Source organism: Shewanella sp. SG41-3, from assembly GCF_014164545.1.
GTDB classification, from domain to species: Bacteria; Pseudomonadota; Gammaproteobacteria; order Enterobacterales; family Shewanellaceae; genus Shewanella; species Shewanella vesiculosa.
Genome location: NZ_JACJFJ010000007.1, coordinates 1 through 57,671, shown reverse-complemented (window position 1 = coordinate 57,671; position 57,671 = coordinate 1). Strand labels below are relative to the sequence as shown.

Below are 57,671 nucleotides of genomic sequence, written 5' to 3'. Positions count from 1 at the left end.
TTCAGCGTTTGATTTTGCACGTTTTTATAAACAGCATCCAGAAGCTAATTTCTTATTTGTGGCTCATCGACAAGAGATCCTTAAGCAAGCTTTATCTGCCTATCGTGGAGTATTGAAGAATAATCAGTTTGGTGAATTGTGGGTGGCTGAGCACAAACCTAATAGCTACCAGCATTTGTTTGCTTCGATACAAAGCTTAAATTTACAATTATCAAGTTTACCGCTCACTGCTGATTTCTATGATTATATTGTGATAGATGAAGTACATCATATTGCCGCTAATAGCTATCGAGGTTTGTTAGAATATTTCTCACCCAAGATTTTATTGGGGTTAACTGCCACACCAGAGCGCCATGACGGGCAAAATATTCTCGATGATTTTTGTGGGGTTATAGCCGCAGAAATTCGTTTGCCTGAAGCCATCAATCAGCGCTATTTATGCCCTTTTCAGTATTTTGCAATTGATGATGATACCGACCTTCGTAACATTAAATGGCATCAAGGGCGATATGATATCGCAGAGCTAAGCCATCTTTATACTCATAATGAACAGCGAGTCGCTCGCATTATTAGCAGCCTTAATGACACAGTCACTGACATTGGTCAGATAAAAGCTTTGGCGTTTTGTGTCAGTAAAGAACATGCAGAATACATGGCAAAGAAGTTTAACTTAGCCGGTATTAGTGCAGATATTCTTACGAGTGATAATAGTCATGAGAGGCAACAAAAACGCCAAAGTTTAATCAGCGGTCATGTGAACATTTTATGTGTTGTGGATATTTTTAATGAAGGTGTCGATATTCCAGACGTCGATACGCTCTTGTTTTTACGTCCAACAGAAAGCTTAACTATCTTTTTACAGCAATTAGGTCGTGGGTTGCGGTTAACTGATGACAAACAGTGCTGTACCGTATTAGATTTTGTGGGTAATTCACGTGATGAATATGACTTTTCACAAAAGTTTAGGGCGCTGGTTGGTAAAACGAATCAATCGATTAAAGACGAGATCAACAATGACTTCCCGCATTTGCCATTAGGGTGTCGGATTGAGTTAGAAGAGCAGACTCAGGCAATGATTTTGCGAAATATTAGCCGTGCAACCATGAATGCTAGCAGGTTGCGACAGCTCATTAATAATTTTCAGCACCAAAGTACATTAACCTTAACCTTGGCTCATTTTTTACGCTTTAACCCGAATGTTAATTTAGAGGATATCTATAAGCTAAAAATGAGCTGGCTAGAACTAGTTGATAGTGCAAATAAAAATCAAATTAATGAGCCAAATTTAGATGTTAGTCTGGCTAAAGCTTACTATCGTGCGATAAATAATCACTTGCTCGGCTGCAGTTCTATCTCATATTTACAGTTTTTAAAGCAGTTAATTATTGATAACTTCAGTTTTGAAGAAAATGATGCTACCCAGTGCCAATTTGCACTAATGTGCCATTACAATTTTTGGGATAAGTCGGGCACCGAGCTAGGCTTTACAAACCTTAAGCAAAGCTTAGTTGCGTTGAGGAATACTCAATTACAAGCAGAGCTTCTAGATGTCATATCGTTACTTATCGATCGCATTCATCATCGCGAATTTGAAATGAATATCCCCGCACTAGAAGCCTTAAAAGTGCATTCAAGATATACCAGAGAGCAGATCCTAGCCGCCAGTGGTGCAAGTTCTTTTGAGAGAAAATCAACCGCAAGGGAAGGTGTTTTAGTTCTTAACGATCTTAATGTTGAATTACTTTTTGTTACTTTGAAAAAGTCAGTCAAACAATTTTCACCAACGACTATGTATCATGATTATGCGATTAATGAATCACTATTTCATTGGCAATCTCAAAATAGTGCAAGACCAGAGTATGGCAGGGGCTTAGGCTATATTGAGCAAGCAAAAATGGGTCGTAAGTTAATCTTGTTTGTGCGTGAGCAAGCGAAAGATGAGAACGGTCGCACCATGGGCTTTGTTAATTTTGGTGAGGTGGTTTATATGGCTCACTCTGGGGCACAACCCATGAATATCACCTGGAAATTAATGACGCCCATACCTGATGCAATGTGGCATGAAGCTGCAAAATTAGCAGTAGGATAAGCCGATCATATCGGTACCGGCAGCTGTTGAAAACAGGATGTTTTCTCCAAGTCACATGGATGGGTTTACTGTGTATCGTTTTAGGAAGTATGTTGATATTTTGGATATTTCGTTTTAATAACTTCAACAGTATTTAAGTCTTATTAACTTAGAGCGAAACTGTTTGGGGTTATTATTTGGGGTGTATTCAGTCATGCTTCATCATTATTGAGGATTATATACTCAAATGTAATCCTGTCGTATCTTATTTAAATTAAAGTGGGTTTAAAAATTATATGTAAATAGTCAGTACAAAAGGAATTGATGATGTCTATATATAAGTCTTCAAATAGAGTTAAAAATCAAACTCTGAGTTTATCGCACCTTAGAAAAATTTGGGGAAGTGAACAAAATGTAAGCGACAAACTATTAAGTGAAGTGGCTGAAGAGTTGAATTCTAACGTTAATATGTGTCAACTCAATACAGAATTAAGAATGTGTCACTTTATCGCTCAAGTGATGCATGAAGTTGGAGGTAAATTCAACTTAGAGGAGAATCTTAATTATAGTGAAATGGCTTTGATATCTACATTCTCACACTATGGACGAACTCCTTCAGATGCAAAAAATCACGCATATAACAGGGCTACTAATAAAAAAGCAGATATCGAAGCAATTGCAAATCATGCATATGCGAACCGAATGGGTAATGGCAGTGTAGAGTCTGGTGACGGCTGGAAATATAGAGGTAGAGGTATGCTTCAATTAACTGGAAAATCCAATTATATTTCAATGAAAACAAAACATAATAACTTGTGGAGTGCAAGTGTCGATTTTGTTGCTAACCCCGATTTATTGCTACAACCCAAGTTTGCAGTAAGATCTGCTCTAATATTCTGGCTTGAACATCAGCTTTATAAAAAAGCAGATATAGGGGCAAGTCGAATGGTTACGGATAGTATAACGAAAGTCATTAATAGTAAGACAACAAGTTACAGCGAGCGTCATGATAATTTAACTGATTTATTAAAAAGGAAGGTATTTAAAGATGTTTTTTAATAAAGCTCTCTGTTCTTTTATAGTTTTTTTAACTTCCTTCTCACTAAATGCAAATGAGTTCAGATTATCTGAGTGGACTGACCAAGAGTATTTATTACATTCTCCCACAGAAGGAGCTGCTGAAGTAATCATAGACCGCCAGGCGTCAAACGATTTGCAGTTAATTGCTGTTCTACATGTTAGATGCGGAGGAATAGATTTCAGAGTGCCAGTCATTAAGGGTAATTTTGAAACAGGAGTTAGTAGTGCGGAATATTTGGAGTATGTCATCTTTAAATATGAAAATAAGATATATTCACCAATAAAATCAATTAGTTCATACTATGTTATCCCAAGTGATAAAAATGAGTCTGTAAAACCTCATTTTTTAGAGTTTGAAACACAGAATACGACAAGCGGTTTTTGTAAATATATAAATAACAAGAGCGAATATGACAATCCTATTTATATTCAAAGCGATAAGTGACATTTTCTGTATTTTTCGATTCAAATTATAGCTCAAATGCTCACTTTTTTTGTGGGGGATGTTTGGCATTAAATTCAGTTTTGCTTTAAAGCAGACTTGTACTAGCCTAGATATATTCGCTTTTGCGATTGGTCAAGACCGGATGTTTTCGTCAAGCCCCCATGGATGGGTTTACTGCGTGCTGCAGAGGATGATCTGGTTGACGGATTAACCCATAAACCTGTCCATAATCGACTTGCTCATCTTTGTTTTGGTCTAAGCAAATTTGGTTTTAATATTTAAGGTCTTAGCGTTTTAAGTCTGGCACTTTAAGTCTTAGCGCTTTTAGGTTCTTAATGATTAAATACAACAATGGCAGCCATATTGGCTGCCATTTTTATTGCCGCTAGTGAGTCACCAGCGGTTAATCGCGTTGTTGTTGGCCCAAAGCTCAAAGTCAAAATGTTCGCTGAGATTAGTTAATAGCCATCGATATAAAGTAACCAACAAATGTGGCGGTTACCACACCAATAAAGCCTGGAATAATAAAGCTGTGGTTGAGTACGTATTTACCAATATGGGTGGTGCCAGTTCTATCAAAACTAATTGCCGCTAAATCGCTTGGGTAAAATGGGAAAAAGAAGTAGGCATAACACGCGGGCAGCACGCCGATTAATACCGGTGCTGGGATGCCAAGTGAAAAACCTAGTGGCAGCATAATAGTTAACACCGCAGCCTGGCTTTTTAAGAAGATCGATGACACAAACATCGCGATAGCAAATGTCCATGGATACACGCTGACAATGTCGCTTACCGCGCCCACCAAATAGGTTTTATGGTGCTCAATAATGGTGTCACTCATCCATGCAATACCAAAAATGATAATGACCGCTGTCATACCTGCGGTGAACACGTTACTGGTGACAATTTTTTTCGGTGATATATTGGTGGCGAGTAAAATCACCCCACCGACAGACAGCATCATAAACTGAATCGCTACCGACATTTTTACGCCAGCTGGCAGTATTTGCTTACTAAACATTGCCACCATGATAACGGCAAAGATACCGAGTAAAAATACTGTTAAGCCTTTCTTTGCCGTTGATTCTGCCTGTGGCGTTTGCACTTCATCCGCTTTGGGATCGGTTAATGATTCACGAAACTCATCATCTGTTAAACGTGCCTGAAACTCTTCATCTTTATCTAAATCTTTACCGCGCTTTAAGCTCCAGGTACACGCCACTAGCAAGCCTGTTAGTGTGGCGGGAATGGTCACCATGAGTACATCAAGTAAATTAATATCTAGATTGTTATCAACGGCGGTGGCAAGCACTACGGCAGCGGCAGCAGCAATAGGGCTGGCGGTAATGCCCATTTGTGATGCCACAGTTGCCATGGCTAATGGGCGTTCAGGGCGGATACCTTTCTTGTATGAAACATCATAAATAACAGGAAGCAGGGGATAAACTGAGTGGCCAGTGCCGACCAGTACGGTTAACGAATAGGTACACAGTGGGCCTAAAAAAACGATGTGTTCAGGGTGTTTGCGTAACAGCTTTTCAGCAAATTTGACCAAAAGCTTTAAACCGCCAGTGGCCTCTAATGTTGCAGAGGCTGCGACTACGGCCAGAATAATTAACATGACGCTGACTGGCGGTGAGCCTGGGGCAATGCCAAATACAAAAGCGAGTACCGAAACACCTAACCCGCCCAATAAACCAAAGGCGATTCCGCCGTGGCGAATACCAACAAATATCACCGCTAATAACAGCAGCATGTGTACATAAAACATCGTGTTCTCTCCCCATGTAGGTCGTTATTATTTTTAGCCTTTTGAAGTTATCTCACTCTCTCTTTGAGGTTCGTGATTTAACTCAAGCTATTGAATGGGATGTGAAGATAAATGTTTAAAACGTGAACAACATTCTATACAAGCGCATATATTGTGTTGTGGCACTTCTGTTGGGGAGGGAAAATGGAATTGGCCGTTCAGGTTATTCTGCTACATGCCCTGTTTACTTGTGTTAAGTCACATGTTGAGGCATTACTACTAGTGCGACATCAGCAGCCAGCCTCTGATGTTAAAAGATCATTATCTGATAAGGCTTTGGAAGGTGTAGTAAAAGGCGGTAAGTCAAATATGTCGAGAAGCCCCCCGTGATCACAGTGAAGTCACGGGGGAAGTTACTATTGTTTAATTGCTTGATGTTCGACCATTTGGTTGTAACTAAAGCCAGTGATTTGATTTTTATTATTACGGGTAAATTTAAGAATTAAATCTTGATGCTGCTTTATAACATATCCGTCAATGAGTAACTTATCACCCTCTATGCTGAGCAGTTTAGATGTAAAACCATTCTCTTCTTTGGGGATTGGTGAGGAGTTTTGAATGCCTTTAATTTTTCCATCTTTATCGAAAAAGACCGTCATATCTACAATGCCTTTTTCAAAAATTAGTCGCTGCTGGATCTCATCATTATCAATACTTTTTGAAAAGCTATAGTGATTTTCTAAAGCGCCAAGTTCTGCTTCTAATTGCTGCCAAAACCCTTGAAAAACATCGAGCGGTGCAGAGGCCATTTGTTCATCAAAAATTTCAGCTAATTTAGTTAACTCATTGGTATTAAGCAGGTTAAATAATTTTGTGGCTGTGTCAGTGAGTTGATCTGGTGGTAGGTGAGTCACTTGCGCTAAGTTATATAATGTCCAATTTTTTAAGCCAATGGTGTTAATTTTCAAAGTATTATTTTTGAGTGTTATCGCTATTTGATGGTCATCATCAAACGCATAACGGCCTACATATTGCTGTAAATCTATGGTGTTATTGCTTACTAAAGACACTATATCGGGCGTTTTATGGGCTAACAAAATGCCTGAAACTTGTTGAATAATTTTTTTTCTCATATCAATTGAGAGGTCAATATTACTAACATTATGTACATGATTCATATATATAATAATGGTTATATTTTGCTCTGGAAGGTAAATGAAATCTGCCACTGTGCCTGCTGTTGCACCATCATGGCGATAGGCTTTTTGATCCCATAATGTTGTCATTTCCATGCCATAGCCATAAAACTCATTATTTCTTCTCAAATCCACAGGGTTAGAGAGTAAATAATCAAACTTCTTGTCTTTGAATATTTTATGGGCATTCATTGCATCTACCCATTTGAACAAATCTCCTGTGGTTGAATAAAGGCTTGCTGCACCGACTAACCAACTGTTGTCTATTTTAGTGGTGTGTACTTTGTCGGAACCTATGCCGCTATAGCTCTCGACTAACAGCGGGCTATTGTCAGGTCTGGATGCACTAGTATTTTTCATGCCAGCAGGTTCGAAAAGGTAGGTTTTTAGGTAATCAGCGTAAGTTTTTCCTGATGTTCGCTCAATAATGTCAGCTAATAAAATATAGCCGGTATTGGTGTATTCATAACGGCTGCCTGGTTCAAATGAGTTAGGCAGATCTTTAAAGCTATCAATTAATGATTTCTTTGTTACAGGTAAGGTTTTCTCGTGCATGAGTGGATCATTATCACCGTCAATACCTTTACCCGTATCCATAGGATCTGGAATACCGGCAGTATGAGTTAACAGTTGGTAAATAGTCGCTTTTTGACCCACTTCATTTTGATAATAGGGTAGGTATGTCGCTATGGGGTCTGCTAATGATAACTTACCTTGTTGGGCTAATAATAATATGGCGCTAGCGGTAAATTGCTTTGAAATTGAACCTATTGCAAATACTTTATCACTATCATTGTTAACCTCAGTTTTTACATTCGCGGATCCATAACCCCGGCTATAAATAATTTTATCGTCTTTTTTAATCGTTATTGCACCATTAAAACGACCAAGTTGCTCATATGAAGCCATTAATTTTGAAACTTCGGTTACGTCATATTCATTAGCTTGGACATGGCTTATTAAACCCAAGGTTAGAATTATAATGGCTATATTTTTAATATTCATTTGATCACCTAAAATCCATACTATGTACATTGCATTGCTAGGTAGTCTAGTTCAATAAAATATACATAGCAATACAATGTACGTAGTTAAATTTATTTGGCATAGTAATCATGGGGTTTAGATGATATGTTTATCAAGTGACCTAGGTTATCTTTGACTAATAACAACATTTTTAAAGTAATACCGAACAGAAATTGCAATGGTATGTATATCGTTTTACTATGTAGGCATGATTAAATTATTAAAGATAACTGTGCCATGCTTTCTGATCAGATCATTGACCGATGGTTGCCTCAATTTCGTAAAGGTTTACTAGAATTTATTATCTTATTAAAGTTAAAACAAAACATGAGTTATGGTTACGAAATAGCGTCGGAGATTAAAAATCTTACTTCAATAGAAGTCGCCGAAGGAACGCTTTATCCGTTACTTAACCGTTTAAAGCGTGATGGATTAGTTCAAACAGAATGGAAAACAGCCGAGGTTGGTACACCACGTAAGTATTACCAAATTACCGACGCTGGTATTGAGACTTTAGATAAAATGAAAGTAATTTGGACTAATACGCATAGCTCAGTGCTAAAAATGGTGATGCAATCATGACACATCAATTTCCTATTAAAAGTGAAACATCTAAAAAATTATGGAGTAACTTTGAGCGCGAACTTAATCACAAGTTAGCGCCTTTATCGGTAAGTGAAAAAGATGATATTAAGATGGAAATTTTAAGCCATCTATATGAGTCAGCTTTAAATGATGGCGCTGAAAGTGAAGAAAAAAGAATTATTAATGCTATTGACCGTTTAGGTGAGCCTGATTTATACCTGACACCATTAATTTCAGATATTTTGCATGCGCAAAGTGTCGCTAAAGGGCACCCAAAAGCGATATTAAAAAGCTTATTACAAATTACTCAAAAAAGCTTATTACACTTGTCTTTAACTGCTATTTTTGGCTTTGGATATTTTATTTCGTTTATCTTTTTTATTATGGGAATAATGCATATATTCAACCCTGAAGTTGGCATTTGGCTGGATAATAATGGTGGGTTGCTATCACTCTCTTTTTCTCATCAAGATAATGCAACTCAATGGCTGCCTGCGCAGTTTTCATTTATCGCCATTTTAGCTAGTGTTTTTGCCTATTGGGGTTTAAGTAAACTATTGTATCTGTTGTTTTTTAAACCTAAGGTTAATAAACAGAGCTCCTATTAGTGCGCCTGCGCGTTTTTCAACGCTATTATCTAAAAACAAAACCTTTAAGTGATTAATTTTAATCGGCTGTAGCTTAAGCATTGGTCATCAACACGTAGAAAAATGAGGTGAAGGTAAAGTGTCATCTAAAGTGCGTTGCGATCAAACTTTTTGGTTGTAGCGCCAACGGAAGGACAAGTAGGGGAAAATGCTTCCCAGATTTATTTGTAGTGCAGATCCTAGTTTAATTTAGTCACCAATTTTGACGTAACAATAGTAAACCATCAAACTCCTGCAAAAACATAAAACCCAGCAAATGCTGGGTTTTATTGGTCATTTTTAGCCTGTTAAAACAGGCTAAAAATTTATTCTACGTTCTGGATCTGCTCGCGCATTTGCTCAATCAATACTTTTAATTCTACAGCGGCAGAAGTGATTTCTGCACTGATTGATTTAGACGCCAGGGTGTTTGATTCGCGGTTAAACTCTTGCATCATAAAGTCTAAACGGCGACCTTCGCTACCACCTTTTTTAAGAATGCGGCGAGCTTCTGCTACGTGAGCTTCAAGGCGGTCCATTTCTTCGGCGACATCTTGCTTTTGCGCTAATAACACCATTTCTTGTTCGATACGGGCTGGATCTAATTCGCCTGCGATATCGGCTAAGCGGTTAGTCAGTTTGTCGCGTTGATACTGCATGACGGTTGGCATGTGGTCACGCACAACCTTTACTTGCTCCATTACACCGTCTAAACGGGTAAGTAGCATGTCTTTAATGGCTTCACCTTCACGGCCGCGCGCTTCGATAAACTGATCGATAGCACTGTCAAACGCGATCATTAAATCGGCACCGATGCTATCCATATCTTGTTCTGCAGCGGACAGCACGCCAGGCCAACGCAGCACATCAGTTAAGCTGAGTTCGCCTTGTCCTGCTTCTTGTTTTAACCAGTTTGCAGCACTTAACAACTGCTTTGCTAGCGCTTGGTTTAGCTGTAATTCATTACTGCTGTTGTCGGCAAGTTCATAACGTAAATTAACTTCGATTTTGCCACGATTCAGGCGTTTACGTAAGCGGTCACGTAAGACAGGTTCAAAGCTGCGAAACTGCTCAGGTAGGCGCAGGTAGGTTTCTAGGTAGCGCTGGTTGACTGAGCGGATTTCCCATGAGGCGGTGCCCCATTGTGCTTTGTGCTCGATACGAGCGTAGGCTGTCATGCTTTGGATCATGGAGTGTCCTGTTATGTTATTACGCGAATGTGGAGTGATTATAGCCGTTTTAGCCAACCGGATTAAAGGATTAGTCGATAGATTTGTGGCTTATCGCTGCTTACCATGGCATCTAACGGCGTGAAGCTCTATAATATGTGCTCAAATCTGATATGAATTCGACTACAGGACTTTTCATGCGCCCAAGTAACCGTACACCAGCTCAAACTCGCCCTATCACTATTACGCGTTCTTTTACTGCACATGCTGAAGGCTCTGTTTTAGTTGAGTTTGGCGACACAAAAGTATTATGTACTGCCAGTTTCACTGAAGGCGTTCCGCGTTTTCTTAAAGGCCAAGGCCAAGGTTGGGTAACTGCTGAATATGGTATGTTACCGCGTTCAACTCATAGCCGTATGGACCGTGAAGCGGCTCGTGGTAAGCAGTCTGGCCGTACCCAAGAAATTCAACGTTTAATTGGTCGTGCATTACGTGCCGCTGTGGACATGAAATTGTTAGGTGAAAACACCATCGTTATTGATTGTGACGTTATTCAAGCTGATGGTGGTACGCGTACTGCGGCTATTACTGGTGCTTGTGTCGCATTAGTTGATGCACTTAATTGGGCTCGTGGTAAAGGCATTATTAAAGCTAACCCACTTAAGTTTTTAATTGCTGCTGTTAGTGTGGGCATTTATAAAGGCGAAGCGATCAGTGATTTAGAATACATTGAAGACAGCGCTGCAGAAACTGACATGAACGTTGTGATGACTGAAACGGGTAAAATTATTGAAATTCAAGGTACTGCAGAAGGCGAGCCATTTAGCCATGAAGAGTTACTTGAGTTGTTAGTGTTAGCTAAAAACAGTATTCGCGAAATTGTCGATGTGCAAAAAGCTGCGTTAAGTTAATATGCTGTTGAAAAATGAGGACCGATTACGGTCCTTTTTTTTAGTCTAAAATTTGATGAAAGAGGAATAACCGTGAAAGCCTATCAACGCGAATTTATTGAGTTTGCTTTAGCCCGCCAAGTATTACGTTTTGGTGAGTTTACCCTTAAATCTGGCCGTACGAGCCCGTACTTTTTTAATGCCGGATTATTCAATACGGGTAAAGACTTAGCGCGTTTAGGCCGCTTTTATGCTGCGGCGTTAATGGATTCAGGAATTGAATTCGATTTGTTATTTGGCCCAGCCTATAAAGGTATTCCGATTGCGACTACTACGGCTGTTGCCTTGTGTGATCATCACGATGTAGATATTCCTTATTGCTTTAACCGTAAAGAAGCCAAAACCCACGGCGAAGGTGGCAGTTTGGTGGGCAGCGAGCTAAAAGGCAAAGTGATGTTGGTGGACGATGTGATCACTGCTGGTACGGCTATTCGTGAATCGATGGAAATTATTAATGCCCACAATGCCCAACTTGCAGGCGTGTTGATTGCACTTGATCGCCAAGAGAAAGGCAAAGGCGAGTTGTCGGCGATTCAAGAAGTTGAACGCGATTTTGGCTGTCAGATTGTGTCGATAATTACGCTTGCTGATTTAATCAGTTACTTGTCTGAAAAGCCGGGTATGGAAGCAGAACTTGCTTCAGTTAGCGCTTATCGTGAGCAATACGGGATTTAGTCTTTTTTCACCATGAATACAAAAACGCAGCCCCTAGATTATTAAATTAGGTGGCTGCGTTTTTATTGGCGTTTTGTTTACACACATTATTTTACTTGGTGTAAAAACTCGGCGCGGGTTGCAGGGTTTGATTTAAAAATACCACCCAATGCAGTGGTCGTGGTCGAGCTGGTTGAGTCCATTACGCCGCGAGATTTTACGCAGTAATGTACCGCATCCATTTTTACTGCTACGTCTTTGGTTTCAAGTAATGTTTGCAACGCCACTAACACTTGTTGGGTTAGGCGCTCTTGCACTTGTGGACGCTGGGCAAAAAATCGCACGATACGATTGATTTTAGACAAGCCAATAATTTTGCTACGGGGCAAATAGGCCACAGTGGCAAAGCCATCAATGGTCACTAGGTGATGTTCGCAGGTGCTGGTAAGACTGATATCTTGTACGCGGACCATTTCATCAACACCCATTTTGTTTTCGATAACCGTGATCTTAGGGAAGTTTTCGTAATCAAGCCCCGAGAAGATTTCGTCGACATACATTTTAGCAATGCGGCGTGGAGTATCAGCCAAGCTGTCATCGGTTAAGTCGAGTGACATTAAGGTCAAAATTTCACGCATATGGTGTTCAATTTTGACTTTACGTTGTTCTGGCGTGGAAGTTTTTGGCAACATCGGGGTTTCTAGCCCACGGTCTTTTAGTGCTGCTTGTACTTTTATTGCGGCTTCACTGAGTGCCATATATCCTCCAACTACTCAATATCACTGTTTATATGAGTGTACGTTAATACCCACTTGGGTGCCCGTTAAGGGACGAGGAGAATAACGCGATTTGCGCTAAATTAATACTACGGGTAACAAAAAAGCCGACCCTTTTAGTCAGGTATCGGCCTTTTGTGGTTAAACGTTTAAGTGATAACTACTTTACGTTTAGGTTTTCTTTGATGAATTTGAGTGTGATTTCGTAATATTTTGCTCGGTTTTCGGCGTTAAAAAAACCATGGCCTTCCTTTTTCCATATCTCTTTTTGGAATGGGTAGTTGGCTTGATTTAACGCTTTTTCCATTGCTTCAAATTGCTCAATAGGCGCGCGCTCATCTTCTTCACCATGAATTAATAACACTTTTGCTTTCAGTTTATTAACATTGTGAGTTGGCGACATTTCACGAAGGCGTTGGATATCAGTACCTAACACTTCTTCCAAGTATGCTTCTCCTCCATAAGATTCAGGAACATCACCGGTTTTATACATTTGTTCTAAATCATAAACACCGGCAACGCCTACTGCGCATTTGAACATATCTGGCGCGAGCATTGGGCTCATTAGCGCTGAGTATCCACCAAAACTGCCGCCAGAAATACACACTCTATCTTTGTCGGCATAACCCTGATCGATAACATATTGGGTCGCATCGATAATATCGTATTGAATTTTGCTTCCCCAAGCCAAGTAGCCTGATTCTTCAAATGCTTTACCGTACCCACCCGAACCGCGGAAGTTAACCTGTAATACGGCAATGCCATTTTGTGCTAACAGTTGGTTTTCAGAGTTGAATACCCACAAGTCGCGCGGGCCATGTGGGCCGCCATGAGGGTTAACCACTAGAGGCATGTTTTTATGTTCTTTCATGCCACGAGGTAGGGTTAAATAACCATGAATCGTCACACCATCACGGTTAGTAAAACTGATTGGACGTACTTCAGACATATCGCTAGGGTCTAGGGCAGCATTTTCAGCGAACAAGAATTTAAGTTTGAGCTTTTTACGGTCAAATAAATAATAGTCACCAGAGTTTCTGTCATTCATTGCCATAACAATAAGGGTATTACCGTCAATAGTTTCACTGACGATACGAATACGGTGATCAGGAATTGCAGCCATTAGCTGTTGCAATGCTTTGGCTTTAGCACTCTCAGTGTCGACAAATTGATACTCAGGATATCCGTTTTCAAACTCTACCGCGTAAAGGGTGTTTGTTTGGTCACTTACCCATGTCATAAATGGATCGACAACATCATGTTGGATGATTTTTTTATGTTTAGCTGTAGCGAGTTCGACTTCATAGATAGCGCTAGTCGCGCCTTCACCATGAGCAATAGCATAAATCGATTTGTTGTCTTCGGTGAACGAAAGAGGGTAGAAATCGGTTAGTCCGCCTTTAATTCTCTCAGCATCAACCCATTCATCATTTTCATAGTAGAAGAGTTGATCATTGTTTTTCTTGTCTCTGGCAAAACTAAAGCGCACGTTTTCATTGTTATCAACTAAGAAACCTGCATTTGCGACCGGTGATGTGGTAAGGCGTTTTCGTTTACCTGAGTAAACATCGACGCGATAAACTTCTGTATATGTATAATTCTGCTTATTCCAAGGGTAAGCCATTACAAGGATATCGTCTTTATCATCCTTTAAAGTATCTAATACGAATGCAGTCGCTTGAATACCACCATTACTTTTTATTTTTGTACTTGCTGATGTATCACTGTTGTAACCAAATAGGTATTTTGATTTGCTGCCGTCAAAATTGACTGCCAATAGCTCACCGTAGTAATCGGACACTTCACGTTGAGCATGTTTATAGAGTTTTTGTAACACAACCCTTTCTTCATTGACCCAATAGTAACTGCCCACTTCTTCATCGCCACTGAATTTAACTGCATACGTTGGCTTCATCGATTCAAGGTTAAGGATGAGCAAAGTGCGTTTTTCATCTTCGATTAGGATCACACCAAGGTGCTTACCATCGGGTGAAATTTTAACGCCAGAAAACTCTGAATCAGCACTAAAGTCTTTAATTTGTGGAGCAGCAAAAGTGTGGGTGGTAAATAGAACGAGCAAACAACATGTGAGGTATAAAATGCGCAGCATAAATACAGTCCGTGTAATTAATGTTAAAAATGTAACAGCATTGTATTTTATCTGAGTTTTTGGGGCAAGAGTTGTCGACTAATTATTCAGCAGAATTAGGTGGATATAGGTTTTAAATGATTTAACATCTAGGGCTACATGTTAACAGCATACAGCCCTAAAGACGGTTAACTTCTCAACAACTGTTGCTGAATAAAGGTCCACTGTTCATCAAAGTGTTGGGTTGGCTTTTGTTTAAATTCACTGCGGACAAATTGTGAAATTCTGCCTTCGGCAAAGGCGAGTAACAAGTTAGCCAGAATGGCTTCATCGATATTAAAGCCTACGCCTTCACGTAAGGTTTTTTCTCGTAGAATTTGTTTGATTTGGGTTTCTATTTTTGCAAAAAGCACATCGATACGACTGCGTAAACGTTCGTTTTCACCCAACAACGCATCGCCATTTAATACTCGCGAGATCCCTGGGTTACGTTCAGAAAATACCAATAATAAGTGCAGCACTAATTGGCAGCGAACCATAGTGTCTTTTTCTTCGTCCATGATGATGTTTAAACGCGATAATATAGCATCTTCAATAAACTCAATTAAGCCTTCGAACATCCGTGCTTTGCTAGGAAAGTGTCGATAAAGTGCGGCTTCAGATACACCCACTTCTGCGGCCAGTTTGGCTGTAGTTATACGTTGACCAGGGCTGGTTTCGAGCATTTGTGCTAAGCATTGTAAAATATGCTCACGGCGATTTATTTTAGGGCTTTCAGCCATTATCTGTTCCTTGGCTCAGTGACTACTTGAAAAGGTTATTTGGTGCCTGAGTGACCAAATCCGCCTTCTCCACGATCTGAGCTATTAAACTCATCCACTAGGGTAAATGCTGCCTGTACAACGGGTACAAACATCAATTGGGCTAAACGGTCGCCTATTTCGAGTGTGAATGGTTTATCACTTCGGTTCCAACATGACACCATTAATTGCCCTTGATAATCGGAGTCTATTAATCCGACTAAATTGCCTAAAACGATACCATGCTTGTGGCCCATGCCTGAGCGCGGCAAAATTACCGCCGCAAGGCTGGGGTCGGCAACATGAATAGCGATACCGGTTGGAATTAATACCGTTTGACCAGGTTCAATCACCATAGTCGCGTCGGTCATGGCGCGTAAGTCCATGCCTGCACTACCTGAAGTTGCGTAGGCGGGTAATGGAAATTCACTGCCAATACGCGAGTCGATAATTTTTAGTTCAATGGGTGTTTTCATGATTTTTTTAGTTGTTGTTCTATCAATGTAAGTAATTGGCGCGCTAGAGTCAGTTTATCTGTTGCCGGCAGTTGTTGGCTGCCATCTTGCCAGAATACCTGTAGTGCATTGCTATCGGCATTAAAGCCTAAGCCTTGAATAGAAACATCGTTGGCGGCAATCATATCAAGCTTTTTGCGCTGTAGTTTACCGCGAGCGTATTGTTCGACATCGTTTGTTTCTGCAGCAAAACCGACCGTAAAAGGTCGGATAGCGTGCTGAGCTACCGCGGCTAAGATATCAGGATTTCGTACCAGCGCAAGTTGCATTTGTTCAGCCGATTTTTTGATTTTTTGATCCGCGACAGCAGCAATTCGATAATCAGCCACTGCGGCACAGCCGATAAAAATATCATGTTGTTCAACTTGGCCCATTACAGCTTCGAGCATCTGCTGCGCTGAATCAACATCAATACGCGTGACGCCTGGAGGCGTGGCTAAATTGACTGGACCAGAGACTAATGTCACCTTGGCGCCCATTTCAGCCGCTGCTTGCGCTAATGAATAACCCATTTTCCCTGAGCTGTGATTCGAGATATATCGCACTGGATCTATGGCTTCACGTGTGGGGCCCGCAGTTATAAGCACGTTATGGCCGCAGAGTGATTTAGGGCCAAAAAATTGCACTAATTGTTCTGCCATCGCAGTGGGTTCTTGCATTCTGCCTGGGCCGACTTCACCACAGGCTTGATTACCAGATGCTGGCTGCCAGATGATGAGGCCTTTACGGGCTAAATTGGCTAGGTTTTCTTGAGTGGTGATGTTTTGGTACATCTGTTGATTCATTGCTGGGCATACAATAACAGGCGCACTGGTGGCTAAACAGGTGGTGGTTAGTAAGTCATTCGCCATACCTGCATTGATACGTGCAATTAAATTAGCTGTAGCAGGTGCTAATAGAACAACGTCAGCCCAACGAGCGAGTTCGATATGACCCATAGCCGCTTCTGCTGCGGGATCGAGTAAATCAGAGGCTACTGGGTTGCCAGAGAGCGCTTGTATGGTCAATGGGGTAATAAACTCCATGGCGCTTTGGGTCATAATGACACGTACGTCTGCGCCACGCTCTTTCAAGCGGCGAATAAGGTCTGCACTTTTGTAAGCGGCAATACCGCCACCAATTCCGAGTAATACTTTTTTATTTGTCAGCATGATGCACATTATCCGACTCAAATCTAATTTCGGCTAACAATATCACAAACCTGTGACAAGTTACGTAGATCCAATCTCAAAAATATCGACCATACTGTGTAATTGATTCGAACTCTTTTTGAAAATGACAGTGACCGCTTATTGATGCTGTGATGGGTGATTGTTTTGTGACTAGAGTCGATTGAGTACGCGAAGTGTAATGCCACATTGAATATAAGGGACATTCATGGGAATTAAAGATTGGCCACAAGGAGAAGGGCCGCGAGAAAAATTATTGCTCAAGGGTGCAGGGCATCTTTCGGATGCAGAATTGCTCGCGGTAATATTACGTAATGGTCTGGCAGGTCAAAATGCGGTGGATTTAGCCCGAAACATGATTCATCAGTTTGGTGGTTTGCGCAGTTTATTGAGTGCACCTAAAAGCCAAGTCTGTAAATTAGCCGGTGTTGGACCGGTAAAATATGCTCAATTACAGGCTGCAGCGGAAATTTCTAAGCGAATTGCGCATGAAAATCTACAAAGAGGACAAATTTTGACAAATCCTGATTTAACTCGGGACTATTTAATGAGACAATTGGCAGACCGATCCTATGAAGTGTTCGCCTTACTATTGTTGGATACCCAACATAGAGTCATTCAATTTGTAGAATTATTTCGTGGCACCATCGATTCTGCTTCTGTTTATCCTCGCGAGGTTGTAAGCCTTGTTTTGGAGAAAAAAGCGGCAGCGGTAATTGTGTGTCACAATCACCCGTCTGGCATTGCTGAGCCAAGTCAGGCAGATCGGCGAATAACTGAGCGAATAAAAAATGCATTGGCAACCATAGATGTTTCTTTGTTAGATCATATGGTTGTAGGTGATCAGGAGATAGTCTCCTTTGCCGAGCGAGGGTGGATTGTATAAACACTGCTTGATCTTATATGGTCAATCGTGTATAAAATGCGCCCTCTTTGTGCCTCGGGCGACGGCCATACGAGGCACATTAATGCTCGAGCGTTAAAAATTTGTTTTGGAGAAGATTGACATGTCAAGAGTATGCCAAGTAACTGGCAAGAAGCCAATGGTTGGTAACAACCGTTCGCACGCAAAAAATTCGACTCGTCGTCGTTTTTTACCTAACCTACAAAACCACCGTTTTTGGTTAGAAGAAGAAAAGCGTTTCGTGCAATTACGTGTATCTACTAAAGGTATCCGTATTATCGACAAGAAAGGTATCGAAGTGATTGTTAAAGAACTTCGTGCCCGTGGCGAGAAGGTATAATAGAAAATGGCTAAATCTAAAGGTAATCGTGAGAAGATCAAATTAGTATCTACTGCTAAAACTGGTCACTTCTACACTACTGAAAAGAACAAGCGTAACATGCCTGAAAAAATGGAAATCAAGAAATTTGATCCAGTCATTCGTCAGCACGTTATGTACAAAGAAGCTAAAATCAAGTAATTGATTTTTGATTCTTAAAAAAGCCCCTTAATTGGGGCTTTTTTTATGGCCGTTTGAAAATAGTCTATACTAAACTGTTGCATAAGCAGGTGAACTCAAATGGTGACTAAGCTGCTGAGTTGTCAGTACTGCGTAGTTGTTTACTATGTGTGGTGCATGATTAATCTTATGGCATTGAATCAAGCTCTGTGGTCATTATTATTATGTGATGATGTTTGAGGATTGTTATTAAAGTTTAATGTAATGTTATAAATATATGCGTAAAGTATTATTCACAGTAAAAATAAGCTAACTTTTTGGCTGTAATGATTTTTTCATATAAATTTGAGACACTCTGTTTTACTTTAAGTGAAATAAAATGCTTTAAAAGTGAATTAAAATGCAATACCATTCCCTTTTGGCACTACAAATCATTGTGTGACATTTTTTGTCATAATCATTAATGCACATCAAATTTATACCGAGGTGAATTTGCCCGTGAGAACCACTGAATTAGTTGATGGATTTCGTCATTCTGCTCCTTATGTTAATGCGCATAGAGGTAAAACTTTTGTCGTCATGTTGGGTGGCGAAGCATTAGCGCATCCACAATTCCGCGGTATTTTGAATGATGTGGCTTTGTTGCACTCGCTTGGGATTGAAGTGGTATTAGTCTATGGTGCAAGACCACAGATAGATGCCGGCTTAAAGGCTGCTGGAATTGAGCCTGCATACCATAATGGTATTCGTATTACTGATGATGAAACCTTAAAGATTATCAAGCAGGTTGCAGGGGCTACTCAATTTGATATTACCGCTAGGCTGTCGATGAGCTTAGGTAATACGCCAATGCAGAATGCACAAATTAACTTAGTCAGTGGTAATTTTGTTATTGCGCAACCGCTGGGTGTTGATGACGGTGTCGACTTTTGTTTAAGTGGCAAAGTACGTCGTATTGATGCACAAGGGTTACGCCGCCAATTAGATAACAACGGTATTGTATTAATGGGGCCGATTGCGGCTTCTGTTACTGGAGAAAGCTTTAACCTGACCGCTGAAGAGGTGGCGACCCAAGTCGCGATTAAGTTAAAGGCGGATAAGATTATTGGTTTTAGTGATAGCCACGGTATTTTAGGCGCAAATGGCGAAGTGATTGCCGAACTTATGCCAGATGATATCGAAGAAATGCTCAAGACAATGTCTGAGGATGATCATACTTCAGTGGGGACTATCGCTTTCTTAAAAGCCAGTGTTGAAGCGTGCCGCCGAGGCGTACCACGTTGTCATTTAGTGAGTTATTTAGAAGATGGCGCCTTGTTACAAGAGTTATTCTCGCGCGAAGGCATAGGTACGCAAATTGTTACTCAAAGTGCTGAGCGTTTACGCCGCGCAACCATTAGCGATATCGGTGGCATTTTAAACCTGATTCGACCTTTAGAAGAGCAAGGTATCTTGGTACGTCGCTCTCGTGAGCAACTTGAAATGGAAATAGAGCAATTTATGCTTGTTGAGCGTGACAATTTAGTCATCGGCTGCGCGGCACTGTATCCATTTGAAGAAGATAATGCCGGTGAGTTTGCCTGTCTTGTGGTGCACCCTGATTATCGTGATGCAGACCGTGGTAGCTTGTTACTCAATAATATTATTGGTCAGGCACGCGTGCGCGGTTATTCCCGTTTATTTGCGTTAACCACTCGTAGCATTCATTGGTTTTTAGAGCATGGTTTTAGTATTGTCGATGTTGAAGAACTGCCGAACAAGAAAAAGCAGCTTTATAACTATCAGCGTCGCTCGAAGATCCTTGCTTTAGATTTATAGTGACGACGATAGGATAAACAGCTAAAAAAATGCCGGATAAATCCGGCATTTTTTTGATTCAATTTTGTACATTGCTAATGTGATTAACTCGTTACGTTAAGCCATTCAATCAATCTTTTTTGCATTAGCCGTGTTCAGCATACTCAATTTTGTGACTTGCCATTAAATGGTTATAAATGGCCTATTATGCTTGGGCTTTTGCTACGGTATTGCGTCGTTGACGTTGCAGTAGCATATCGCCGATAAAGATAATCAATGCCCCCCAAATAAAGCCAAAGGTAATACCTTTCTCAATATCAAACGGTTCATTAAATAATTTCACCGCCAAGATAAACATGATGCTGGGGCCAATATATTGAAAGAAACCCAAAATTGAAAAGGGAATTCTGACCGCCGCTCCAGCAAAACATAGTAATGGGATAGTGGTAATAATGCCGGCAGCGACTAAAAGTAAATTGAGGTCGAGAGTGTTGGCCAGCATGCTTGTTGTCGAGCTGTCTAAAGTGATGAATAGATAACCTAGGGCGATAGGTAATAAGATGGCTGTTTCGACCAATAATCCTGATTTAGCATCGATATTTACTTTTTTGCGTAATAAACCATAAAAGCCGAAGCTGGCAGCCAATGCCAATGATAGCAATGGAATTGATCCAAAAGATATTAATTGAACCAGTACGCCAATACTGGCTAAACTGACTGCAACCCATTGTAATTTACGCAGACGTTCACCTAAAAATACCATACCAAGCAATACGTTAAAAAGCGGATTGATAAAATATCCCAAACTGGCATCAAGCATATGGTCATTGTTGACCGCCCAGATAAAAATAAGCCAATTAGCTGCAATTAGCACTGAAGTGACAAACAGTACTAAAAGTTGTTTAGGTTGTTTGAGGATCAGGCGTAGACGGCCAAAACCACCAATAAACTGCATCATGATAATCATAAAAATGAATGACCAAATTACACGGTGCATTAATATTTCTGTCGCGGGGACATGATGTAAAAGTTTAAAATACAGTGGTGCGACACCCCAAATGGTGTAAGCGCAAACTGCCAGTAAAACTCCTTTACGGTATTCTAAATCAGGCATAGTGAGTCAATAATGGGCAGGAAAATAATAGATGGCGATTGTAGGTCGCCATTTTGGATGACACAAGTGATTAAGCTAATTCTTTTATAAGGTGGTTGTTTGGTTTATATAGTGCGCTTATCCCACCATATAAGTACCAGTGCCAAAGGCGATATGAACTCCTTGCTCATTATGTAATTCCATCCGACATACGGATACTCGGTTACCTGAACGGATAACCGCTCCAGTACCAGTGAAGACTTCACCGCGACCTGGACGTAAAAAGTCGACTCGCATATCTATGGTACCTAAGGTGGTTAAACGTTGTTGCAGTTCTTCAAGAGTCCAATCCTCTTTACTCGCTACTAGAGCCGCAAATACTGTTAGCCCGCCGACAACATCAAGCAATGTTGCAGTAACCCCACCATGAAGAATGTTTTGATGAATATTACCAATTAGCTCGGGCTTCATTTTTATTACGACTTCAACCCCATTGATGTCGTAATGTTTAATGTCTAACCCGAGTAGATTATGGAATGGGACATGTTGATCAAAAATATCAGCAACTTGCTGTAAAGCCTGAGTTTGAATAGAGGTGGTCATGAGCAATCCTTGTCGATTTATTATTATTATAGTGAACGTTGGTTTGAAAAACGTACTGTCATAGAGTATTTAATCTAACCCTAAAGTGACCTTGACTCAATCATCTATCTTGTTTGAAAACAGACAAAGGTGTTTTGGCCCAAGACTTCTGCGGCTGAGTGCTTTAAAATGAGAGCCCCTTTAATGATGATGTTGTGTGAATGGATACTCCGATTTCGACCAATATTGCGTCCTCAGATGTGTTGACGACAGAGCAAGATGTACTTGCTGCAAGCTTACAGCAAGTTTTTGGTTATCGTGCCTTTCGTGAAGGGCAGCGAGAGGTCATTGAGCAAAGTTTACAAGGCCAAGATACGCTTGTGATTATGCCTACCGGTGGCGGCAAAAGTATGTGTTATCAATTGCCTGCTATTGTACTGCCTGGTGTGACTATCGTGGTATCGCCGTTAATTTCGTTGATGAAAGACCAAGTCGACAGTTTAATGCAAAGTGGTGTATCCGCCGCCTATCTCAATTCATCTTTACCGCGTGAACAAAGTGCTGAGGTATTACGTAAGCTTCATTCTGGCGAAATTAAATTACTGTATGTGTCGCCTGAACGTTTGTTGCGTCCTGATTTTATTGAGCGTCTTCAATCAGTGAACATTTCCATGTTTGCTGTAGATGAAGCGCATTGTATTAGCCAATGGGGTCATGATTTTAGGCCTGAATACGCTGCATTAGGTCAGTTAAAAGAATATTTTCCTTATTTACCTTTAATGGCCTTAACTGCAACCGCAGATCATGCCACGCGTTTGAGTATTTGCGAGCGCTTAAGGGTGACGCCTTATACCTTATTATCGAGTTTCGATCGCCCTAATATTCGTTATACCGTGGCAGAAAAACTCAATGCAACCAATCAGCTGCGTCAGTTCTTAACCATTCAAAATGGCACCAATGGTATTGTGTATTGCAGTAGTCGTCGTCGAGTAGATGAAGTGGCTGAACGTTTACGCTTGCAAGGGTTTAATGCTCAAGCTTATCACGCCGGATTAAGTCAAGAAGAGCGCAGTAACGTTCAAGATAAATTTCTCAAAGATCAAATTGATATTGTGGTCGCGACGGTTGCTTTTGGTATGGGGATTAATAAATCTAACGTACGCTTTGTGGTGCACTACGATATTCCTAAAAGCATTGAAGCCTATTATCAAGAGACAGGTCGAGCTGGCCGTGATGGTTTAGATGCTGAAGCTTATATGCTGTTTGATCCAGCAGATATAGGCCGAGTCAGGCATTTAATTGAGCAATCTGAACCAGGCCCACAGCAGCAGGTCGAATTTCATAAATTACATACAATGGCTGCATTTGCTGAAGCGCAAACGTGTCGCCGCCAAGTGTTACTAAATTACTTTGATGAAGTCGCCTCTGAGCCTTGTGGTAACTGTGACATTTGTCTGGCACCGCCGAAACGATACGATGGCACTGAAGATGCGCAAAAAGTGCTGTCTTGTATTTACCGTTTGCAGCAACGCTTTGGCATTCACCATGTTATTGAAGTATTGCGTGGTTCTAAAGCGGCTAATATTGTCGATAGAGGCCATGATAAATTATCGACGTGGGGTATTGGTAAAGATAAATCAACTGAGTTTTGGCTCAGTGTTATTCGTCAGTTAATCCATTTGGGTTTGATGAGTCAGGATATTACCCGCGGCTCTGCGATTAAGCTCAATCCTGCCGCCAGACCAGTGTTAAAAGCTGAGCTATCGCTCATGTTAGCGGAACCAAGGATTCAATTACTTGATGTTAAGCGTAAGCCTAATTCACGCGCTCCACAGCAATATGATCGTAAATTATTTGCTCGGTTAAAATTATTGCGCCGAGAACTGGCTGAGAAAAATGACATTCCTCCATACCTAGTCTTTAACGATGCCACACTGGCTGAAATGTGCGCCATGCTGCCAACCAGTCCAGGAGAAATGTTGGCGGTAAACGGCATTGGTCAAATAAAGCTTGATCGCTTTGGCGGCGAGTTTTTAGATGAAATCACTGAATATTTGACCCAAGGTTAAGCGGTTAATTTTCGTCATGAGAATAAGACGTTTCCTGGGATTTTATTTTATTCAGTTGATTAATTACCGCTTTTTTTACTAGTACGTCAAAAGTATCGAGTTGTTGTAAACCCGCTATGCCGATATTCACTTTGAGCGCCGTTTTCCATTCGCTGAGGACTTGTTCAATTTGGGTTGCCACTCTTGCAGCCCCGGCGGGGGATGTGTGTGGCAGTATGATGATGATTTCATCAGTGTTATGACGAAACAATTTATCTTGCTCTCTGAGAGTATGTTTGAGGCGTGGGATGATAAATGCCAGGTCCATGGTATTTATATGATTGATATTGAGCAGTAATAACGTCAGTTGATAGTGCCCTTGCTTGGCACTATTTAACATATTATCGATACATTGTTGTTGGCTTTCTTCTTGCTCCTCAATATTAAGATGCTTTGGTTTTCTGACTAAAAACAGCACTAGCCCAACGGATAAGAATAAAATAATTAGCACTGCAATGGTTAAATTTTGGTTGATATTATTGAGCGGTTTTTCTGGTATTGTGCTGGCTTCACTTTGCGCGGTGATTCTGGCTTTATACTGCATAAAATGAGCATTGTTTAACTTAGCTGCAGCTTGTTTGGCTGCATCAAAACGCTGCACTTGAAACAGGTAAGCGGATTCGAACTGCTTTTGTTCAGCGTAGTATTGACTGATAATTTGGTTAAATTCTTCTAAATCAGAAAATTGTTTAAGTTCAGTTGCTTGTTCAATAATTTCATTGAGTAGTGACAATGCTTGAATATCTTTATGTTGTGCAAAATACACTTTGGCTAAGGTGCGCTTGATGCGCATGACGTAAAGAGGTTCTTGGTATTTTATGAAAAGAGCGATGCTCGAATGTGCGAGTTGTTCAGCAATATCATAATCGCCAACGTATAAATGAATTATTGCAAGTAAGGCATATTGATTTGCTGCATCCCTCTCTGAGCTTATATCTAAATCTTTACTGAAGTTTTCGGCCAAATTTAAATAATACAGCACCTTGGTTTTATCATTTAGCGCAATATGTATAAGTGCTAGATTGATTGTCACTGTGGATTTTATTTTTCCAAAAAAGGAAGTATCTTTATAAGCCGCTTCGGAAAAATGTAGAGCATCTTCATAATCTCCCATAGAGAAAAATACATTAGATATTTCTGATTGTATAAATGATTTGGGCAACAAGTACCAATGCTGAAATTGGTTTTGTGCTTCATCATAAATATCTAACGCAAAACGCAAGTCTTCAATGGCCGAATTATAATTTTCTAGGCTAGTATTTTGTCTACTTCTGGCATAAAGGCTATTTACAATTGCTTGCTTCTCAGAGTAACGCTTGGCTAAACGAAGCGCTTCTTCGGTGAGTTGTTGTTCTTGTAGCGTATTGCCAAGGCTTTGGTGTGCATCGGCTTGGCACTGAATGAAATAAGGGCGAGCGGTATCGTATTTAAACTGTCTGGCCTTCATCTCCCCTTGTTTTGCCAAGGTGATTGCCTGATTAAACTCACCAAATTCCAGCAAATTAAAGCAATGAAGTAGCGTTAAGCGCAGTGCGTTGATATTGGCTAATGGTTGTTGATTATGTTGTTGCTCAAGTGACTCAATTAGTGCTTTTGCTTCCGCGGAACGTTGAGAATTAATATTACTGATTACATTGAGCTGCTCACGAACACTCAACTGTTGAGTTTGGCTAATAATGTCGCCGGAGAGTAATAAAGATTGCGATGGTTGTGCTAAGGCTGGTGTTGCGACTAAATGCAGAGTTAGCCCGAAGATTAAAGCAAAAATGCGACTACCATGATATTCAATACTCTTTCTTGATAACGTCATCGTCATATATCAATTTTATATGGGGTACGTGCAGTATACGATTATTTATCTTGAGAAACATAAAAATATAATTGATGCAGCCACTTAGCTTGATGTTTATTTGTACTTTGAGAGGTAAGTTCATTAATTGAAAGCAAATCAATATTGGCTGATCACGTCGTTGTTTAACTGTAATGAGGCACTAGTACGCTATCATCTTTTTCACGTTAGTTAAATTAGGGTTGACACAGAAGGCTGGTCGCGTTACATATTAGGTATAGACATAAATTGTATGTCGCACAATTAGCATATTTAGTTATTAAAAGTGAATATTAACGGCATGAACACACAATCAACTTTACTCGGACTCCTTCTCCTCTCACGCATACCCTGCGCGGAGTCCTTTGTGTTACATGCAAAATAATTCATTAAGCATACACAAACCCCGCGCTAACAGCCGCGGGGTTTTTTGTTTCTAGCCCTTTTGAAATGTACTAGTTGTGATGTTTACAGTTAGGTAAATATACATGATGGTCGATGGAGAAATTCGATGTCCAATAGAGTCATAATTTTTGATACTACCCTACGTGATGGTGAGCAAGCACTAGCAGCAAGTTTAACCGTTAAAGAAAAGCTGCAAATTGCCTTGGCGCTTGAACGTTTAGGTGTTGATGTGATGGAAGTGGGTTTCCCAGTTTCTTCTCCTGGTGATTTCCACTCGGTGCAGACCATTGCTAAGACTATCAAAAATAGCCGAGTGTGTGCATTGTCTCGTGCACTTGAAAAGGACATTGATGCTGCCGCCCAGGCATTATCGGTTGCCGATCAATTTCGAATTCATACCTTTATTTCAACTTCGACCATTCATGTTGAAAGCAAATTAAAGCGCTCGTTTGACGATGTACTTGAGATGGCGGTCAATGCGGTAAAGTATGCTAGACGTTTTACTGATGACGTTGAGTTCTCCTGTGAAGATGCCGGCCGAACCCCAATCGATAATTTGTGCCGAATGGTAGAGGCAGCGATTAAAGCGGGTGCTCGTACGATCAATATTCCCGATACAGTGGGTTATACCGTGCCAAGTGAGTTTGGTGGCATTATTCAAACCTTATTTAATCGAGTACCGAATATCGACCAAGCGGTGATTTCGGTTCATTGTCATGATGATTTAGGTTTATCGGTTGCTAATTCTATTGCCGCAGTTGAAATGGGGGCACGCCAAGTAGAATGTACTATCAATGGTATTGGTGAGCGCGCCGGGAACTGTTCGTTAGAAGAAATAGCTATGATTTTAGCGACCCGTAAAGATTTGCTTAATGTTGAGTGTGGTATTAACGCCAAAGAAATTCACCGAACCTCATCGCTCGTCAGTCAATTATGTAATATGCCCATTCAAGCTAATAAAGCTATTGTGGGAACCAATGCGTTTTCTCACTCATCGGGTATTCATCAAGATGGCATGTTAAAAGCTAAAAATACTTACGAAATTATGACGCCAGAAAGCATTGGCTTGAATCGTAACAATATGAACATGACCTCACGCTCTGGCCGCCATGTGATTAAACATCGTATGGAAGAAATGGGTTATCAGCCAAGTGATTATGATATGGATAGCCTGTACGAGCAGTTTTTAACCTTGGCGGATAAAAAAGGTCAGGTATTTGATTACGATCTAGAAGCATTGGTATTTATGGAGTCGCAAGCACAAGACGATGATAAGTATCAGCTACAGCATATGATGGTGCATTCAGATTCGACTGAAGGAGTTGCCACCGCGACAGTGCGTATTGCGGTAGATGGTCAAGATATTACCGAAGCATCGACAGGAAACGGACCAGTCGATGCGGCTTATAATGCCATTGCACGTGCCACTGGTCGTCAGATCAATATTACTAACTATAAATTAAGTGCCAAAGGCGAAGGTCAAAATGCGCTTGGGCAAGTCGATATTACTGCCAAATATAGCGAGCAGATGTTCCACGGTGTTGGTTTAGCCACCGACGTGGTTGAAGCGTCAGCTAAAGCGTTAGTCCATGTGATGAACTTAGTATACCGCGCAGATAAGGTTGCTGATTTTAAACAACAGATCCATAAAGAAAGGGAGTTAGGTAGCGTATGAGTTATCAAATAGCAGTTTTGTCGGGTGATGGTATTGGTCCTGAAGTGATGGCTGAAGCGCGTAAAGTGCTTAGTGCAGTAGAAGCGCGTTTTGGATTAGACATTAACTATACCGAATATGATGTTGGCGGCATTGCCATTGATAACCATGGTTGTCCTTTACCTGACGCTACTTTAAAAGGCTGCGAAGCCGCGGATGCGATTTTATTTGGCAGTGTGGGTGGCCCTAAGTGGGAGCACTTGCCGCCAAATGATCAACCTGAACGCGGCGCATTATTACCGTTACGTGGTCACTTTGAGCTATTTTGTAATTTACGCCCAGCAAAATTACATGACGGCTTAGAGCACATGTCACCTTTGCGTAGTGATATTTCCGCCCGTGGTTTTGATGTTTTGTGTGTGCGTGAGTTAACCGGTGGCATTTATTTTGGTAAACCCAAAGGACGCCAAGGAGAGGGGGAAGATGAGGAAGCCTTCGACACTATGCGTTATAGCCGTCGTGAAATTAGCCGAATTGCCCGTATTGCTTTTGAAGCCGCCCGTGGACGTAAAAACAAGGTCACTTCAGTAGATAAAGCCAATGTGCTGGCTTGCTCAGTATTATGGCGCCAAGTAGTAGAGGAAGTGGCTAAAGATTTTCCTGACGTTACCTTAGAGCACATCTATATTGATAACGCGACTATGCAGTTATTACGTCGCCCTGATGAATTTGATGTGATGTTATGTTCTAACTTGTTTGGCGATATTTTATCCGATGAAATTGCCATGTTAACGGGCTCTATGGGGCTACTGTCATCAGCCAGTATGAACAGTAGCGGCTTTGGTTTGTTTGAACCAGCGGGGGGCAGTGCGCCTGATATTGCTGGTCAAGGCATTGCGAATCCAGTGGCGCAGATTTTATCTGCCGCATTGATGTTGCGTCATAGCTTAAAGCAAGAAGATGCCGCAAACGCCATTGAACGTGCAGTAACAAAAGCACTAGCAAGTGGTTATTTAACTGGGGAACTGCTTTCTGCCGATAAGCGCAGCGAAGCAAAGTCGACAGCTCAAATGGGTGACTTTATCACTCAGGCAATTAAGGATGGTGTGTAATGGCCCAAGTGACCGGTAAAACCTTATATGAAAAAGTGTGGGATGCTCATATTGTTGCTAGCCCAGAAGGTGAAGCGCCAATAGTGTATGTTGATCGCCATTTAGTCCATGAAGTGACATCTCCACAAGCCTTTAGTGGTTTAAAAGTGGCTGGACGTAAGCTACGTGCGCCACAAAAAACCTTTGCGACAATGGATCACAACACCTCGACCCGCAGTGCCAGTCTTGATGCGCTTAGCCCTATGGCACGCACTCAAGTTGACACTCTAGCGCAAAATTGTAAAGAGTTTGGCGTGCGCTTATATGATATTCATCACCCAAATCAAGGTATTGTCCATGTAATGGGTCCCGAGTTAGGGATTACTCTGCCAGGTACTGTGATTGTTTGTGGCGATTCACACACTGCGACTCATGGTGCATTTGGTGCATTGGCATTTGGTATTGGCACCTCAGAAGTTGAGCACGTGCTTGCAACACAGACTTTACGTCAGTTAAAAGCCAAAACCATGAAGATTGAAGTTCGCGGTAAAGTGACCGATGGTGTAACAGCGAAAGACATCGTATTAGCGATTATCGGTACTTTAGGCATGGATGGTGGTACAGGTTATGTGGTTGAGTTTTGTGGTGAAGCTATTGAAGCATTAACCATGGAAGGACGGATGACCTTGTGTAATATGGCCATCGAAATGGGCGCGAAAGCCGGTATGGTAGCACCTGATGAAACCACTTTTAATTACCTTAAAGGGCGTGAGTTTGCACCTAAAGACGCCATGTGGGAGCAAGCCGTTGCAGCTTGGTCGCAATTGAAGACAGATGCTGATGCGGTATTTGATGCTGAAGTGGTGCTTTACGCTAACGATATTGCACCGCAGTTAACTTGGGGTACTAACCCTGGGCAAGTGGTGGCGATTGATGGCGTAGTACCTAACCCTGAGCAAGAAAGCAATATAACTAATCGAACCAGTATGGTGAAAGCATTAGAGTATATCGGTCTTACGCCGGGTACCAAGATGACGGATATCAGCATTAATAAAGTCTTTATTGGTTCTTGTACTAACTCACGTATTGAAGATTTACGCTCAGCTGCTGCGCATGCTAAAAATCGTAAAGTGGCAGAAGGCGTAGTCGCGATTGTCGTGCCAGGGTCTGGCCAAGTGAAGTTACAGGCAGAAGCGGAAGGCTTAGATAAGATTTTTATTGAAGCAGGTTTTGAATGGCGTTTACCGGGCTGCTCTATGTGTTTAGCGATGAATGATGACCGCTTAGAGGCAGGTGATCGCTGTGCATCAACCAGTAACCGTAACTTTGAAGGTCGACAAGGCCGTGGCAGTCGCACCCATTTAGTGAGTCCTGCTATGGCTGCTGCTGCAGCTGTTGCTGGGCACTTTGTTGATATTCGTCAACCTTATTAACGAGCTAAACAAGGATTTTTTATGCAAGCTTTTACAGCACATACCGGTTTAGCGGTAGCCATTGATAGCGCTAATGTTGATACCGACCAAATTATTCCCAAGCAATTTTTGTCTAAAGTTACGCGTGACGGTTTTGGGGTTCATTTATTTCATGATTGGCGTTATTTAGACGATGCCGGTGATAAGCCAAATCCTGAATTCGTATTAAACCAGCCTCGTTATCAAGGTGCTTCAATTTTAATCGCCCAGGAAAACTTTGGTTGTGGATCATCTCGTGAGCATGCGCCTTGGGCGTTAGCGGATTTTGGCCTTAGAGTGATCATTGCGCCGACATTTGCGGACATTTTTTACGGTAATTCGATCAATAATGGCTTATTACCGGTTAAGTTAACATCCACAGAAGTACAGCAATTGATTGATGAAGTGTCTGCCACACAAGGTGCGAAAATTACTGTAGATTTACAAGCGCTAACGGTGACGTCACCTTCTGGTTGTGTATTCAGTTTTACTATTGTGGAGTCTGCACGGCATAAGTTGCTTAATGGGTTAGACGCAATCGGATTAACACTGTCATTTGAGCAACAGATTAGTGACTACGAAGCGCATATACCGGCTTGGTACGCATAATCTGTTATTACAGAGTGTGTTAGGGTGTATTGATATCTAATGAATCACTGATTAAAAACCTCTTCATGACATCATGAAGAGGTTTTTTACTTTTTAATTGTAAAAAGTTTTATGTAACTATTTTGTGTCACAATTTTTTTAGCGTCAGAGTTTAGAGCAATACGGTTAATTATTTAAGCTTACCTCTGTACGATATTTTTTTTATAAGATACTGATTTTTAATTTTAAAATTTTAGCGATTCGCATCATTGATGAATTAAGTGTACAGCCATACCGTTTTATCCTTCCCCGAAAAATCATTAAATCAAAAGTTTGATCACGATCACAATTTGAAATTCAATCACTCACTTCTTGTTCGGTCTCTTTGTGCTGTTGCAATGCTTTTTTGGATCAGTACACTGACGACTTCATTTAAATCGAGCTTTTGCTCTATATCAGTCGATTTATGCAGTTTGAATCTAAACACAGAGAATCATAATGAAAAAAACAGTGTTAACACTGGCGATAAGCGCCATTGTATTTGGGGCAACAACTCAAGTGAACGCCGCAGGTTTCCAACTTGCAGAATATTCAGCAACAGGTTTAGGCCGTGCATTTGCTGGTGAAGCTGCTATTGCAGACAATGCGTCAACTCAAGCGCGTAATCCAGCCATGCTGGCTTATCTAGAAGGCCGCCAAGTTTCAGCGGGTGGCATCTATGTTATGCCGAATGTTGATGTTGTTGGCGATGTGGCTATTTCTTCACCATTATTAGGTTCAGAGCCATTAGTCATAGGTGCTGACGCATATGATGTTGCCGACAATGCCCTAGTACCGAACTTTTATTATTCAAATCAGTTGAATGATCAATGGACTTGGGGTCTAGCGATTAATTCTAACTATGGTTTAGCCACCGATATTCCGGTAGCGGATGCGGCGGCTATTTTTGGCAGTAAAACCTCAATTACTACGGTCGAATTTAATCCTAATATAGCCTACCGTGTAGATGACTCATTTACCGTTGGCGCAGGTCTTCGAGTGGTATATGGCGAAGGTGAAGTTGGTGCAACCGCTCCAGGTTGGATTGATGCAATTAAAGCTAACCCTAACTTACCTGCAAGTATTGGTGCGCGCTTACCTTCTGGTGGAACCGAGTTAAAGTCAATGAAAGGTGATGATGTTGGCTATGGCTGGAAAGCGGGCGCGAGCTGGCAAATTAACTCAGCTAACCGCATCGGTTTGGCTTATCACAGTAGTGTCGATCTTAAATTAGACGGTCATGTGTCTGGTGTAATTTATAATGGCGGCCAAAACATTGAAATCGAAGGCTACTTACCGGTTGAATTGCCTGCATTTGCAGAGCTTGCTTCTTATCATCAGTTAACTAAAAACTGGGCTATGCATGCCAGTGTGAATTGGACTGAATGGAGCGTATTCGAGCAATTGGTGGCGTATTTTCCTGGTGATGTTAAGCCTGTAGGTAACCTAGAGTCAGACGTAGTCAAAGAAGAGAACTTTAAAGACAACTGGCGTTATGCCCTTGGTACTACTTATACCCTTAATGACCAATGGATATTACGTGCTGGTATGGCGCTAGATAAAACGGCGGTTGATGATCAACACCGTACCACAACCATTCCTGATTCTGACCGTTTATGGTTCAGTGTGGGTACTGGTTACCAAGTGTCTAAAAATCTGAATGTTGATCTGGGTGTGACTTACATTCGCACATATGGTGATGCACCTATTACAGAGAACCAAGATCTAGTAGGCCTTGCTGCAGTGAACTTTACTGGTGAAGCAACTGGCGATGTATGGTTAACCGGTATTCAGTTAAACTATAAGATGTAATCAGCTCTGCTAGTGTTGAGCGTTAAGGCCTCGCAGTTGCGAGGCCTTTTTATTAGTTAAATAGTGATAAAACGTAAGATTATTTTTATCGTAATAACAGTGATAACTTGAGTCGCGCGGTACTATGCTTTCAAACCATGATCACCGTAATTTACATTCCTGCGGGTGTGACTAGATAATTAACCCCTTGGATATTAGTAAAGGCAATTGCCTGCAATAATTATATTTGTCGATCTAGTATGTGGTATGGGTTTATTAAATAGACAAATAATACAAAAATAATCATATTAAAATGATATAGGAACTCAGATGGCTGCCAAAAAATACATTGTCGCATTAGATCAAGGCACGACAAGTTCTCGTGCCCTTGTGTTTGATCATCAAGCAAATATTGTCGCCGTTGCGCATCGTGAATTTACTCAACATTATCCGCAAGCTGGTTGGGTAGAGCATGATCCTATGGAGATATGGTCTTCACAAAGTTCAGTGCTGGTGGAAGTACTGACTCGAGCAGGAATTAGTCGTCATGATGTCGCTGCAATAGGGATTACTAATCAGCGTGAAACCACTATAGTCTGGAATAAGCATACTGGTAAGCCGGTATGTAATGCGATTGTATGGCAATGTCGCCGCAGCCAGGCAATATGTCAGCATCATAAGGCCTTAGGGGCTGAAGATATGGTGCGCCAAAAAACTGGACTAGTACTAGATCCATACTTTTCGGCGTCAAAAATTGAGTGGATTTTAGATAATGTTGCAGGGGCCCGTGAACAAGCTGAAGCCGGTGATCTATTGTTTGGCACGGTTGATACTTGGCTGGTGTGGAAACTCACTCAAGGTGAAGTTCATGTGACCGAACCAACCAATGCATCTAGAACCATGTTATTTAATATTCACACTAAACAGTGGGACCAAGAGTTACTCAATCTGTTTAATCTCCCTCGTTCGATGTTACCTGAAGTGAAACCCTCATGCGCCATTTATGGCTATACTGAACTTGCAGGCAACTCAGTTCCTGTCGCTGGGATGGCTGGCGATCAGCAGTCGGCATTATTTGGCCAATTGTGTATTGAGCCTGGTATGGCAAAAAATACCTATGGTACTGGCTGCTTTTTGTTAATGAATACCGGTGACAAAGTCGTTGAGTCAACTCATGGTTTATTAACGACCATTGCGATTGGGGCTGACACAAAAGTGAATTATGCCCTAGAGGGTTCGGTATTTATGGGGGGCGCTATTATTCAATGGCTCCGTGATGAGTTAGGTCTTATTGCCGATGCGTGTGATACCCAATATTTTGCCGACAAAGTGGATGACACGAATGGCGTCTACTTGGTGCCAGCATTTGTGGGTTTAGGTGCCCCTTATTGGGATGCTGATGCCCGAGGTGCCATCATAGGCTTAACCCGCGGCGCTAATCGAAACCATATTATTCGTGCCGCATTAGAAGCCATTGCATATCAGTCTCGTGACGTGCTGGATGCCATGAGTAAAGATTCTAATGTGCCGTTAACACAAATTCGAGTCGATGGTGGTGCGGTGGCAAATGACTTTTTAATGCAATTTCAAGCTGATATTACAGGTGCAACGGTTATTCGTCCTCGGATCACTGAAACGACTGCCATGGGGGCCGCATTTCTAGCGGGTTTAGCTGTTGGGGTATGGCAGTCGACAGATGAGTTGCAGATTATGTTGTCTACTGAGCGCGAGTTTACGTCAACTATGGACGAAGCTACTCGAGCAAAGTTGTACAAGGGGTGGAAGCAAGCTGTGTCGCAAGTCAGCCCAAACGGTAACTTTGCTTAACGAAGTAAACATTACACTTCAATATCAATATGCTGGCTGGTGGTTTCTCCACGGGTGGAGAATCGCTTATCCGTTTTCATTGGTCTAATTCGGCTAGCGCCATTTTTTTTCTCATTAACGGTTCTCGGTTTAGAACGCCTTTCTTGACGAGGGGCCTCTTGGCGTTGAATCGGGACTTTATGAGCAATATTAGGTGGCAATTGTGACTGTGGCGCCTCGTGGCTGTCGGCGCTGATAGCACTGGTATGTTTGACGTTTTCAACAATCCGTTTACGCTCACTTACCGCCTGTACTGGCCTAGCTAACATGGCATAAATGCTATCGATACTCATGATGCTCTCCCATATTGGTTAAATGAATGTGATTGTTAACCACCTTAACTGTTTATCGGCACAAATTGATTAAAATGTAATCTTTTAGATAGAAGTTCATTTAGGAAGCGCTTTTATAAGGTAGATCATTGGCGTTATCGCTACCCACTGCCGAAAGTAGATATGATGAGCCATGTTAATCTTCAATTGCTTTAAATTTGTTCAATAATCACCCCCACGCTAGCAGAATAATACCAACATCGCGACACTTTCCTACTTCAACTCAGCCAGTTATTAAGCGCGAGCTGGATGAAGTCTTTGCGTATTCACCTTGTCGTTCACTTGCATTCATGAGCGCTTTTTACCATTTATCCATTGAGCTAATTCAACCTTGTACCTTTGAGGCATTAAGAAAAATTAACTGTGATTACGAGATGAATTGATAAAATGCTTGCCCTTAACATAGGGTCTTTAATGTCCAACATTGTGATATTTAACCGTGGATGTTAACCATAATTTGATGATGATTAATTGCTTAAGTATTGCGACCCTGCTTATTTAAGCAAAATGTCTATTAAGGTTAATCATGAGTTTGTGTGCTTTACAAACTGCTATCGAGAGCAATGGGTAAACATAAAGGTAAGATTAAGTGGTTTTTTAGCCGTATAAAGTAGACCCAGTCGACTATTTGTTAATTTTTAATGAACTTAAAACCGAGTAGCTGAGCAGTATTACGATATAAAGATGGAGTATTCGAACCATAAAGTAAGTTTAATAAAAAAGATCTCCAGTCTATTTTAGCCGATAAAGTGACCGTTATGTCTCTGGTTTAACTCATTTACCCTGATTTTTAGCTGTTTTCTTCAGACGGCTCTGTCATTCATCCCGCTTGATATTAATTTGCTGCTAACCCGCTTGGGGTATGGATTTAATATATCTGTCCATTGCTTGACAACACTTGCATAGAGTCCCTAAACTTAGCATTTGTGGGAAGAAGTGGATCATTGTGGATCAAATGATAACAATAAGGGCTAAATAACGTGTTTCGTGGCGCCAGTGCAATCAACATGGATGCAAAAGGACGGATCGCTATTCCAGCGAGATACCGTGATGCGTTACGTGTGGAGCATGCCGGCACTGTGATTATGACCGTTGATATTGATGCCGCTTGTTTGTTGATTTATCCGTTACACGAATGGGAGCAGATTGAAGCAAAGTTAAGACTGCTTTCTGACACTGATCCACTTGAGCGATCCTTTAAACGAAAATTACTAGGTCATGCACAAGATTGTGAAATAGACAGCCACGGACGTATTGTGATTCCGCCGGCATTGCGAAGTTTCGCCAGCTTAGAAAAGAAAACCATGCTGGTGGGCTTACTGAATAAATTTGAATTATGGGAAGAGTCAGCTTGGCAACAACAAATGGATGATGGCAATACGCTCATTCAAAGCCAAGATTTAGCCAGCAATGAACGCTTGGCACACTTTTCACTGTAGTTATCTAAAAGGTTAGAAGAACCCAATGAGCCAAGAGTTTGCCCATTTATCTGTATTACTCAATGAGACCGTAGACGGACTCAACATCCAAAGTGATGGCATCTACATTGATGGCACCTTTGGCCGTGGTGGGCATTCGCGTCATGTGTTAAGTCATTTGGGTGAAAACGGTCGCCTAATTGCGATTGACAGAGATCCGCAAGCGATTGAGGCAGCTAAACAGTTTGCTGATGATCCACGCTTTCAAATTGTTCACGGTGGCTTTGGTCAATTAGCTGAATATGTCGAAGAACTTGGTCTGACGGGCAAAATCAATGGTGTATTGCTTGATCTTGGCGTGTCGTCGCCACAATTAGATGATGCAGAACGCGGCTTTAGTTTTTTACGCGATGGCCCGCTCGATATGCGTATGGACAATAGCCAAGGTCAAACTGCAGCCCAGTGGATAGCACGTGCAGAAATTGAAGACATGGCATGGGTATTTAAAACTTATGGTGAAGAAAAAAATTCGCGCCATATTGCACGATGCATTGCAGCCGATCGTGAAAAAACGCCTTTTTTACGCACGAAAGACTTAGCTGATTTGATCGCGCGGATCACCAAAAATAAAGAGCGGAATAAGCATCCTGCCACGCGAGTGTTTCAAGCTATCCGCATTTATATCAATAGTGAATTAGAGCAAATAGATCAAGCGCTTGAAGGTGCTTTAGCAGTGCTAGCTCCCCAAGGTCGCTTATCAGTGATCAGTTTTCATTCTTTAGAAGATCGTATGGTTAAGCGTTTTATACGCCGCCATAGCCAAGGTGAAAGCGTGCCACATGGATTACCTATCATGGAGGCCGAGCTTAATAAATCGCGTAAATTAAAGGCGGTGAGTAAAGCACTAAAGCCTTCTGATGCAGAATTAGAGTTAAATCCACGCGCGCGCAGCTCAGTGTTACGAGTTGCAGAGCGTCTGGATTACTAACTATCGAGGGTAATGTGAGCCAATCACCATTAAATTTACCTCGAATTGTATTACTCGATATGTGGCAGCACAAATGGGTGTTGCTTCTTATTTTATTAATTGTAATCAATGGTGTAGCCGTAGTTTATACCAGTCATGTAACACGTAAATTGATCACTCAGTGGGATCAATTGTTGCAAGAGCAAGATCGCTTAGATATTGAATGGCGAAACTTATTATTAGAAGAACAATCGCAATCAGAGCACAGTCGTGTGACTCGAATTGCAACCAAAGAACTAAACATGTCTCGGCCGCTTCCTAAGGAGGAAGTTATCATTCGAGTCCAGTGAGCATAGGGAATATGGCTAGACAAGCGAAGCAGAAATTAGGTCACGAACTCATCCCATGGCGTTTATACGTTGTGGTGGGATTCGTATTGCTATTATTTTGCAGTTTAGTTGCCCGTGCAGCCTACATTCAAATTATTGAGCCAGATAAACTCCGTCACGAAAGTGATATGCGCACCTTACGCACAACCAGTAACCAAGTTCAGCGAGGTTTAATCACTGATCGCAATGGCGATATGCTCGCAGTCAGTGTGCCTGTGCAAGCGGTGTGGGCCGATCCTAAACACGCTCATGACCAAGATGCATTTAAAGATATGCGCCGTTGGCAAGCTCTTGCCGATGTACTGCAAGAGCCAGTCGATGAGCTGGTGGATAAAGTTAAAAATCACCCAAATAAGCGCTTTGTATATTTAAAACGTCAGGTAACCTCCGCCGTTGCAGACTACATTGAGCAGTTGAAAATAGGTGGCATTTACCTTAAAGCAGAATCTCGCCGTTATTATCCTTCAGGTGAAATTGCCGCTCAGTTAATCGGTATTACCAATATCGACGATGTCGGCATTGAAGGCATTGAAAATACTTATAATACCTGGTTAACAGGCACACCCTCTAAGCAAAAAGTCCGTAAATCTCGCGATGGCAGCGTGGTTGAGCGTTTAGATATGGTCCAAGAGGGCGAAAGCTCTAACGATTTAGTGCTCAGTATTGATCAGCGTATTCAGCAATTAGCCTACCGTGAATTAAAGCGTGCAACAGAAGTATACCAAGCGACATCTGGGTCTGTGGTGGTGATAGACGTCAATACGGGTGAAGTGTTGGCGATGGTCAATACTCCCTCATATAACCCTAATGCCCGTGATAATTTGCAGCCACACCGCATGCGTAATCGTGCCTTAACTGACACATTTGAGCCAGGGTCAACAATTAAACCTTTTGTTGTCGCTGCCGCGCTTGAAGCTGGCACAGTGAAAGTCAATGAATTGATATCGACATCGCCTGGTTGGATGCGCATTGGCGGGCGTCAAGTGCGTGACTCGAGTAATTATGGTGACATGACCTTAGCCAAAATTCTGGTGAAGTCGAGTAACGTAGGAATTAGTAAACTGTCCTTGTCTATGCCCATTGAACAATTATTAGGCACCTACCAATCTATGGGGGTCGGCAATTATTCAGGGATCAATTTAACCGGTGAAAGTGCTGGGTTAATTCATAATCGTCATCGTTGGTCTGACTTTGAGCGTGCCACTCTGTCTTTTGGTTATGGTTTTACTGCCACTCCGTTACAAATTGCCCGTATGTACGCCACCTTAGGCAGTGGTGGAATATTGTATCCTGTGTCTATTTTAAAACTGAAACAGGCGCCCGAAGGTAAGCAGGTTATTTCACGTAAAGTCGCCTATGACGTTATGGAAATGCTCGTTGGGGTTACTGAAACGGGAGGCACGGGAACTAAAGCTCATATTGATGGCTACCCTGTAGCAGGTAAGTCCGGTACTAGCCGTAAAGCGGTAGCGGGTGGTTATGGCGATGATTATGTTGCTTTATTTGCCGGTGTGGCTCCAGTTCATAACCCTCGTTTAGCGATTTCTGTGGTCATTAATGAACCAAAAGGTGACAAGTATTACGGTGGCGACGTAGCGGGTCCCGCCTTTGCTAAAATTATGTCTGGTGCTTTACAAATGCTTAATGTTGAACCTATTTCAGAGCAGGAAGCCGTTCATTTGGCTACTGCGCGAGGAGCGCAGACCAATGTTATTAAATGATTTATTAGCGCCATGGTTCCATTACTCTGGTCGCGAATCGATTAGTGGTTTAATCCTAAATAGCCGTGAAGTGCAAGCTGGCAGTTTATTTGTGGCCCTGCCTGGCTATAAAGTTGATGGTCGATCATTCATTTCTCAAGCGGTTCAAGCAGGCGCTACAGCAATACTTATCCATACTGATAATCCAGATGAACATGGCTTAGTCGATCGCCTTCAGTATAACGTGCCATTAGTGTATTTTTTCCAATTAGGTCGGCAGTTATCGGCCGTTGCCGCGCAGTTTTATTTGTCCAACCGTCAGTCGTTGTCATTAATTGGTATCACAGGAACTAATGGCAAAACTTCGGTCAGCCAAATTATCGCGCAAATAGTTGCCTTACTTGGTCATCAAGCCGCTGTTATGGGCACATTAGGCAATGGTTTGTGGGGACAACTTGTTGATAGCGGTAATACCACTGCCGATGCGATCACCATTATGCGTCAGCTTGGTGAATTTATAGCTCAAGGCACCGAAGTGTGTGCCATGGAAGTCTCAAGCCATGGCTTAGTCCAAGGGCGTGTCGAAGCGGCGCCGTTTGAGATTGCTGTGTTTACTAACCTAAGCCGTGATCACCTAGATTATCACGGTGATATGGACTCCTACGCTGCGGCTAAAAAACGCCTATTTCAATTTCCTAGTGTCCAACACGGGGTGATTAATATTGATGATGCTGTTGGCGCAAAATGGCTGACTGAACTGGCAAATGATAAGCATAAATCTTTCAGTATTAAGGGTAATACTTCAGCCGACTTTTACTGTGACGCTATTGAATATCATGATGCTGGTGTTACTGCAACGCTACATTTTGTCGAGATCGATAGCGGCCAACGAGTAAGTACGCCGCTTAGTTCACCGTTATTAGGTGCCTTTAATTTATCAAATCTTTTGGCCGCGATCTCTGCTTTGTACCTTCAAGGAATGGCAATGGCATCGATATTGGCCGTCATTCCAAAACTGGTGCCTGTGGCTGGTCGTATGGAGCGTTTTGCTTCAATGAATAAGGCTACTTTAGTGGTCGATTACGCTCATACTCCAGATGCCATTGAACAAGCATTAAAAGCGTTAAGATTGCACTGCAAAGGCACATTATGGTGTGTATTTGGTTGTGGCGGCGATCGTGATAAAGGTAAACGGCCTTTAATGGCACAAGCCGCAGAACAGTATGCAGATAAAGTCATGATCACTAGCGATAATGCCCGCAGTGAAGATCCGCAAACCATTATCGATGATATTTTGCAGGGCATTAGTCAACCGCAAAATGTGCTTAGCCAGGTTGACCGTATTGAAGCGATTACTCGTGTAGTGTCATTGGCACAAGCTGACGATATTGTACTGCTTGCTGGAAAAGGCCATGAAACCTATCAAGAAGTGGCTGGTGAGCGAATTGACTACGATGAACGTGCGTTAGCATTAACCTTGTCTCAGGAGGCATCATGATTAGCGTCACTTTGTCGGAATTGGCTCAGCATCTTAATGGCATGTTAACAGGCCAAGATAGGTTGATTAACAATGTCAGTACTGACAGTCGTAATATTAGCGCGCAATGCTTATTTGTTGCTTTAAAAGGCGATCGTTTTGATGGCCATGATTTTGTCGCAACAGCCATAAACAATGGTGCAGAAGCGCTTTTGGTTGATCATTTATTAGTGGATCATCCTTTTGGTGCCGATATCCCGCAAATTGTGGTCGCCGATACCCAAAAGGCGCTGGGTCAGATAGGCATGTTTGTTCGTCAAGCTGTGGCACCTATTTGCGTGGCATTGACCGGATCAAACGGTAAAACCAGTGTTAAAGAAATGCTAGCCACTATTTTAGCTCAGCACCATAAAGTGTTATTTACTGCAGGTAATTTTAATAACGAAATTGGCGTGCCATTAACCTTGATGCGTTTAAGTGAAGGCGACGAATACGGGGTATTTGAGCTTGGTGCAAATCATAGTGGTGAGATTGATTACACCTCATCATTAGTCCATCCACGAGTCGCACTGGTGAATAATGTCGGCAGTGCTCACCTTGAAGGATTTGGTTCTCTTGAAGGCGTTGCACAGGCAAAATCGGAGATATTTAATCATCTTTCACAAGATGGCACAGCGATTATTAATGCTGACGATAAGTTTGCCGATTTTATGCTGCAACGCTCCAAAGACCATAAACAATTACGTTTTTCATGTGACATGAATGTTGATGCAGACGTTACTGCGACAAATATAGTGGCCGATGCCAATGGTTGTTATCAATTTACATTGACGTTTAACGGCCAGCATGTGCAGGTACATTTGCCATTGGCTGGAATGCATCAAGTGAGCAATGCTCTTGCCGCGGCATCAATGTCGATTGCGTTGGGATTATCGCTTACTAACATTGCCCAAGGCTTTGATTTACTCATACCCGTAAAAGGGCGTATGCAGCCACATGAACTTGGCCGAGTGTTATTAATTGATGATAGTTATAACGCTAATCCAACATCCGTGAGTGCAGCAATTGATTGGTTGCAACAACGTGATGGATATCGTTGTTTAGTGCTGGGAGATTTAGGCGAATTAGGCGACAATGCCGCCCCTTTGCACGCTAGCATTGGAACGCAGGCTAAAAATGCAACAATCGAGGCGCTGTTTTGTTGTGGTCAGTTGTCGGCCAATACCAGTGAAGCATTCGGTAGTGAGCATTTTCCAGCTCAAGAAGCGTTGATCGTGGCATTAAAAAAACAATTAGCAAGCACCACAGGTCACATCACAGTTTTAGTTAAGGGTTCCCGCAGCGCCGCCATGGAGCGAGTTGTGGACAGTTTATTAGATGCCTATGGGCGTGGGGAGTTAGTGTAGATGCTGGTTTATCTAGCCGAGTATTTAACCCAGTTTTATTCTGGGTTTAACGTTTTTTCATATGTAACGTTTCGGGCTATTTTAGGCTTGTTAACCGCATTGGTATTTAGTTTGTGGTGGGGGCCGATACTAATTAAGCGCCTGCAAATGCTGCAAATTGGCCAAGTGGTTCGAAGTGATGGCCCTGAGTCACACTTTAGCAAACGTGGCACGCCGACCATGGGCGGCATAATGATCCTTGCGGGTATTTTTATCAGCGTGCTGTTATGGGGTGATTTATCTAACCGTTACGTGTTAGTTACCTTATTCGTATTAGCCACTTTTGGTGCGATTGGCTTTATTGATGATTACCGTAAAGTGGTAAAAAAAGATACTAAAGGCCTGATTGCTCGTTGGAAATATGCTCTGCAGTCTATCGCTGCGTTAGTGGTGGCAGTGTTTTTATATAGCTCCTCGACCATGGGTGGGGAAACCCAATTAGTGGTACCGTTTTTTAAAGATATTATGCCTCAGTTAGGCATGATGTTTATTGTTTTAGCGTACTTCACCATTGTCGGTGCGAGTAATGCGGTGAATTTAACAGATGGCTTAGATGGCCTGGCGATTATGCCAACCGTAATGGTCGCCGCAGCTTTTGCATTAATCGCTTACTTATCTGGTCATGCTCAGTTTGCCAGTTATTTGCATATCCCTCATTTACCTTTAGCGGGTGAGTTAGTGATTGTGTGTACCGCAATGGTAGGCGCAGGTTTAGGTTTTTTATGGTTTAACACTTATCCAGCGCAAGTGTTTATGGGCGATGTGGGTTCATTAGCTCTGGGCGCAGCTTTAGGTGTGATTGCCATTTTAGTTCGCCAAGAAATTTTGCTGGTGATTATGGGCGGCGTTTTTGTTATGGAAACCGTATCGGTGATCCTGCAGGTGGGCTCATATAAATTACGCGGCCAACGCATTTTTCGTATGGCGCCGATCCATCATCATTATGAGTTAAAAGGGTGGCCAGAGCCGCGGGTGATTGTGCGTTTTTGGATTATCTCGTTGTTTTTAGTGTTACTAGGTCTTGCGACGTTAAAATTACGCTAAGCAATTAATAAAGGTCAGTATTATGCAAACTCAATACACGCACATTGTTTTAGGCTTGGGGGCTACAGGGCTCTCGGTCGTGCGTTTTTTAGCGACTAAAGGCATCAAACCTTTAGTGATGGACAGTCGTCGTCATCCGCCCGGTGCAGATACCTTGGCGCAAGAGTTTGCCGATATTGAGTTATTAGCTGGTGGGTTTGATTGTCGTTATTTAGTTCAGGCTAGCCAAATTATCATTAGCCCAGGTGTGCCTGTTGATACGCCTGAAGTGCGTGCGGCATTAGACATGGGCATTGAAGTAATTGGTGATATTGAGTTATTTGCCCGAGAGATAGCGGATAGAAAACCGTGTGTTGTTGGTATCACTGGGTCAAATGGTAAATCTACAGTAACGACCTTAGTATATGACATGCTGCTAACGGCCGGTAAGTCGGTGGCTATTGGCGGCAATATTGGTACGCCAGCGCTGGATTTATTGCCTCAAAATGCTGATTTTTTTGTACTTGAACTGTCGAGTTTTCAACTTGAAACCACTGCTTCGTTACATTGTATTGCGGCTACATGCCTTAATATTAGCGAAGATCATATGGATCGCTATAGCGACCTAAACTCCTACCGCGAAGCAAAGTTACGTTTATATCCACAAAGCCGTTTTGTCATGTATAACCGCGATGATGAATTAACTTATCCAATTGAACCAATGAATCAAAATAATTTTGGTTTAGGCGTGCCTGAAGGTGATGCGTGGGGATTAAGTGATGGCAAGATTTTTCATGGTGATAGCGAAATTATGAATCTAAATGAAGTGACCTTAATTGGCAGCCATAATCACGCTAACTTATTAGCCGCAATGGCATTAGCGGATGCTTGCGGGGTTGGTAAAGAGTCCATGATTGAAGTGGCTAAAACCTTTGCTGGTTTAAGCCATCGTTGTGAGCTTGTCGGTGTGAAACAAGGTGTGACGTACATCAATGACTCCAAAGCGACTAATGTTGGCGCAACAGTTGCCGCACTGGAAGGGCTTAACTCGCATTTAGGCGATTTATACTTGATCGCTGGCGGCGATGGTAAAGGCAGCGATTTTCGTCCCCTTGCAGAACCGCTTTCCAATATTACTCAATTGATTACCTTGGGCCGAGATGGGCGCAAAATAGCCAAATTAAAATCAGGAGCTATTGAGGTCACATCGATGGCTGAGGCCGTTGCAAAAGCCGCTGAGTTAGCATCGTCTGGTGATATCGTATTATTGTCTCCGGCGTGTGCCAGTCTAGATATGTATAAGAACTTTATGGCTCGCGGTGATGATTTTAGACAATGTGTGGAGTCATTAGCCGATGGCGAATAACGAGCAGCAACTGAGCTTGTTTAAACGAGGCCTTAATTGGACTTTACCCTCGTTATTATCAGGTGAACAAACACCTGATATGCCATTGTATGACCGTAGTTTTCTCGTCGCGATAGTCGGTTTGATGTGTTTTGGCTTTGTCATGGTGATGTCCGCGTCAATGCCTGAAGCAACTAAGCTGACAGGCGATCCATTTTATTTTATGTACCGCCATGTGCTCTATCTTGTTGGCTGTGTGGTGATTGCATTTGTGGTGCTTAAGTTCGAAGTCAGCTATTGGGAAAAAAATAGCGGCATGTTGATGCTTGGAGTACTGGTCTTATTGATCGCTGTGCTGTTTATTGGCACATCGGTAAATGGTGCGCGTCGATGGTTGTCTATTGGTCCCATTAGGATCCAAGTCGCCGAAATGGCCAAGTTTGTATTTATTGTTTACATGGCGGGTTACTTAGTTCGTCGTCATGGTGAATTGCGTGAAAACCGTAAAGGCTTTTACAAACCGATTGGCGTTTACGGTTTGTTCGCTGTGTTGATCCTATTACAGCCCGATTTGGGTACTGTGGTCGTGTTGTTCGTGTGTACTGTAAGCCTACTTTTTTTGGCTGGTGCTCGCATTACTGACTTTATGGTGTTGGTGTTACTAGGCGTAGCGACATTCGTATTGCTGGTGTTATTTGAGCCTTATCGTATGCGACGAGTGACTTCGTTTATGGATCCATGGGAAGATCCTTTCGGCAGTGGTTATCAGTTAACGCAATCGTTGATGGCTTACGGTCGGGGTGATTGGTTTGGTCAGGGGCTAGGTAACAGTATTCAGAAGCTTGCTTATTTACCAGAAGCGCATACTGACTTTATCTTTGCGGTGATCGGTGAAGAACTCGGGTTTATCGGTATTATTATGGTGTTATGCGCACTGTTTTTCATTGCTATTCGTGCGATTAGATTGGGTAATTTATGTTTAAAAATGCAACGTCCTTTTGAAAGTTATGTCGCCTATGGTGTAGGCATTTGGGTGTGTTTTCAGACAGTCGTTAATGTGGGAGCCAGTATTGGTATGTTACCAACCAAGGGGCTTACGCTGCCGTTTATTAGTTACGGTGGCAGTAGTTTGTGGATTATGACCGCTGCAGTGATGTTGCTCATTAGGATAGATCATGAACGTCGAGTTAGTTTGGTACAAGCTGTAAAAGGAAGAACAAGTTAATGAACAGTAATATTGGCCGTTCTCCTAAGATATTGATTATGGCTGGCGGTACGGGTGGGCATGTTTTCCCGGCACTAGCAGTAGCAAAGTACTTAGCTGACAAAGGTTGGCAAGTACGTTGGTTAGGTACAGCCGATCGTATGGAGGCTCGTCTCGTGCCACAGCATGGATTTGATATTGAATTTATCGATATTAAAGGTGTGCGGGGTAATGGGCTCATACGTAAGTTAGCGGCTCCGTTTAAAATTATACGTTCGATTATTCAAGCTAAAGCTGTGATTGATGACTTTCAGCCCGACGTCATTCTAGGGATGGGCGGGTTTGCCAGTGGCCCTGGTGGCGTGGCGGGTAAATTAGCTGGTATTCCGCTGGTGTTGCATGAGCAAAATGCCATTCCAGGATTAACTAACAAATTGCTGTCTAAGATTGCCAAAAAGGTTTTGTGTGCATTTCCTAATACCTTTGCCAGTGATGTGGCCAATGTTGAGGTGGTAGGCAATCCCATTCGCCAAGAGCTGATAGAGTTAGGCGAACACATTAAAACTCCACAAGCAGATGCGTTAAGGGTGCTAGTGGTGGGTGGCAGTTTAGGCGCAAAAGTATTGAATGACGTTATGCCAGCGGTGGTGGCTCATTTATGCAAATATCATTCACTGACAATTTGGCACCAAGTGGGCAAAAACAACCAAGTAAGTGTCAAGGCTAACTACCAACAGCTTGGGCAGTCCGACAGTGTCAATGTTGCTGAATTTATTGATGATATGGAAGCCGCTTATCGTTGGGCTGATGTCGTAGTCTGTCGATCAGGTGCTCTTACTGTATCAGAACTGGCTGCTGTGGGCTTACCGAGTATTTTAGTGCCATATCCACATGCAGTGGATGATCACCAAACCGTAAATGCATCGGTACTTGTTGATGCTGGCGCAGGATTTTTATTACCACAAACCATTTTAAATGCAGATAATCTTGCGGAAAAGTTGCAGTTATTTGCTGAGAATAGACAAGAACTAGCCCAGATGGGGCTTAAAGCAAGAGGTGTAGCAGTATTAGATGCCACTGAACGAGTAGCAGATATTTGTGCCTCATTTGCGAGAAAGGGTTGAAATGACAAAGACAGAAAAATACGCACAGCTTCGTAGCATGATCCCTGAGATGAGACGGATCAAACGCATTCATTTTGTTGGCATTGGTGGTGCTGGCATGGGTGGGATTGCGGAAGTGCTAGTGAATGAAGGCTATCAAGTGAGCGGTTCGGATATTGCCATCAATAGTGTGACTGAACGTTTAGTCAGTTTGGGTGCGAAAATCATTATTGGCCATCAGGCCCAAAGTGTTGAGCAGGTTGATGTCGTCGTGGTTTCAACAGCGATTAACCAGCAAAATCCTGAGATTATCGCAGCCAAAGAATTACGTATTCCGATAGTACGTCGTGCAGAGATGCTAGCCGAGTTAATGCGCTATCGCCATGGTGTTGCCATTGCCGGTACTCACGGTAAAACCACCACTACCAGCTTAATTGCAAGTGTATATGGTCAAGCTGAACGCGACCCAACATTTGTCATCGGTGGTTTACTCAATAGTGCAGGTACCAATGCACGCTTAGGCACTAGTCGATACCTTATTGCTGAAGCAGACGAAAGTGATGCAAGCTTTTTACATTTGCAACCAATGGTGAGTGTGGTCACCAATATTGAAGCCGATCACATGGATACCTATGGTGGTGATTTTGAAAAGTTGAAAACCACCTTTATTGATTTTTTACATAACCTGCCGTTTTACGGTGTAGCCGTTATGTGTATTGATGATGAGGTTATTCGCGAAATCATGCCGCGTATTGGCCGACAAGTTGTGACCTATGGTTTTAGTGACGATGCCGATGTACAGGCGATTAATTTTTCTCAAAACGGCCATCAGTCAAGCTTTACGGTGAAACGTCACAATAAAGAGAATCTCGATATTGTGCTTAATTTACCAGGCGAGCATAACGTACTAAATGCATTAGCTGCGATTGCTGTTGCCAGTGAAGACGACATTGATGATAGCGCTATTGTGCAAGCGCTTGCACAATTTGAAGGTATTGGTCGACGTTTTCAGCATTTAGGTGAATTTGAAACACCTAATGGCAATGTGATGCTAGTAGATGATTACGGTCATCATCCAAGTGAAGTATTAGCAACGATTAAAGCGGCTAGGGCTGGTTGGCCAGATAAGCGCCTAGTTATGGCATATCAGCCGCATCGATACAGCCGTACCCGTGATTTATATGAAGATTTTGTCGATGTGTTGTCGCAAGTAGATTGTTTATTATTATTAGATGTTTATGCAGCTGGTGAAGCGCCTATTCCCGGTGCGGACGGACGTGCTTTATGTCGCTCTATTCGCTTACGTGGCCAGATAGACCCTATTTTTATTGCCAGTCCAGATCAGCTAGCCGCGGTATTGCCTGATGTATTGCAACATGGTGATTTATTCATGACCCAGGGTGCAGGTAATATTGGTAGTTTATCGAAAGAATTAGCTCAGAATAATCTGGGTTGTAAAGTACTTGCTGAAGAGTAATAAAGCGATTGATTTTTCACCAATTATTGCGTGTAAAAATCGAGCTTTAAACCTTCTGAATTGGTCTATATAATGACCGATCTTTTGGGATTAACTCCGGAACAATATCAGAGGCGGATTTAAGGTGTCGTGGAGCGATAAAGGGCGGCAACTAAAACATAAACTGGCTCGTGTTAATTGGTATTTTTGCACTGGCGTACTGTTTTTATGCAGTGTACTTGGCACCGTAGTATGGGGTGGGGTGAAATTGCATGATCTGCTCAATGATGCAGATGCATTACCAATTGAAGCGGTTGCCATTAAAGGCGAGCGAATTTATACCACCGATGACGAGATAAAGAACGCCTTGCAATCATTAATGCAAAGTAGTTTTTTTAGTGCCGATGTTGCGGATGTTCAAAAAGCATTAGAAGCTTTGCCGTGGGTTTATCATGCATCTGTTAGGCGTGAATGGCCGGCAAAGTTTAAGATCACTTTACAAGAGCAGCAAGTTGTAGCGCATTGGAATGAAGTGTCTTGGCTCAATACTAATGGTGAGGTTTTTGATGCGTTAGCGCATGCAGAACATGATACGTTACCTAAGTTATATGGCCCTGAAGGGGCTGAAATGGAAGTCTTGACCAGCTATAAGCAGTTAGATGAGTTATTGACGATAAACCAGTTTAAGTTGGCCAGTTTACGCCTAAGTCCACGTCATGCTTGGCATGCAGTATTGGCTAATGGCATTCAAATTGAACTTGGTCGAGAAGATAAAATGGCAAGGATACAACGCTTTATAAATGTGTATCCTACTTTGAAGCAGAGTGATAAACCCGTTGCAACCGTTGATTTACGTTACGATACCGGGTTCGCCGTAGGTTGGGATGATTCAGAAAAAGAGAGTCGACAATAAATGACCAAAAATCAGGAAAGAAACCTCATCGTGGGGTTAGATATAGGGACATCCAAAGTCGCAGTGATCATTGGCGAAGTATTACCTGATGGTGAAATTAGTGTCATTGGTTTAGGTAATCATCCTTCTCGCGGTATGGACAAAGGCGGCGTAAATGACCTCGACTCTATCGTACGCAGCGTGCAGCGAGCGTTAGATCAAGCAGAGCTTATGGCAGATTGTCAGGTTGCCTCTGTGTATTTAAGCATTTCGGGTAAGCACATTGCTTGTCAAAATGAAAATGGCATGGTGTCGATTAACGATGAAGAAGTGACTCAGGAAGATGTTGACAACGTTATTCATACCGCGCGCTCGGTTAAGATCCCGACAGAACGTCGTATTTTACACGTATTGCCACAAGAATATTCTATCGATGTTCAAGACGGGATTAAGAGCCCAATTGGCATGTCGGGCATGCGTATGGAAGCGAAAGCGCATATCGTGACCTGTGCCAATGATATGGCCAAAAATATTACTAAGAGTGTTGAACGCTGTGGGCTAAAAGTTGACGATTTAGTGTTTTCTGGTATCGCCTCAGCAGATTCAGTGCTCACAAATGATGAGAAAGATTTAGGTGTGTGTATTGTTGATATTGGTGGTGGAACAACTGATATTGCTGTATATACCAACGGCGCATTACGGCATTGTGCGGTGATCCCAGTAGCGGGTAACCAAGTTACCAGTGACATTGCCAAGATATTCAGAACGCCCTTAACGCATGCAGAACAAATTAAGGTGCAATTTGCCAGTGCCAGAAGTTCAACCGTCAGTCGTGAAGATAGTATTGAAGTACCATCAGTAGGTGGTCGACCTTCACGCAGCATGTCACGTCATACGCTGGCAGAAGTGGTAGAACCAAGATACCAAGAATTGTTTGAGCTTGTGCTTAAGCAGTTACAAGATAGCGGATTAGAAGATCAAATTGCTGCAGGGATTGTACTTACCGGAGGAACGTCATCGATATCGGGTGCCGTTGAAATTGCAGAAGCAACCTTTGGTATGCCAGTTCGTGTTGCCTCTCCGCTACCAGTTAAAGGATTATACGAATATGTGGATCAACCAATCTATTCTACCGGAATAGGGTTGCTTCATTATGGCGCAAGGCGAGTTATCGAACGACAGTTCGAGCGACCTGAGCGACAAGGGGTTACCAGCTTTTTGAATCGGGTCAAAAGTTGGTTTAAAGGTGAATTTTAATAACGCAGACAAACGGAGATCAGACAATGTTTGAGATCATGGATACACATTCAGACGAAGCGGTGATTAAAGTCATCGGCGTCGGTGGCGGCGGCGGAAATGCTGTCGAACATATGGTAAAACACAGCATCGAAGGTGTTGAATTTATCGTCACAAATACAGATGCACAAGCACTACGTAAATCAAGTGCGGGTTCAACTATCCAGCTAGGACGCGATGTTACTAAAGGCCTTGGTGCTGGCGCAAATCCTGATGTCGGTCGTCAAGCTGCAGAGGAAGATCGCGAGAACATTCGTGCAGCAATAAAAGGGTCTGACATGATCTTTATCGCTGCAGGCATGGGCGGTGGTACCGGTACCGGTGCTGCACCAGTCGTGGCTGAAATTGCGCGTGAAGAAGGTATTCTAACGGTTGCTGTTGTGACTAAGCCTTTTCCTTTTGAAGGGAAAAAGCGTATGGCATATGCAGAACTTGGTATTGCTGAATTAGCTAAACATGTGGATTCGTTAATTACGATCCCAAATGAAAAGTTATTAAAAGTATTGGGTCGTGGTACATCACTACTTGATGCCTTTGCTGCAGCTAACAACGTATTACTGGGTGCCGTTCAAGGTATTGCAGAGCTTATTACTCGCCCAGGTCTTATCAACGTCGATTTCGCCGATGTGAAAACAGTGATGTCTGAAATGGGTAATGCCATGATGGGTACTGGTGTTGCTCGTGGTGATGATCGTGCAGAAGAAGCTGCAGAAGCTGCCGTTGCCAGTCCATTACTAGAAGATATCGATTTAGCCGGTGCTCGTGGCGTGCTAGTTAACATTACTGCTGGTATGGATATCACTATTGAAGAGCTTGAAACAGTGGGTAACCATGTTAAAGCTTACGCATCTGATAACGCTACAGTTGTTGTTGGTGCTGTGATTGATCCTGAAATGAGTGATGAATTACGTGTAACTGTTGTTGCTACTGGTATTGGCGCTGAGAAAAAGCCAGACATTCAGCTAGTGTCTAAGCCTGTTGCTCGTCCAGAACCTGTTGCGATAGAACCTCGTCCAGAACCCGTTGATGAAGTTGTATCACAACAAAGCTATGCTGCGCCAAAAGGTAATGCTGTACCACAGCCTCAACCAGCGCAACGTACTGATGCTGATTATCTTGATATTCCAGCATTCTTACGTAAGCAAGCGGATTAATAGACGGATAAAACGCAATGTTTAGCGTGACTAATGAGCGCGATGTGCTGATAAAGGTTATTTTGTAAACAGGTTTACAATTTGCAACGTATTTGGCGTTTTTTTTGTGAAAAACTAAATTTATGGTAGCATGTTGTACCAGTTATGCATGATAGCCTGAGGCTATTATTGCAACTATTTGTTTAATATTGATATTTATGGGCTACTGAATGATTTTTCAAAGAACTGTTCAAAAGATGGTGAAGAGCACTGGTGTCGGATTACATTCTGGCAACAAGGTGACTCTGTGCATTAAGCCCGCACCAGTGAATTCAGGGATTGTACTCAAGCGTACCGATCTTAGCCCTGCTGTGTCTATTCCAGCCAAGGCAGATATGGTTCGTGAAACCACAATGTGTACTGCCCTTGTAAATGATGCTGGTATTCGAATATCAACTATTGAGCATTTGTTTGCAGCACTTGCTGGCTTAGGCATCGATAATGCTATTATCGAAGTCGATGCACCAGAAATCCCGATTATGGATGGCAGTGCAAGCCCTTTTGTGTTCTTGCTGCAAAGCGCAGGTATTAAAGAACAAGCTGCAGCGAAAAAATATATAAAAATTACTAAGCCTATACGTGTTGAAGATGGTGATAAATGGGCCGAGTTAAAACCTTTTAAAGGCTTTAGAGTTGATTTTAAAATTGACTTTGCTCACCCTGAAATTGCCCGCAGTCAACAACACATGGTGATGGATTTTTCGACATCAGCGTTTGTGAAAGACATTAGTCGTGCCAGAACATTTGGTTTTATGCGGGATATTGAATACCTACGTGCAAATAATCTTGCATTAGGTGGCAGCATGGAAAATGCCGTTGTACTTGACGAATATCGTGTATTAAACCCTGATGGTCTGCGTTATGAAGACGAATTCGTTAAGCATAAAATTCTCGATGCATTTGGTGACTTATATGTTGCTGGTCATGCAATTGTCGGTGAATTTTCGGCTTACAAAACGGGGCATGCGTTAAACAACCAACTCGTGCGTGCATTACTTGCTCAGCAAGAAGCATGGGAGTTAGTCAGCTTTGACAAAGAGGCTGATGTGCCTGTCAGCTTCATGGTTCCAGGTGCGTTGGCGCACGTTTAACCCGTTAAGATTGCCTATTACGGCTGGCTAATGCAGCCAGCCGTTTTAGTTTTTCACCTAGAGAACCATCGACATGTTCTGCTAATGCTTCAATATGCTGTGCTGCAGTGGTGCTGATCACATTTTGATTAGTTTGAGATTGTGGTTTTGCTAAGGCAAGCCCAGGATTGACTTTGACCTCAATAGCAGTAAGCATCGGAAGTGTGTCAGTTTGAAGCTGTTTTAATAGCTTCTGCTTTTGAAAGTTTATTCTAGCAGCCCATGCTGCGGATGTCGTTTCAATAACAAGAACACCCTGGCGGAGATTAGCGACTTTTAGCTGCTCAGCCACAGGGCCATTTAATGTCTGTTTTACATAACGATTCAGATTATTAAGTAGTTCTGCTTTCTCGGCCAGTTCAGGCAGTCTCCCAGACAAATGGACTAAATTGCTGAGATCTTGAGGGGGCTTTTTCATATGATAATAAGATGGCTGAATTAGGCTATGAGTGTAACAGTTTTTATCCAAGGTCGAAATGGTGTAACGCGCTGGCAACCAAGTAAGCGTTGGTTACTCCTACCTATTATTCTAATGGCCACCGGCACAGGAATATATCAATACAGCACTGAGCGTTTTGCTAACCAACAAGCGAAAGTTGATGAAAATAAGCAACTACGCCAACAGCAAAAGCAACAAGTGGTAGAACTCAAAACTGCAACTGAAACCCAGCTAGCATCTTTAGTCACTCACGTGGCAAAATTGCAGGCCAAAATCACCCGACTTGAAGCCCTTGGGCAGCAAGTAGCGCAAAATAACCTCCTTGATGACCAATTTGATTTCTCTACAGAAGTCGGTATCGGCGGATTGAGCGAAATCGGTAATGGTGTCGAATTAAGTCAGCTTATCGATGAAATGAATAAGCTGGCATCTAGAATTGATAATAATAACGTTCAGCTATCCCTACTTGAAACAGTAGCATCTAATCTCCATATAGATGAAGAGCGTTATATATCAGGGCGGCCAATCGATAAAGGTTGGTTATCTTCGCCCTATGGTTTACGAAATGACCCTTTTAGTGGCCGACGAACAATGCATAAAGGCATTGATTTTGCCGGCAAAGAAGGGGCGGATGTTACGGCTACTGCTGCAGGCGTTGTAACATGGTCAGGAAGAATGCTTGGATATGGTGAGTTAGTCGAAATAGATCATGGTAATGGTCTTCGCACTCGCTATGGACATAATAAATCTCTGTCAGTAAACGTAGGTGACGTGGTTGCCAAAGGCGATAAAATTGCCAGTATGGGAAGCACAGGCCGTTCAACCGGCCCCCATGTGCATTACGAAGTGCTGCGTGGTAAACAACAAATAGATCCACAGAAATACGTTTACCGCAAAGCAAGTTAATAATATTAACGGTTAATGCGCTCAAATGAGCCAAACCTACAACAGATAAGTGATTAAGATGTTAGGCAAACTACTGACAAAAGTATTCGGAAGTCGCAACGACCGCACCCTGAAAAGTCTTGGAAAAATTGTTGTTCAAATTAATGCATTAGAAGCAGATTACGAAAAGCTTTCTGATGAAGAACTGAAGGCGAAAACGGCAGAGTTCCGTGCACGTTTAGAAAATGGCGAAACGTTAGATGACATCATGGCAGAAGCATTTGCTGTTGTTCGTGAAGCATCAAAGCGTGTGTTTGATATGCGCCATTTTGACGTGCAGTTACTTGGCGGCATGGTACTCGACAGTAATCGCATTGCTGAAATGCGAACCGGTGAAGGTAAAACACTTACGGCAACTTTGCCTGCTTACCTTAACGGCATAACGGGTAAAGGTGTTCACGTTATTACCGTGAACGATTACTTGGCAACCCGTGATGCTGAGAATAACCGTCCACTGTTTGAGTTTTTAGGATTAAGCGTCGGTATAAACATCGCGGGTTTAGGTTCATTCGAAAAGAAAGAAGCTTACAACGCAGATATTACCTACGGTACCAATAATGAATTCGGTTTCGACTATCTTCGCGACAACATGGCATTTTCGCCACAAGAGCGTGTTCAGCGACCATTGCACTATGCCCTTATTGATGAAGTCGATTCAATTTTAATTGATGAAGCGCGTACACCACTGATTATTTCCGGTGCTGCAGAAGACAGCTCTGAACTTTACGCTAAAATTAATTTATTGATCCCAAGTCTCATTGCTCAAGATAAAGAAGACACCGAAGATTATGTTGGCGAAGGTGACTACAGTATTGATGAAAAAGGCAAACAGGTTCATTTAACTGAACGTGGTCAAGAGAAAGTTGAACTGCTTTTAATTGAAAAAGGTATGTTAGCCGAAGGCGACTCGCTTTACTCTGCGACGAATATTTCGCTATTGCATCATGTTCATGCAGCACTTCGCGCACATACCTTGTTTGAAAAAGATGTCGATTATATTGTTCAAGATGATGAAGTCATCATTGTCGACGAACATACAGGCCGTACTATGCCTGGACGTCGCTGGTCTGAAGGCTTACATCAAGCAGTGGAAGCTAAAGAAGGTGCTAAAATCCAGAATGAAAACCAAACTCTGGCTTCTATCACTTTCCAAAACTATTTCAGACAGTATGAAAAACTTGCCGGTATGACCGGTACCGCTGACACTGAAGCATTTGAATTTCAGCATATCTATGGCTTAGACACGGTTGTTGTTCCGACAAACCGTCCAATGGTTCGTAACGATATGGCCGATTTGGTCTATCTTACTGCGCCAGAGAAATATGCCGCGATTATTAAAGATATCGAAAGTTGTCGTGAACGCGGTCAGCCAGTATTGGTGGGTACGGTATCTATTGAGCAATCAGAACTGCTTAATACGTTATTGAAAAAAGCCAAAATCCCTCATAGCGTGCTCAATGCTAAATTCCATGAAAAAGAAGCTGAGATCGTTGCTCAAGCGGGTAGTTTAGGTGCAGTAACAATTGCAACTAACATGGCTGGTCGTGGTACAGATATCGTATTAGGCGGTAACTGGAACATGGAAATTGAAGCACTAGATAATCCTACCGCAGAACAGAAAGCCAAGATTAAAGCCGATTGGAAGATTCGTCATGATGAAGTGGTTGCTGCAGGTGGTTTACACATCCTAGGTACCGAACGTCACGAATCTCGTCGTATCGATAATCAGTTACGTGGTCGTGCGGGTCGTCAAGGTGATGCGGGTTCTTCACGTTTCTATTTGTCGATGGAAGATAGCTTGATGCGTATATTCGCATCTGACCGTGTATCAGGCATGATGAAGAAGCTTGGCATGGAAGAAGGTGAAGCCATCGAACATCCATGGGTATCACGTGCTATTGAAAATGCGCAGCGTAAAGTAGAAGCGCGTAACTTTGATATTCGTAAGCAGCTACTTGAATATGATGATGTGGCTAATGATCAACGCCAAGTTGTCTATGCACAACGTAATGAGTTAATGGATGCTGAGAGTATCCAAGACACAATTCAGAATATTGAACAAGATGTGATCAGCGGAATTGTCGATCAATATATTCCACCGCAATCACTTGAAGAACTGTGGGATGTACCAGGACTTGAACAACGCCTTGGTAACGAGTTTGGTCTAAAGCTAACGATTCAAAAATGGTTAGATGAAGATGACAATCTGCATGAAGAGACGCTACGCGAACGGATCTTATCTTCATGGAGTGATTTATATAAAGCTAAAGAAGAAATGGTCGGTGCACAAGTATTACGTCAATTTGAAAAAGCGGTAATGCTACAAACGCTAGATGGCCTTTGGAAAGAACACTTAGCGGCTATGGATCATTTGCGCCAAGGTATTCATTTACGTGGCTATGCACAAAAAAATCCAAAGCAAGAATATAAGCGTGAATCGTTTGAGTTATTTCAACAACTGCTTGAAACACTAAAAAATGACGTGATAAGTGTATTGTCTAAAGTACAAGTCCAAGCACAATCAGATGTTGATCAAATGGAGCAACGTCGCCGTGATGAAGAAGCAAAAATTAAACTGGCTTATCAACACGCATCAGCAGAAGCATTAAGTGATACTGCAGAGCAGCAAGTCGAGGCTCCTAGAACAGTGATCCGTGAAGGCGAGAAAATAGGCCGTAACGATCCATGCCCATGTGGTTCAGGACAAAAGTACAAACAATGTCACGGTAAACTCAGTTAACTCTCGGTTCACTATTGATGTTAGATAAAAAAGGTAGCGATTATTCGCTACCTTTTTTTGTTTCTAGTTTCATAAAATACACTGCAAAATTAGTCTTCTGTGGATAACTTTGGGGGTAAATAGTGGGTATCATGTAGTTAAGTCGTCAAATGGAAAAAAGATCATAAAAAGATCATTTTTTTGCACAAAAGCGCTTGCACTAAATCTTAAGCTGCCTATAATGCGCATCCACTGACACGGCAGACAGCGAAAGCAAAAACCGGTTAGCGTTATGAGCAACCACCTAGTGGTGTTGATAACAGGCAAAAAGAAGTTTGAAAAAACACTTGACGCCATAAAGGGATTGCGTAGAATACGCAGCCCAAGCCAACGACCTAGCGTCTTACGGCGATGTCTGAAAAATTGACATCACGCTCTTTAACAATTTATCAAGTAATCTGTGTGGACATTCACAGGTGTTGAGTTATTCGAAATTGTCTTCTGTTCTTCGGAATGTTGGCAATCAAAAAATTTAAACTCAATGCAACGATGAATGTTCATAGTAATATGTACAAAGACTTGTTTCACTTCGGTGAGATAAGCA

General features: G+C 42.2%; 48 protein-coding genes (1 of these 48 running past the window's edge). 35 read left to right on the top strand and 13 right to left on the bottom strand.

The features are described 5' to 3' along the window. The 3 genes from H5164_RS14380 to H5164_RS14370 all read left to right on the top strand — a co-directional run. A protein-coding gene (locus H5164_RS14380; protein WP_182756786.1) for a DUF3427 domain-containing protein crosses the window boundary here: on the top strand, window positions 1-2,089 show its 3' portion. The gene continues 1,067 nt to the left of window position 1, outside the view; the window shows 2,089 of its 3,156 coding nt (coding positions 1,068-3,156); its start codon lies beyond the left edge, outside the window; it ends in the stop codon at window positions 2,087-2,089. A gap of 306 nt (window positions 2,090-2,395) precedes the next feature. Beyond that, window positions 2,396-3,127, top strand: a complete 732-nt coding sequence (locus tag H5164_RS14375) for a glycoside hydrolase family 19 protein (RefSeq protein ID WP_182756784.1) — start codon at window positions 2,396-2,398, stop codon at window positions 3,125-3,127. Then, window positions 3,117-3,593, top strand: a complete 477-nt coding sequence (locus H5164_RS14370) for a hypothetical protein (RefSeq protein WP_182756782.1) — start codon at window positions 3,117-3,119, stop codon at window positions 3,591-3,593. Before H5164_RS14375 ends, H5164_RS14370 begins: the two co-directional genes overlap by 11 nt. A gap of 454 nt (window positions 3,594-4,047) precedes the next feature. On the opposite strand, the gene H5164_RS14365 is transcribed toward H5164_RS14370, so the two are convergent. Both H5164_RS14365 and H5164_RS14360 read right to left on the bottom strand, forming a co-directional pair. Beyond that, window positions 4,048-5,364 carry an anaerobic C4-dicarboxylate transporter gene (locus H5164_RS14365; protein ID WP_182756781.1) on the bottom strand — a complete coding sequence of 439 codons (1,317 nt, stop codon included), beginning with the start codon at window positions 5,362-5,364 and terminating at the stop codon, window positions 4,048-4,050. 395 nt (window positions 5,365-5,759) lie between these two features. After that, the gene (locus H5164_RS14360; protein WP_182756778.1) at window positions 5,760-7,544 is read right to left on the bottom strand and encodes a serine hydrolase; all 1,785 of its coding nucleotides are present in this window, start codon (window positions 7,542-7,544) and stop codon (window positions 5,760-5,762) included. Window positions 7,545-7,802: 258 nt separating this feature from the next. On the opposite strand from H5164_RS14360, the gene H5164_RS14355 reads away from it, so the two are divergent. Then, window positions 7,803-8,147 carry a PadR family transcriptional regulator gene (locus H5164_RS14355; RefSeq protein ID WP_124018348.1) on the top strand — a complete coding sequence of 115 codons (345 nt, stop codon included), beginning with the start codon at window positions 7,803-7,805 and terminating at the stop codon, window positions 8,145-8,147. Continuing rightward, window positions 8,144-8,758, top strand: coding sequence for a hypothetical protein (locus H5164_RS14350; RefSeq protein WP_124018349.1), 615 nt, complete (start codon window positions 8,144-8,146; stop codon window positions 8,756-8,758). The genes H5164_RS14355 and H5164_RS14350 overlap by 4 nt, the downstream gene beginning before the upstream one ends. Before the next feature lie 344 nt (window positions 8,759-9,102). On the opposite strand, the gene H5164_RS14345 is transcribed toward H5164_RS14350, so the two are convergent. Beyond that, on the bottom strand, window positions 9,103-9,966 hold the full coding sequence (locus tag H5164_RS14345; protein WP_124018350.1) for a YicC/YloC family endoribonuclease: 864 nt from the start codon (window positions 9,964-9,966) through the stop codon (window positions 9,103-9,105). A gap of 176 nt (window positions 9,967-10,142) precedes the next feature. On the opposite strand from H5164_RS14345, the gene rph reads away from it, so the two are divergent. Further along, the gene (gene rph / locus H5164_RS14340; RefSeq protein ID WP_011639245.1) at window positions 10,143-10,856 is read left to right on the top strand and encodes a ribonuclease PH; all 714 of its coding nucleotides are present in this window, start codon (window positions 10,143-10,145) and stop codon (window positions 10,854-10,856) included. Between the two features lie 72 nt (window positions 10,857-10,928). Next, the gene (pyrE, locus tag H5164_RS14335) at window positions 10,929-11,570 is read left to right on the top strand and encodes an orotate phosphoribosyltransferase (RefSeq protein ID WP_124018351.1); all 642 of its coding nucleotides are present in this window, start codon (window positions 10,929-10,931) and stop codon (window positions 11,568-11,570) included. An 86-nt stretch (window positions 11,571-11,656) separates the two neighbouring features. On the opposite strand, the gene folE is transcribed toward pyrE, so the two are convergent. The 5 genes from folE to coaBC all read right to left on the bottom strand — a co-directional run bounded on the left by folE (window position 11,657) and on the right by coaBC (window position 16,889). Continuing rightward, window positions 11,657-12,307: a GTP cyclohydrolase I FolE gene (folE, locus tag H5164_RS14330; RefSeq protein ID WP_124018352.1), complete on the bottom strand. Its 651-nt coding sequence runs from the start codon at window positions 12,305-12,307 to the stop codon at window positions 11,657-11,659. A 178-nt stretch (window positions 12,308-12,485) separates the two neighbouring features. Beyond that, window positions 12,486-14,435: a S9 family peptidase gene (locus H5164_RS14325; protein WP_182698905.1), complete on the bottom strand. Its 1,950-nt coding sequence runs from the start codon at window positions 14,433-14,435 to the stop codon at window positions 12,486-12,488. A gap of 167 nt (window positions 14,436-14,602) precedes the next feature. Beyond that, entirely contained in the window at window positions 14,603-15,196 is a 594-nt protein-coding gene (gene slmA, locus H5164_RS14320) for a nucleoid occlusion factor SlmA (RefSeq protein WP_182698906.1), read from the bottom strand. Window positions 15,197-15,231: 35 nt separating this feature from the next. Next, window positions 15,232-15,690: a dUTP diphosphatase gene (dut, locus tag H5164_RS14315; protein ID WP_124018355.1), complete on the bottom strand. Its 459-nt coding sequence runs from the start codon at window positions 15,688-15,690 to the stop codon at window positions 15,232-15,234. Further along, window positions 15,687-16,889, bottom strand: coding sequence for a bifunctional phosphopantothenoylcysteine decarboxylase/phosphopantothenate--cysteine ligase CoaBC (coaBC, locus tag H5164_RS14310; protein WP_220492712.1), 1,203 nt, complete (start codon window positions 16,887-16,889; stop codon window positions 15,687-15,689). The genes dut and coaBC overlap by 4 nt, the downstream gene beginning before the upstream one ends. A 217-nt stretch (window positions 16,890-17,106) precedes the next feature. Here coaBC and radC point away from each other — a divergent pair, with 217 nt between their 5' ends. The 4 genes from radC to argA all read left to right on the top strand — a co-directional run bounded on the left by radC (window position 17,107) and on the right by argA (window position 20,119). Then, window positions 17,107-17,784 carry a DNA repair protein RadC gene (gene radC, locus H5164_RS14305; protein ID WP_124018356.1) on the top strand — a complete coding sequence of 226 codons (678 nt, stop codon included), beginning with the start codon at window positions 17,107-17,109 and terminating at the stop codon, window positions 17,782-17,784. Between the two features lie 121 nt (window positions 17,785-17,905). Next, window positions 17,906-18,142: a 50S ribosomal protein L28 gene (rpmB, locus tag H5164_RS14300; RefSeq protein WP_011639236.1), complete on the top strand. Its 237-nt coding sequence runs from the start codon at window positions 17,906-17,908 to the stop codon at window positions 18,140-18,142. Window positions 18,143-18,148: 6 nt separating this feature from the next. Further along, window positions 18,149-18,322, top strand: a complete 174-nt coding sequence (gene rpmG / locus H5164_RS14295; protein ID WP_124018357.1) for a 50S ribosomal protein L33 — start codon at window positions 18,149-18,151, stop codon at window positions 18,320-18,322. Between the two features lie 477 nt (window positions 18,323-18,799). Beyond that, on the top strand, window positions 18,800-20,119 hold the full coding sequence (argA, locus tag H5164_RS14290; protein WP_124018358.1) for an amino-acid N-acetyltransferase: 1,320 nt from the start codon (window positions 18,800-18,802) through the stop codon (window positions 20,117-20,119). Window positions 20,120-20,303: 184 nt separating this feature from the next. Here argA and rarD read toward each other — a convergent pair whose 3' ends face one another. Then, a complete protein-coding gene (gene rarD / locus H5164_RS14285) occupies window positions 20,304-21,212 on the bottom strand; it encodes an EamA family transporter RarD (RefSeq protein ID WP_182698908.1) in 909 nt (302 codons plus the stop codon). Between the two features lie 117 nt (window positions 21,213-21,329). After that, on the bottom strand, window positions 21,330-21,794 hold the full coding sequence (locus tag H5164_RS14280) for a thioesterase family protein (RefSeq protein WP_124018360.1): 465 nt from the start codon (window positions 21,792-21,794) through the stop codon (window positions 21,330-21,332). A 200-nt stretch (window positions 21,795-21,994) separates the two neighbouring features. Between H5164_RS14280 and recQ the strand changes: the two genes are divergently transcribed. Then, a complete protein-coding gene (gene recQ, locus H5164_RS14275) occupies window positions 21,995-23,842 on the top strand; it encodes a DNA helicase RecQ (protein WP_165870194.1) in 1,848 nt (615 codons plus the stop codon). 4 nt (window positions 23,843-23,846) lie between these two features. Here the strand turns inward: recQ and H5164_RS14270 are convergent, their stop codons facing one another. Continuing rightward, window positions 23,847-25,691, bottom strand: coding sequence for a diguanylate cyclase domain-containing protein (locus H5164_RS14270; protein WP_182756776.1), 1,845 nt, complete (start codon window positions 25,689-25,691; stop codon window positions 23,847-23,849). Between the two features lie 529 nt (window positions 25,692-26,220). On the opposite strand from H5164_RS14270, the gene leuA reads away from it, so the two are divergent. The 6 genes from leuA to glpK all read left to right on the top strand — a co-directional run bounded on the left by leuA (window position 26,221) and on the right by glpK (window position 34,555). Next, entirely contained in the window at window positions 26,221-27,789 is a 1,569-nt protein-coding gene (gene leuA / locus H5164_RS14265) for a 2-isopropylmalate synthase (RefSeq protein ID WP_124018362.1), read from the top strand. Further along, window positions 27,786-28,880 (top strand): 3-isopropylmalate dehydrogenase, encoded by a 1,095-nt coding sequence (gene leuB, locus H5164_RS14260; RefSeq protein ID WP_124018363.1) that lies wholly within the window; start codon window positions 27,786-27,788, stop codon window positions 28,878-28,880. Before leuA ends, leuB begins: the two co-directional genes overlap by 4 nt. Continuing rightward, window positions 28,880-30,292, top strand: coding sequence for a 3-isopropylmalate dehydratase large subunit (gene leuC / locus H5164_RS14255; RefSeq protein ID WP_182756767.1), 1,413 nt, complete (start codon window positions 28,880-28,882; stop codon window positions 30,290-30,292). Before leuB ends, leuC begins: the two co-directional genes overlap by 1 nt. 21 nt (window positions 30,293-30,313) lie before the next feature. Continuing rightward, complete coding sequence (gene leuD / locus H5164_RS14250) at window positions 30,314-30,919, top strand: 3-isopropylmalate dehydratase small subunit (RefSeq protein WP_124018365.1); 606 nt, start codon at window positions 30,314-30,316, stop codon at window positions 30,917-30,919. 477 nt (window positions 30,920-31,396) lie between these two features. Beyond that, entirely contained in the window at window positions 31,397-32,749 is a 1,353-nt protein-coding gene (locus tag H5164_RS14245) for an outer membrane protein transport protein (protein ID WP_182756765.1), read from the top strand. A 309-nt stretch (window positions 32,750-33,058) separates the two neighbouring features. After that, on the top strand, window positions 33,059-34,555 hold the full coding sequence (glpK, locus tag H5164_RS14240) for a glycerol kinase GlpK (protein ID WP_182756762.1): 1,497 nt from the start codon (window positions 33,059-33,061) through the stop codon (window positions 34,553-34,555). An 11-nt stretch (window positions 34,556-34,566) separates the two neighbouring features. Here glpK and H5164_RS14235 read toward each other — a convergent pair whose 3' ends face one another. Next, on the bottom strand, window positions 34,567-34,887 hold the full coding sequence (locus H5164_RS14235) for a hypothetical protein (RefSeq protein ID WP_124018368.1): 321 nt from the start codon (window positions 34,885-34,887) through the stop codon (window positions 34,567-34,569). A gap of 1,019 nt (window positions 34,888-35,906) precedes the next feature. Here H5164_RS14235 and mraZ point away from each other — a divergent pair. The 15 genes from mraZ to lpxC all read left to right on the top strand — a co-directional run bounded on the left by mraZ (window position 35,907) and on the right by lpxC (window position 52,925). After that, window positions 35,907-36,365 carry a division/cell wall cluster transcriptional repressor MraZ gene (gene mraZ / locus H5164_RS14230; protein ID WP_182756760.1) on the top strand — a complete coding sequence of 153 codons (459 nt, stop codon included), beginning with the start codon at window positions 35,907-35,909 and terminating at the stop codon, window positions 36,363-36,365. A gap of 25 nt (window positions 36,366-36,390) precedes the next feature. Continuing rightward, window positions 36,391-37,332, top strand: coding sequence for a 16S rRNA (cytosine(1402)-N(4))-methyltransferase RsmH (gene rsmH, locus H5164_RS14225; RefSeq protein WP_011639222.1), 942 nt, complete (start codon window positions 36,391-36,393; stop codon window positions 37,330-37,332). 14 nt (window positions 37,333-37,346) lie between these two features. Next, complete coding sequence (gene ftsL, locus H5164_RS14220) at window positions 37,347-37,661, top strand: cell division protein FtsL (protein ID WP_124018370.1); 315 nt, start codon at window positions 37,347-37,349, stop codon at window positions 37,659-37,661. An 11-nt stretch (window positions 37,662-37,672) separates the two neighbouring features. Further along, entirely contained in the window at window positions 37,673-39,421 is a 1,749-nt protein-coding gene (locus H5164_RS14215) for a penicillin-binding transpeptidase domain-containing protein (protein ID WP_124018371.1), read from the top strand. After that, window positions 39,408-40,898 carry a UDP-N-acetylmuramoyl-L-alanyl-D-glutamate--2,6-diaminopimelate ligase gene (murE, locus tag H5164_RS14210; RefSeq protein WP_182756758.1) on the top strand — a complete coding sequence of 497 codons (1,491 nt, stop codon included), beginning with the start codon at window positions 39,408-39,410 and terminating at the stop codon, window positions 40,896-40,898. The genes H5164_RS14215 and murE overlap by 14 nt, the downstream gene beginning before the upstream one ends. Next, window positions 40,895-42,283 carry a UDP-N-acetylmuramoyl-tripeptide--D-alanyl-D-alanine ligase gene (murF, locus tag H5164_RS14205; RefSeq protein ID WP_182756756.1) on the top strand — a complete coding sequence of 463 codons (1,389 nt, stop codon included), beginning with the start codon at window positions 40,895-40,897 and terminating at the stop codon, window positions 42,281-42,283. Before murE ends, murF begins: the two co-directional genes overlap by 4 nt. After that, on the top strand, window positions 42,284-43,366 hold the full coding sequence (mraY, locus tag H5164_RS14200; protein WP_124018374.1) for a phospho-N-acetylmuramoyl-pentapeptide-transferase: 1,083 nt from the start codon (window positions 42,284-42,286) through the stop codon (window positions 43,364-43,366). A 22-nt stretch (window positions 43,367-43,388) separates the two neighbouring features. Beyond that, window positions 43,389-44,711, top strand: a complete 1,323-nt coding sequence (gene murD, locus H5164_RS14195) for a UDP-N-acetylmuramoyl-L-alanine--D-glutamate ligase (RefSeq protein ID WP_124018375.1) — start codon at window positions 43,389-43,391, stop codon at window positions 44,709-44,711. Continuing rightward, complete coding sequence (gene ftsW / locus H5164_RS14190; protein ID WP_124018376.1) at window positions 44,701-45,915, top strand: cell division protein FtsW; 1,215 nt, start codon at window positions 44,701-44,703, stop codon at window positions 45,913-45,915. The genes murD and ftsW overlap by 11 nt, the downstream gene beginning before the upstream one ends. Beyond that, window positions 45,915-47,018 carry an undecaprenyldiphospho-muramoylpentapeptide beta-N-acetylglucosaminyltransferase gene (gene murG / locus H5164_RS14185; RefSeq protein WP_182756754.1) on the top strand — a complete coding sequence of 368 codons (1,104 nt, stop codon included), beginning with the start codon at window positions 45,915-45,917 and terminating at the stop codon, window positions 47,016-47,018. Before ftsW ends, murG begins: the two co-directional genes overlap by 1 nt. A 1-nt stretch (window position 47,019) precedes the next feature. After that, window positions 47,020-48,474, top strand: a complete 1,455-nt coding sequence (gene murC / locus H5164_RS14180; RefSeq protein ID WP_124018378.1) for a UDP-N-acetylmuramate--L-alanine ligase — start codon at window positions 47,020-47,022, stop codon at window positions 48,472-48,474. Window positions 48,475-48,598: 124 nt separating this feature from the next. Next, a complete protein-coding gene (locus H5164_RS14175) occupies window positions 48,599-49,366 on the top strand; it encodes a cell division protein FtsQ/DivIB (RefSeq protein ID WP_182756752.1) in 768 nt (255 codons plus the stop codon). Then, window positions 49,367-50,602 (top strand): cell division protein FtsA, encoded by a 1,236-nt coding sequence (gene ftsA / locus H5164_RS14170; protein WP_124018380.1) that lies wholly within the window; start codon window positions 49,367-49,369, stop codon window positions 50,600-50,602. 26 nt (window positions 50,603-50,628) lie between these two features. After that, the gene (gene ftsZ, locus H5164_RS14165; RefSeq protein WP_124018381.1) at window positions 50,629-51,795 is read left to right on the top strand and encodes a cell division protein FtsZ; all 1,167 of its coding nucleotides are present in this window, start codon (window positions 50,629-50,631) and stop codon (window positions 51,793-51,795) included. 209 nt (window positions 51,796-52,004) lie between these two features. Next, complete coding sequence (gene lpxC, locus H5164_RS14160; RefSeq protein ID WP_124018382.1) at window positions 52,005-52,925, top strand: UDP-3-O-acyl-N-acetylglucosamine deacetylase; 921 nt, start codon at window positions 52,005-52,007, stop codon at window positions 52,923-52,925. 4 nt (window positions 52,926-52,929) lie between these two features. Here lpxC and H5164_RS14155 read toward each other — a convergent pair whose 3' ends face one another. Further along, window positions 52,930-53,382 (bottom strand): DUF721 domain-containing protein, encoded by a 453-nt coding sequence (locus tag H5164_RS14155; RefSeq protein WP_182756750.1) that lies wholly within the window; start codon window positions 53,380-53,382, stop codon window positions 52,930-52,932. A 27-nt stretch (window positions 53,383-53,409) separates the two neighbouring features. Here H5164_RS14155 and H5164_RS14150 point away from each other — a divergent pair, with 27 nt between their 5' ends. Together H5164_RS14150 and secA are read left to right on the top strand one after the other, a co-directional pair. After that, window positions 53,410-54,309: a M23 family metallopeptidase gene (locus tag H5164_RS14150; protein WP_124018384.1), complete on the top strand. Its 900-nt coding sequence runs from the start codon at window positions 53,410-53,412 to the stop codon at window positions 54,307-54,309. Between the two features lie 58 nt (window positions 54,310-54,367). After that, complete coding sequence (gene secA / locus H5164_RS14145) at window positions 54,368-57,088, top strand: preprotein translocase subunit SecA (RefSeq protein ID WP_182756747.1); 2,721 nt, start codon at window positions 54,368-54,370, stop codon at window positions 57,086-57,088. Window positions 57,089-57,671: the final 583 nt, after the last annotated feature.

Excerpts from the sequence above, each read along its gene's own strand:
- H5164_RS14375 (WP_182756784.1), top strand. The coding sequence starts at position 2,396 with ATGTCTATATATAAGTCTTCAAATAGAGTTAAAAATCAAACTCTGAGT.
- H5164_RS14370 (WP_182756782.1), top strand. The coding sequence starts at position 3,117 with ATGTTTTTTAATAAAGCTCTCTGTTCTTTTATAGTTTTTTTAACTTCC.
- H5164_RS14365 (WP_182756781.1), bottom strand. The coding sequence starts at position 5,364 with ATGTTTTATGTACACATGCTGCTGTTATTAGCGGTGATATTTGTTGGT.
- H5164_RS14360 (WP_182756778.1), bottom strand. The coding sequence starts at position 7,544 with ATGAATATTAAAAATATAGCCATTATAATTCTAACCTTGGGTTTAATA.
- H5164_RS14355 (WP_124018348.1), top strand. The coding sequence starts at position 7,803 with ATGCTTTCTGATCAGATCATTGACCGATGGTTGCCTCAATTTCGTAAA.
- H5164_RS14350 (WP_124018349.1), top strand. The coding sequence starts at position 8,144 with ATGACACATCAATTTCCTATTAAAAGTGAAACATCTAAAAAATTATGG.
- H5164_RS14345 (WP_124018350.1), bottom strand. The coding sequence starts at position 9,966 with ATGATCCAAAGCATGACAGCCTACGCTCGTATCGAGCACAAAGCACAA.
- rph (WP_011639245.1), top strand. The coding sequence starts at position 10,143 with ATGCGCCCAAGTAACCGTACACCAGCTCAAACTCGCCCTATCACTATT.
- folE (WP_124018352.1), bottom strand. The coding sequence starts at position 12,307 with ATGGCACTCAGTGAAGCCGCAATAAAAGTACAAGCAGCACTAAAAGAC.
- H5164_RS14325 (WP_182698905.1), bottom strand. The coding sequence starts at position 14,435 with ATGCTGCGCATTTTATACCTCACATGTTGTTTGCTCGTTCTATTTACC.
- slmA (WP_182698906.1), bottom strand. The coding sequence starts at position 15,196 with ATGGCTGAAAGCCCTAAAATAAATCGCCGTGAGCATATTTTACAATGC.
- dut (WP_124018355.1), bottom strand. The coding sequence starts at position 15,690 with ATGAAAACACCCATTGAACTAAAAATTATCGACTCGCGTATTGGCAGT.
- coaBC (WP_220492712.1), bottom strand. The coding sequence starts at position 16,889 with ATGTGCATCATGCTGACAAATAAAAAAGTATTACTCGGAATTGGTGGC.
- radC (WP_124018356.1), top strand. The coding sequence starts at position 17,107 with ATGGGAATTAAAGATTGGCCACAAGGAGAAGGGCCGCGAGAAAAATTA.
- rpmB (WP_011639236.1), top strand. The coding sequence starts at position 17,906 with ATGTCAAGAGTATGCCAAGTAACTGGCAAGAAGCCAATGGTTGGTAAC.
- rpmG (WP_124018357.1), top strand. The coding sequence starts at position 18,149 with ATGGCTAAATCTAAAGGTAATCGTGAGAAGATCAAATTAGTATCTACT.
- rarD (WP_182698908.1), bottom strand. The coding sequence starts at position 21,212 with ATGCCTGATTTAGAATACCGTAAAGGAGTTTTACTGGCAGTTTGCGCT.
- H5164_RS14280 (WP_124018360.1), bottom strand. The coding sequence starts at position 21,794 with ATGACCACCTCTATTCAAACTCAGGCTTTACAGCAAGTTGCTGATATT.
- recQ (WP_165870194.1), top strand. The coding sequence starts at position 21,995 with ATGGATACTCCGATTTCGACCAATATTGCGTCCTCAGATGTGTTGACG.
- H5164_RS14270 (WP_182756776.1), bottom strand. The coding sequence starts at position 25,691 with ATGACGTTATCAAGAAAGAGTATTGAATATCATGGTAGTCGCATTTTT.
- leuA (WP_124018362.1), top strand. The coding sequence starts at position 26,221 with ATGTCCAATAGAGTCATAATTTTTGATACTACCCTACGTGATGGTGAG.
- leuB (WP_124018363.1), top strand. The coding sequence starts at position 27,786 with ATGAGTTATCAAATAGCAGTTTTGTCGGGTGATGGTATTGGTCCTGAA.
- leuC (WP_182756767.1), top strand. The coding sequence starts at position 28,880 with ATGGCCCAAGTGACCGGTAAAACCTTATATGAAAAAGTGTGGGATGCT.
- leuD (WP_124018365.1), top strand. The coding sequence starts at position 30,314 with ATGCAAGCTTTTACAGCACATACCGGTTTAGCGGTAGCCATTGATAGC.
- H5164_RS14245 (WP_182756765.1), top strand. The coding sequence starts at position 31,397 with ATGAAAAAAACAGTGTTAACACTGGCGATAAGCGCCATTGTATTTGGG.
- glpK (WP_182756762.1), top strand. The coding sequence starts at position 33,059 with ATGGCTGCCAAAAAATACATTGTCGCATTAGATCAAGGCACGACAAGT.
- H5164_RS14235 (WP_124018368.1), bottom strand. The coding sequence starts at position 34,887 with ATGAGTATCGATAGCATTTATGCCATGTTAGCTAGGCCAGTACAGGCG.
- rsmH (WP_011639222.1), top strand. The coding sequence starts at position 36,391 with ATGAGCCAAGAGTTTGCCCATTTATCTGTATTACTCAATGAGACCGTA.
- H5164_RS14215 (WP_124018371.1), top strand. The coding sequence starts at position 37,673 with ATGGCTAGACAAGCGAAGCAGAAATTAGGTCACGAACTCATCCCATGG.
- murE (WP_182756758.1), top strand. The coding sequence starts at position 39,408 with ATGTTATTAAATGATTTATTAGCGCCATGGTTCCATTACTCTGGTCGC.
- murF (WP_182756756.1), top strand. The coding sequence starts at position 40,895 with ATGATTAGCGTCACTTTGTCGGAATTGGCTCAGCATCTTAATGGCATG.
- mraY (WP_124018374.1), top strand. The coding sequence starts at position 42,284 with ATGCTGGTTTATCTAGCCGAGTATTTAACCCAGTTTTATTCTGGGTTT.
- murD (WP_124018375.1), top strand. The coding sequence starts at position 43,389 with ATGCAAACTCAATACACGCACATTGTTTTAGGCTTGGGGGCTACAGGG.
- ftsW (WP_124018376.1), top strand. The coding sequence starts at position 44,701 with ATGGCGAATAACGAGCAGCAACTGAGCTTGTTTAAACGAGGCCTTAAT.
- murG (WP_182756754.1), top strand. The coding sequence starts at position 45,915 with ATGAACAGTAATATTGGCCGTTCTCCTAAGATATTGATTATGGCTGGC.
- murC (WP_124018378.1), top strand. The coding sequence starts at position 47,020 with ATGACAAAGACAGAAAAATACGCACAGCTTCGTAGCATGATCCCTGAG.
- ftsA (WP_124018380.1), top strand. The coding sequence starts at position 49,367 with ATGACCAAAAATCAGGAAAGAAACCTCATCGTGGGGTTAGATATAGGG.
- ftsZ (WP_124018381.1), top strand. The coding sequence starts at position 50,629 with ATGTTTGAGATCATGGATACACATTCAGACGAAGCGGTGATTAAAGTC.
- lpxC (WP_124018382.1), top strand. The coding sequence starts at position 52,005 with ATGATTTTTCAAAGAACTGTTCAAAAGATGGTGAAGAGCACTGGTGTC.
- H5164_RS14155 (WP_182756750.1), bottom strand. The coding sequence starts at position 53,382 with ATGAAAAAGCCCCCTCAAGATCTCAGCAATTTAGTCCATTTGTCTGGG.
- H5164_RS14150 (WP_124018384.1), top strand. The coding sequence starts at position 53,410 with ATGAGTGTAACAGTTTTTATCCAAGGTCGAAATGGTGTAACGCGCTGG.
- secA (WP_182756747.1), top strand. The coding sequence starts at position 54,368 with ATGTTAGGCAAACTACTGACAAAAGTATTCGGAAGTCGCAACGACCGC.